This is a genomic window from Halorussus sp. MSC15.2 (assembly GCF_010747475.1).
Lineage (GTDB): Archaea > Halobacteriota > Halobacteria > Halobacteriales > Haladaptataceae > Halorussus.
On record NZ_VSLZ01000001.1, the window covers coordinates 609323 to 664447 of the forward strand.

At 67.1% G+C, this 55125-nt stretch carries 57 protein-coding genes and 2 pseudogenes (2 of these 59 only partly in view); 29 read left to right on the forward strand and 30 right to left on the reverse strand.

The features are described 5' to 3' along the window. Positions 1–128, forward strand: the 3' portion of a protein-coding gene (locus FXF75_RS03155) for a cupin domain-containing protein (RefSeq protein ID WP_163520088.1). The gene continues 190 nt to the left of window position 1, outside the view; the window shows 128 of its 318 coding nt (coding positions 191–318); its start codon lies off the left edge, out of view; the stop codon is at positions 126–128. A 372-nt stretch (positions 129–500) separates the two neighbouring features. Beyond that, positions 501–953, forward strand: coding sequence for a phosphate-starvation-inducible PsiE family protein (locus tag FXF75_RS03160; protein ID WP_163520089.1), 453 nt, complete (start codon positions 501–503; stop codon positions 951–953). Positions 954–998: 45 nt separating this feature from the next. Here the strand turns inward: FXF75_RS03160 and FXF75_RS03165 are convergent, their stop codons facing one another. Together FXF75_RS03165 and FXF75_RS03170 are read right to left on the reverse strand one after the other, a co-directional pair. Next, a complete protein-coding gene (locus FXF75_RS03165) occupies positions 999–1520 on the reverse strand; it encodes a hypothetical protein (protein WP_163520090.1) in 522 nt (173 codons plus the stop codon). Between the two features lie 160 nt (positions 1521–1680). Further along, positions 1681–2298 (reverse strand): hypothetical protein, encoded by a 618-nt coding sequence (locus tag FXF75_RS03170; RefSeq protein WP_163520091.1) that lies wholly within the window; start codon positions 2296–2298, stop codon positions 1681–1683. Between the two features lie 105 nt (positions 2299–2403). Between FXF75_RS03170 and FXF75_RS03175 the strand changes: the two genes are divergently transcribed. Continuing rightward, the gene (locus tag FXF75_RS03175) at positions 2404–3963 is read left to right on the forward strand and encodes a methyl-accepting chemotaxis protein (protein WP_163520092.1); all 1560 of its coding nucleotides are present in this window, start codon (positions 2404–2406) and stop codon (positions 3961–3963) included. Between the two features lie 11 nt (positions 3964–3974). On the opposite strand, the gene ppc is transcribed toward FXF75_RS03175, so the two are convergent. Continuing rightward, the gene (gene ppc / locus FXF75_RS03180) at positions 3975–6695 is read right to left on the reverse strand and encodes a phosphoenolpyruvate carboxylase (RefSeq protein ID WP_163520093.1); all 2721 of its coding nucleotides are present in this window, start codon (positions 6693–6695) and stop codon (positions 3975–3977) included. Positions 6696–6885: 190 nt separating this feature from the next. Here ppc and FXF75_RS03185 point away from each other — a divergent pair, with 190 nt between their 5' ends. Next, the gene (locus FXF75_RS03185; protein WP_163520094.1) at positions 6886–8403 is read left to right on the forward strand and encodes an ATPase domain-containing protein; all 1518 of its coding nucleotides are present in this window, start codon (positions 6886–6888) and stop codon (positions 8401–8403) included. A gap of 15 nt (positions 8404–8418) precedes the next feature. Here FXF75_RS03185 and FXF75_RS03190 read toward each other — a convergent pair whose 3' ends face one another. Next, positions 8419–9420, reverse strand: coding sequence for an outer membrane protein assembly factor BamD (locus tag FXF75_RS03190; protein ID WP_163520095.1), 1002 nt, complete (start codon positions 9418–9420; stop codon positions 8419–8421). Positions 9421–9605: 185 nt separating this feature from the next. Between FXF75_RS03190 and FXF75_RS03195 the strand changes: the two genes are divergently transcribed. Next, on the forward strand, positions 9606–9995 hold the full coding sequence (locus tag FXF75_RS03195) for a DCC1-like thiol-disulfide oxidoreductase family protein (protein ID WP_163520096.1): 390 nt from the start codon (positions 9606–9608) through the stop codon (positions 9993–9995). Here the strand turns inward: FXF75_RS03195 and FXF75_RS03200 are convergent. The 7 genes from FXF75_RS03200 to FXF75_RS03230 form a co-directional block, all read right to left on the reverse strand. Next, the gene (locus FXF75_RS03200) at positions 9992–11485 is read right to left on the reverse strand and encodes a lipase maturation factor family protein (RefSeq protein WP_163520097.1); all 1494 of its coding nucleotides are present in this window, start codon (positions 11483–11485) and stop codon (positions 9992–9994) included. The genes FXF75_RS03195 and FXF75_RS03200 overlap by 4 nt on opposite strands. Positions 11486–11634: 149 nt before the next feature. Next, a complete protein-coding gene (locus FXF75_RS03205; RefSeq protein WP_163520098.1) occupies positions 11635–11943 on the reverse strand; it encodes a HalOD1 output domain-containing protein in 309 nt (102 codons plus the stop codon). Between the two features lie 55 nt (positions 11944–11998). Beyond that, on the reverse strand, positions 11999–12667 hold the full coding sequence (locus tag FXF75_RS03210; RefSeq protein ID WP_163520099.1) for a helix-turn-helix domain-containing protein: 669 nt from the start codon (positions 12665–12667) through the stop codon (positions 11999–12001). Between the two features lie 95 nt (positions 12668–12762). Next, the gene (locus tag FXF75_RS03215) at positions 12763–13092 is read right to left on the reverse strand and encodes a transcription factor S (protein ID WP_163520100.1); all 330 of its coding nucleotides are present in this window, start codon (positions 13090–13092) and stop codon (positions 12763–12765) included. A gap of 93 nt (positions 13093–13185) precedes the next feature. Continuing rightward, on the reverse strand, positions 13186–13701 hold the full coding sequence (locus FXF75_RS03220; RefSeq protein ID WP_163520101.1) for a VTT domain-containing protein: 516 nt from the start codon (positions 13699–13701) through the stop codon (positions 13186–13188). Positions 13702–13741: 40 nt separating this feature from the next. After that, the gene (locus FXF75_RS21960) at positions 13742–14380 is read right to left on the reverse strand and encodes a hypothetical protein (protein ID WP_205427146.1); all 639 of its coding nucleotides are present in this window, start codon (positions 14378–14380) and stop codon (positions 13742–13744) included. Further along, entirely contained in the window at positions 14377–15282 is a 906-nt protein-coding gene (locus FXF75_RS03230; RefSeq protein ID WP_163520102.1) for a hypothetical protein, read from the reverse strand. The genes FXF75_RS21960 and FXF75_RS03230 overlap by 4 nt, the downstream gene beginning before the upstream one ends. A 109-nt stretch (positions 15283–15391) precedes the next feature. On the opposite strand from FXF75_RS03230, the gene FXF75_RS03235 reads away from it, so the two are divergent. Next, positions 15392–16168, forward strand: coding sequence for an HAD family hydrolase (locus FXF75_RS03235; protein ID WP_163520103.1), 777 nt, complete (start codon positions 15392–15394; stop codon positions 16166–16168). On the opposite strand, the gene FXF75_RS03240 is transcribed toward FXF75_RS03235, so the two are convergent. The 6 genes from FXF75_RS03240 to FXF75_RS03265 all read right to left on the reverse strand — a co-directional run bounded on the left by FXF75_RS03240 (position 16169) and on the right by FXF75_RS03265 (position 21929). Further along, the gene (locus FXF75_RS03240; RefSeq protein WP_163520104.1) at positions 16169–16525 is read right to left on the reverse strand and encodes a hypothetical protein; all 357 of its coding nucleotides are present in this window, start codon (positions 16523–16525) and stop codon (positions 16169–16171) included. Between the two features lie 46 nt (positions 16526–16571). Then, entirely contained in the window at positions 16572–16892 is a 321-nt protein-coding gene (locus FXF75_RS03245; protein WP_163520105.1) for a hypothetical protein, read from the reverse strand. A 3-nt stretch (positions 16893–16895) separates the two neighbouring features. Then, a complete protein-coding gene (locus tag FXF75_RS03250; protein ID WP_163520106.1) occupies positions 16896–18581 on the reverse strand; it encodes a GTPBP1 family GTP-binding protein in 1686 nt (561 codons plus the stop codon). Positions 18582–18669: 88 nt separating this feature from the next. Then, positions 18670–19683, reverse strand: a complete 1014-nt coding sequence (locus FXF75_RS23255) for a DUF4352 domain-containing protein (protein WP_309221770.1) — start codon at positions 19681–19683, stop codon at positions 18670–18672. A 76-nt stretch (positions 19684–19759) separates the two neighbouring features. Further along, positions 19760–21214, reverse strand: a complete 1455-nt coding sequence (locus FXF75_RS03260; protein WP_163520108.1) for a BGTF surface domain-containing protein — start codon at positions 21212–21214, stop codon at positions 19760–19762. A gap of 157 nt (positions 21215–21371) precedes the next feature. Beyond that, a complete protein-coding gene (locus FXF75_RS03265) occupies positions 21372–21929 on the reverse strand; it encodes a J domain-containing protein (RefSeq protein WP_163520109.1) in 558 nt (185 codons plus the stop codon). A 478-nt stretch (positions 21930–22407) separates the two neighbouring features. Between FXF75_RS03265 and FXF75_RS03270 the strand changes: the two genes are divergently transcribed. The 4 genes from FXF75_RS03270 to FXF75_RS03285 all read left to right on the forward strand — a co-directional run bounded on the left by FXF75_RS03270 (position 22408) and on the right by FXF75_RS03285 (position 25965). After that, positions 22408–24243 carry a DUF255 domain-containing protein gene (locus tag FXF75_RS03270; RefSeq protein WP_163520110.1) on the forward strand — a complete coding sequence of 612 codons (1836 nt, stop codon included), beginning with the start codon at positions 22408–22410 and terminating at the stop codon, positions 24241–24243. A 224-nt stretch (positions 24244–24467) separates the two neighbouring features. Then, a complete protein-coding gene (locus FXF75_RS03275) occupies positions 24468–24824 on the forward strand; it encodes a DUF2178 domain-containing protein (RefSeq protein WP_163520111.1) in 357 nt (118 codons plus the stop codon). Further along, positions 24821–25039 carry a helix-turn-helix transcriptional regulator gene (locus tag FXF75_RS03280; protein WP_163520112.1) on the forward strand — a complete coding sequence of 73 codons (219 nt, stop codon included), beginning with the start codon at positions 24821–24823 and terminating at the stop codon, positions 25037–25039. The genes FXF75_RS03275 and FXF75_RS03280 overlap by 4 nt, the downstream gene beginning before the upstream one ends. 113 nt (positions 25040–25152) lie before the next feature. Beyond that, the gene (locus FXF75_RS03285; RefSeq protein ID WP_163520113.1) at positions 25153–25965 is read left to right on the forward strand and encodes a TrmB family transcriptional regulator; all 813 of its coding nucleotides are present in this window, start codon (positions 25153–25155) and stop codon (positions 25963–25965) included. A gap of 618 nt (positions 25966–26583) precedes the next feature. Here the strand turns inward: FXF75_RS03285 and FXF75_RS03290 are convergent. Continuing rightward, on the reverse strand, positions 26584–28410 hold the full coding sequence (locus tag FXF75_RS03290) for an APC family permease (protein ID WP_240334483.1): 1827 nt from the start codon (positions 28408–28410) through the stop codon (positions 26584–26586). 370 nt (positions 28411–28780) lie between these two features. Here FXF75_RS03290 and FXF75_RS03295 point away from each other — a divergent pair, with 370 nt between their 5' ends. The 4 genes and pseudogenes from FXF75_RS03295 (at position 28781) to FXF75_RS03310 (ending at position 33385) form a co-directional block, all read left to right on the forward strand. After that, on the forward strand, positions 28781–29410 hold the full coding sequence (locus FXF75_RS03295; protein ID WP_163520114.1) for a twin-arginine translocation signal domain-containing protein: 630 nt from the start codon (positions 28781–28783) through the stop codon (positions 29408–29410). Between the two features lie 83 nt (positions 29411–29493). Continuing rightward, complete coding sequence (locus tag FXF75_RS03300; protein ID WP_163520115.1) at positions 29494–30327, forward strand: hypothetical protein; 834 nt, start codon at positions 29494–29496, stop codon at positions 30325–30327. A gap of 136 nt (positions 30328–30463) precedes the next feature. After that, positions 30464–31807, forward strand: a complete 1344-nt coding sequence (trkA, locus tag FXF75_RS03305; RefSeq protein ID WP_163520116.1) for a Trk system potassium transporter TrkA — start codon at positions 30464–30466, stop codon at positions 31805–31807. Positions 31808–31862: 55 nt separating this feature from the next. Then, positions 31863–33385 (forward strand): annotated as a pseudogene (locus tag FXF75_RS03310) (TrkH family potassium uptake protein). A gap of 10 nt (positions 33386–33395) precedes the next feature. Here the strand turns inward: FXF75_RS03310 and FXF75_RS03315 are convergent. Then, complete coding sequence (locus FXF75_RS03315; protein WP_163520117.1) at positions 33396–34052, reverse strand: helix-turn-helix domain-containing protein; 657 nt, start codon at positions 34050–34052, stop codon at positions 33396–33398. A 141-nt stretch (positions 34053–34193) separates the two neighbouring features. Beyond that, entirely contained in the window at positions 34194–34832 is a 639-nt protein-coding gene (locus tag FXF75_RS03320; RefSeq protein WP_163520118.1) for a helix-turn-helix domain-containing protein, read from the reverse strand. A 190-nt stretch (positions 34833–35022) separates the two neighbouring features. Between FXF75_RS03320 and FXF75_RS03325 the strand changes: the two genes are divergently transcribed. Further along, on the forward strand, positions 35023–35253 hold the full coding sequence (locus FXF75_RS03325) for an Lrp/AsnC family transcriptional regulator (RefSeq protein ID WP_163520119.1): 231 nt from the start codon (positions 35023–35025) through the stop codon (positions 35251–35253). Between the two features lie 2 nt (positions 35254–35255). Here FXF75_RS03325 and FXF75_RS03330 read toward each other — a convergent pair whose 3' ends face one another. After that, positions 35256–35657 carry a hypothetical protein gene (locus FXF75_RS03330; RefSeq protein ID WP_163520120.1) on the reverse strand — a complete coding sequence of 134 codons (402 nt, stop codon included), beginning with the start codon at positions 35655–35657 and terminating at the stop codon, positions 35256–35258. Between the two features lie 44 nt (positions 35658–35701). Continuing rightward, a pseudogene (locus FXF75_RS03335) lies at positions 35702–36174 on the reverse strand (hypothetical protein). A 79-nt stretch (positions 36175–36253) separates the two neighbouring features. Between FXF75_RS03335 and FXF75_RS03340 the strand changes: the two are divergent. After that, positions 36254–37510 carry a DNA double-strand break repair nuclease NurA gene (locus FXF75_RS03340; protein ID WP_163520121.1) on the forward strand — a complete coding sequence of 419 codons (1257 nt, stop codon included), beginning with the start codon at positions 36254–36256 and terminating at the stop codon, positions 37508–37510. A gap of 14 nt (positions 37511–37524) precedes the next feature. Here FXF75_RS03340 and FXF75_RS03345 read toward each other — a convergent pair whose 3' ends face one another. After that, positions 37525–37875 carry a hypothetical protein gene (locus tag FXF75_RS03345; RefSeq protein WP_163520122.1) on the reverse strand — a complete coding sequence of 117 codons (351 nt, stop codon included), beginning with the start codon at positions 37873–37875 and terminating at the stop codon, positions 37525–37527. A gap of 341 nt (positions 37876–38216) precedes the next feature. Here FXF75_RS03345 and FXF75_RS03350 point away from each other — a divergent pair, with 341 nt between their 5' ends. The 3 genes from FXF75_RS03350 to FXF75_RS03360 all read left to right on the forward strand — a co-directional run bounded on the left by FXF75_RS03350 (position 38217) and on the right by FXF75_RS03360 (position 42248). Further along, positions 38217–39989: an ATP-binding protein gene (locus FXF75_RS03350; RefSeq protein ID WP_375335516.1), complete on the forward strand. Its 1773-nt coding sequence runs from the start codon at positions 38217–38219 to the stop codon at positions 39987–39989. A 94-nt stretch (positions 39990–40083) separates the two neighbouring features. Continuing rightward, positions 40084–41787 (forward strand): histidine kinase N-terminal 7TM domain-containing protein, encoded by a 1704-nt coding sequence (locus FXF75_RS03355; protein ID WP_163520123.1) that lies wholly within the window; start codon positions 40084–40086, stop codon positions 41785–41787. A 32-nt stretch (positions 41788–41819) separates the two neighbouring features. Then, the gene (locus FXF75_RS03360) at positions 41820–42248 is read left to right on the forward strand and encodes a universal stress protein (RefSeq protein ID WP_163520124.1); all 429 of its coding nucleotides are present in this window, start codon (positions 41820–41822) and stop codon (positions 42246–42248) included. 197 nt (positions 42249–42445) lie between these two features. Here FXF75_RS03360 and FXF75_RS03365 read toward each other — a convergent pair whose 3' ends face one another. Continuing rightward, entirely contained in the window at positions 42446–43744 is a 1299-nt protein-coding gene (locus FXF75_RS03365; RefSeq protein ID WP_163520125.1) for a KaiC domain-containing protein, read from the reverse strand. A gap of 120 nt (positions 43745–43864) precedes the next feature. On the opposite strand from FXF75_RS03365, the gene FXF75_RS03370 reads away from it, so the two are divergent. The 4 genes from FXF75_RS03370 (at position 43865) to FXF75_RS03385 (ending at position 46657) form a co-directional block, all read left to right on the forward strand. Continuing rightward, the gene (locus tag FXF75_RS03370; protein WP_163520126.1) at positions 43865–44686 is read left to right on the forward strand and encodes an NAD(+)/NADH kinase; all 822 of its coding nucleotides are present in this window, start codon (positions 43865–43867) and stop codon (positions 44684–44686) included. 157 nt (positions 44687–44843) lie between these two features. Next, positions 44844–45773, forward strand: a complete 930-nt coding sequence (mptA, locus tag FXF75_RS03375) for a GTP cyclohydrolase MptA (protein ID WP_163520127.1) — start codon at positions 44844–44846, stop codon at positions 45771–45773. A 53-nt stretch (positions 45774–45826) separates the two neighbouring features. Next, a complete protein-coding gene (locus FXF75_RS03380; RefSeq protein ID WP_163520128.1) occupies positions 45827–46297 on the forward strand; it encodes a carotenoid biosynthesis protein in 471 nt (156 codons plus the stop codon). Between the two features lie 153 nt (positions 46298–46450). Next, the gene (locus FXF75_RS03385) at positions 46451–46657 is read left to right on the forward strand and encodes a hypothetical protein (protein ID WP_163520129.1); all 207 of its coding nucleotides are present in this window, start codon (positions 46451–46453) and stop codon (positions 46655–46657) included. A gap of 22 nt (positions 46658–46679) precedes the next feature. Here FXF75_RS03385 and pyrF read toward each other — a convergent pair whose 3' ends face one another. Then, positions 46680–47549, reverse strand: a complete 870-nt coding sequence (gene pyrF / locus FXF75_RS03390; RefSeq protein ID WP_163520130.1) for an orotidine-5'-phosphate decarboxylase — start codon at positions 47547–47549, stop codon at positions 46680–46682. A 115-nt stretch (positions 47550–47664) separates the two neighbouring features. Here pyrF and FXF75_RS03395 point away from each other — a divergent pair, with 115 nt between their 5' ends. Next, positions 47665–48321 carry an HAD family hydrolase gene (locus FXF75_RS03395; protein ID WP_163520131.1) on the forward strand — a complete coding sequence of 219 codons (657 nt, stop codon included), beginning with the start codon at positions 47665–47667 and terminating at the stop codon, positions 48319–48321. 87 nt (positions 48322–48408) lie between these two features. On the opposite strand, the gene FXF75_RS03400 is transcribed toward FXF75_RS03395, so the two are convergent. Continuing rightward, entirely contained in the window at positions 48409–48819 is a 411-nt protein-coding gene (locus tag FXF75_RS03400; RefSeq protein WP_163520132.1) for a hypothetical protein, read from the reverse strand. Between the two features lie 66 nt (positions 48820–48885). Then, positions 48886–49338, reverse strand: coding sequence for a DUF2240 family protein (locus FXF75_RS03405; protein WP_163520133.1), 453 nt, complete (start codon positions 49336–49338; stop codon positions 48886–48888). Between the two features lie 249 nt (positions 49339–49587). Here FXF75_RS03405 and FXF75_RS03410 point away from each other — a divergent pair, with 249 nt between their 5' ends. Continuing rightward, entirely contained in the window at positions 49588–50514 is a 927-nt protein-coding gene (locus FXF75_RS03410; protein WP_163520134.1) for a DUF6293 family protein, read from the forward strand. A gap of 84 nt (positions 50515–50598) precedes the next feature. Continuing rightward, positions 50599–50832, forward strand: a complete 234-nt coding sequence (locus tag FXF75_RS03415) for a hypothetical protein (RefSeq protein WP_163520135.1) — start codon at positions 50599–50601, stop codon at positions 50830–50832. Positions 50833–50844: 12 nt separating this feature from the next. On the opposite strand, the gene FXF75_RS03420 is transcribed toward FXF75_RS03415, so the two are convergent. Further along, entirely contained in the window at positions 50845–51549 is a 705-nt protein-coding gene (locus tag FXF75_RS03420) for a DUF1405 domain-containing protein (protein WP_163520136.1), read from the reverse strand. A 384-nt stretch (positions 51550–51933) separates the two neighbouring features. Further along, positions 51934–52101 (reverse strand): hypothetical protein, encoded by a 168-nt coding sequence (locus FXF75_RS03425; RefSeq protein WP_163520137.1) that lies wholly within the window; start codon positions 52099–52101, stop codon positions 51934–51936. A 348-nt stretch (positions 52102–52449) separates the two neighbouring features. Here FXF75_RS03425 and pdxS point away from each other — a divergent pair, with 348 nt between their 5' ends. Together pdxS and FXF75_RS03435 are read left to right on the forward strand one after the other, a co-directional pair. Next, positions 52450–53358: a pyridoxal 5'-phosphate synthase lyase subunit PdxS gene (gene pdxS, locus FXF75_RS03430; RefSeq protein ID WP_163520138.1), complete on the forward strand. Its 909-nt coding sequence runs from the start codon at positions 52450–52452 to the stop codon at positions 53356–53358. Positions 53359–53470: 112 nt separating this feature from the next. Then, a complete protein-coding gene (locus tag FXF75_RS03435; protein WP_163520139.1) occupies positions 53471–53659 on the forward strand; it encodes a hypothetical protein in 189 nt (62 codons plus the stop codon). Positions 53660–53713: 54 nt separating this feature from the next. Here the strand turns inward: FXF75_RS03435 and FXF75_RS03440 are convergent, their stop codons facing one another. Beyond that, on the reverse strand, positions 53714–54598 hold the full coding sequence (locus FXF75_RS03440; RefSeq protein WP_163520140.1) for a homoserine kinase: 885 nt from the start codon (positions 54596–54598) through the stop codon (positions 53714–53716). Between the two features lie 130 nt (positions 54599–54728). Here FXF75_RS03440 and FXF75_RS03445 point away from each other — a divergent pair, with 130 nt between their 5' ends. Continuing rightward, positions 54729–55125 carry the 5' portion of an adenylate kinase gene (locus FXF75_RS03445; protein ID WP_163520141.1) on the forward strand. 242 nt of this gene lie beyond the right edge of the window, so 397 of the gene's 639 nt are visible here — the first part of the coding sequence; it begins with the start codon at positions 54729–54731; the stop codon falls past the right edge of the window.

Consider the following 55125-nt stretch of genomic DNA (forward strand, 5'->3'; position numbering starts at 1 on the left):
GCGATGACGAGGAAGTCGTCGAGGCCCCGGGCGTGGTCCTCCACGAACGCGGCGCGGTCCACGGCGCGCGTAACGAGACCGACGAAACCGCGGTGCTGACCGCGAGTCTGTGTCCGCTCCCGTCTTGAGTCTCGACCGACCGGAACACGTCCCACAGTCGAGACGGCACGCTGCGCAATCAAGGAGGACTGGAGCGCGTGACCTCGATTCTGCGTTGCTCGATATGCACGGACTACCGCCTGCTCGGTGTTTGGCTCAGCCCTCTCGGGGTAGTCGGACTGGCGGTCCCGGCCCCGACTCCGGACGACCGCGCGAGGCGTCCGGTCGGGACTGGTCGCGCCTTCGTACTTGAACCTTGGCTGGGGAGCCACGATACGGTAACAACCACGAGTGACTCTTAGGGAGTACGTCTCTCCGCGCTTATCGAGCGTTCCCGCGGACTTCGAGCCGGTTCTGGTCGGAACTAACTTCCGCCGGGCGACCGAGACGCTTACACCAGAATGGACCGGATAGAGGCGACCCAGTTCACGGGACTGCTCGAACGCGGTATCACGATTCTCCAGACGGCGATAGCGGCGTTTCTGGTCGTCCTGCTCGTGCTCGGGGTCGTCAACCTCGGCATCGTCATCGGTCGGTCGATACTCGTCCGCGACGTGACCGACACGACGGCGACGCTCTCGCTCGTTCGGTCGAGCATCGACATCGTCCTCTATCTGTTCGTCATCGTCGAACTCTACCAGACGGTCGTCGCGTACGTGGAAGCCCAGAGCGTCGTCATGGCGGTGATACACGCGGGTCTCATCGCGGTCGTGCGACAGATTATCACCTTCAAACCGGACGATTACGGTCCCACGGAGGCCATCACAATCGCCGGCGTCTACGTCGTCCTGCTGCTGGGTCTCCTCATCGGATTCTGGGTCGTTCACAGGGAGATAGACGAGGCGGCGGAGTGAGCCAGATACGGGGGCGAGACGAGTCGAGGGAAACGAGGTGGCCGGTCAGAGTTCGCGCTTCGTGTCCGGGTCCTCCAGTTCCCAGAGGTACTCCGGCAGGAACGCGTCCAGATTCTCGACGACTCGGCGCTCGCTCACGTTCATCCCCTCGCAGTGCTCCCACGCCTCGTCGCGGGTCGTGACCCGAATCTCGCCGTCTTCCAGAGATACCTCCAGCGGGAACACCGAGCATCGCGTCGGTTTCCAGTCGTGTTCGGCGTGGAGTTCGCAGAGACCGTCTTCCCGGAGGAAGTAGCAGGCCGCCCCGTCGTCGGCGACGTGGTCGTCGCGGTCCTTCTCCTCCCGAATCACGAAGTCTTCCCCTCGGAACCGGGTCGTCGCCGCGCTAAGGTCCGCGCGCTCGGCGAGTTCGAAGAAGTCCTCGTCGTAGAGCAGGACGCCGTGGCGACAGCACCACGTACACTCCTCGACGCACTCGAAGGTGAGGGCCGGGTCGAACTCCACGATAGCCTCCCGTCCGGGGTACACCTCGACTCGCGTCTCGCTCGCGGCGTCGTCCGCACTCATCGGCCCACCCCCGGTCGGGCGCGTCGGTTCGGTCGCTCGCTCACGGTTCCGGTTCGGTCTGCGGCGCGCTAAAAGCGTTCGCTTCGCAGAGTGCCCGACGACTGCCGCAGAAAACGGTCGGACGACGGGCAGTCCGGACTGGAGGCGGTCTGACAGTGACCTATCTGTCGTTCGTGGCCTCGCCCGTGCTCACACCGGGACCGGTCTGGATTTCGATACCCGGTACCTTGGTGGCCTCGACGCCGACGAGGTCGCCGGGACACTTGTCCACGCTGTTGACGATGAACGTCGTGCCGAGCGGGATGTTCGTGGGCTGATTCTCGACGAAGATGCTGTTGCGCTCGACCAACTGGGTCGCCTCCACGGTCGGGTTCCCGCCGAAGAACCCGACCATCCGACCCGCGTTCGCCCAGTCCACGATGATGCCTTCCCAGACGTTGAGTTGTTCCGGGGGCCACTGGCCGCTGAAGTTGCAGTTGTCCACCGCGTCCACGTTCACGTCCTCTAGTGAGTCGGGACGGGTATCCTTCCGGTCGGTCATGATGATTATCTTCTGCCGGAGGTCCCCGCCGAGTCGTTCGGGGTACGGGAACACCATCCGGCGGACGTACAGCGGTCGCTCGCCACCGCCCTGTCCGTCTCCGCCTTGCCCGTCTCCGCCTTGCCCGTCTCCGTCCTGTCCGTCTCGGGCGGCCCACCCTGCGAAACCGAACGCTCCCACCGCGCTGTTCTTCAGGAAACTCCGCCGGTCGAGAGTCGTGTCGTGTTCGTCGTTCATCTTCCCACCGTTGGGAGTCACAGTATCGACGTTCGTAACGGTTGTCGCCGCCGTCTGAAACGGGAATGATTTAAATATAATACTCTACATGAAGTAAGTAATAAAATGTCTGGAATATCCGATGAGACGGGACCGAGCGTCGTCTCGCCGGTGGAACTCGACGCCCGAAAATCGCTGGTCGGCTTCGATGCGGCCGACGCCGACGCGCTCTCGTCGCTCCCCTTCGACGAGCGAGACGGTGCGGTCACCGACCGACTCCGGGACGCGTACGCGTCCCGCGAGGACGTGGACGACGAACAGGCCGCGGCGCTTGCCAACCTCGGCGCGTCGCTGACCGACTTCGGTACGGGTTCGGCCGACTCCGGAGTCACCCGGACCGCCGGAGAGACGTACGATACCGACTTCTTCGCCGAACGGGGACGGTTCGGCGCGGCCCACGACGAAGTCGGTCTCCCACCGTCGGCGTATCTGTGCGGTCACGCCCGGTGGTTCGAGGCGGTCCTCCCCGCGCTGCGAGAGACGCTGCAGACGGAGGTCGAACAGACCGTCAGAGAACTCGCGCCGAGCGCGACCGACGCGGAGACCGACGGCGGCGCGGTCGTCGGCGACGACTCGAAAGGCGACCGCATCGACGCGCTGGTCGAGCAGGTGGACGCCCGCGTCGGCGAGACGTTCGAACAGGTCGCGTCGCTGGCGAAACTGTTCGCGCTTGACGTCAGCGTCGGTCTCGACGCCTACGAACTCGACGACGCCGAGACGCGCTCGGAAGTCGAGGCGTTACGCGAGGACACCGAACGACTGGAGCAGGAACTCGAACGCGCCGACGCTATTGGCGACCGGACTCGCGCGACCGTGGCGGACCTCGACGACTCGGCCGCGGAGGTCAACGCGAGCGCTCAGGAGATAAGCCAACTCACCGACGAGCAGTCCGACCAGATGAGCCAGATTGCCAGCGAAGTGTCCAAGCAGAGCGCCACCATCGAGGAGATAGCGGCCAGCGCCGAGGAGGTCGGCGAGCAGAGTCGCGAGGCCCAGCAACTCGCCGAGGAGGGCCAGCAGCTCGGCCAGCGCGCCATCGAGGCGACCAGAGAGACCGACGAGACCCGCGAGAGCATCGTGGAGGACGCTCAGGCCCTTCAAGACGCAGTCGAGGAGATTGGCGACGCCGTGGACATGATAAACGACGTGGCCGACCAGACCAACTTGCTCGCGCTGAACGCCTCCATCGAGGCCGCCCGCGCTGGCGAGGCGGGAGACGGCTTCGCGGTGGTCGCCGAGGAGGTCAAGACGCTCGCCGAGGAGTCACAGGACCGCGCCGCCGAAATCGAGTCGATGGTCGAGCGCATCGAGGACCGCGCCCAGAGCACCCTCGACAGCCTCGGCGAGAGCGAGCGGTCCATCGCCGACACCGTCGAAGCGGTCGAGCGGACGGGCGGCAAACTCGAACGCATCGTGGACGCCGCGACCGAGACCGCGACCGGGATGGGCGAAATCACCGACGCGACCGACCAGCAGGCCGCCAGCACCGAGGAGGTCGCGAGCATGATAGACGACGCCGCCGCGAAGGCCGACCGGGTGTCCGAGGAGGTGGACACCATCGCCGCCGCGACCGAGGAACAGGTGATGATGATATCCGAACTCGACGAGACGGTCTCGAAACTGTAGCCCGGCGCGCGCTACCCCGTGTTCTTCATCCCGGCCGCAATACCCTTGACGGTCAGTCGAAGGGTGCGCTCCTCCTCGGGCGTCAGGTGCGACTGGGAGAGCAACTGGGTCTGGAGCAGGTTCAGCGGGTCCACGTAGGGGTTGCGCCGCTCCAGACTCCCTTCGAGCCACTCGCGCTTGAGCAGACTGTCCCGGCCCGTAATCTCGGTCACCAGTTCGACCGCACGGTCGTACTCGGCCTCGATACGGGGGAAGAACGCCTCTCGGCGCTCGGCGGGCGCGAGTCGGGCGTACTCGCCCGCGATTTCGAGGTCGGTCCGGGCCAGCGCCAAGGCGGCGTTGTCGAGCGTCGTCCGGAAGAACGGCCACTCGGCGTACATCTCTCGGAGCGTCGTCACGTCGCCGCCGCTCGCATCCGAGGCGCTCTGCGCCCCGCCGTCGAGGTAGGCGTCTAGCCCCTCCGCCAGCGCGTACCACCCGGGCAGGATACACCGGGCCTGCGTCCACGAGAACACCCACGGAATCGCCCGGAGGTCTTCGACCGTGCGCTCGCCCGACCGGGAGGCCGGGCGCGACCCCAGATTGAGTTCCTCGATGACCTCGATGGGGGTCGCGTCCTCGAAGTACGAGACGAACCCCTCGGTTTCGAGCAGGTCACGGTAGCCGTCGCGGGCGGCGTCGGCCGCGGTCTCCATCGCCTCGACCCACTCGTCGGGCACCTCCTCGACGGGTTCCCGGATGGCCTCGTGGCGGGCGCGCAACTGGGCGTCGAGCATCTGTTCGAGGTTGCGCTCGGCGATGCGGGGGTTGGCGTACTTCTCCGCGATGGCCTCGCCCTGCTCGGTGAACTTGACCTCGCCGGTCACCGTCTCGTTGGGGAGCGCGAGCAGGGCGTCGTTCATCGGACCGCCGCCCCGCGAGATGGAGCCGCCGCGACCGTGGAACAGGCGCATGCGCACGTCGTGGTCGTCGCAGATGGCCGCGAGGCGCTTCTGGTTGCGGTAGAGGCTCCAGTTGGCCGCGAGGAAGCCGTTCTCTTTGTTGGAGTCCGAGTATCCGAGCATGATTTCCTGCGTCCCGCCTCGCGCTTCGACCGCGGCCGCGTACGCCTCGTTCTCGAACAGCGTGCCCATGATTCGGCGCGCGCCCGACAGCGCCGACTCGGTTTCGAGCAGGGGAACCACGTCGAGTCCCGAGTATCCGGGGAGGTCCACGACTCCGGCTTGGTCGGCCAGAAACAGGACTTCGAGGACGTGACTCGGTTCCTCGGTCATGCTGATGCAGTAGGTGTCGATGGCCTCGACGCCGTACTCGGCCTGCCAGTCGGCGGTCCGGTCGAACAGCGTGAGGACGCGGCTCGCGGTGTCCGAGAGGTTGCCGGTGTCCGACACGTCGATAATCGGGTCGTCCTGAAGGATGGCCTCGGTCAGGGTCTCGACGCGCTCGTCCTCGTCCATCGCCTCGTACTCGACGCCTTCCCTCGCCAGCGCCTCGGCGACCGCCTCGGTGTGGTTCTTCCGGTGGTCGCGCAGGTCGAGACTCGCCAGCGAGAGACCGAAGGTGGCGACCCGCCGACGGAAGGGGTCCACCTTGTCCTCGGCGACGACCCCCGCGCCGTTCTCCCGCAGGCTCTCGGCGATGGCGTCCACGTCGGCCAGCAGTTCGTCGCTGTCGTCGTAGCCGCCGGGTCGCACGTCGCCCACTCGGTCGAGGCGTTCGCGCATCAGCTTCAGCTTCTGGCGGTAGGGTTCGTCGGGGTAGCGCTCCTCGGCCTCCGCGGCGACGCCGGGCAGGCGCTCGCGGTCGGCGTCGAGGCGCGCCTCGAACGCCTCGCTGACGGCGATGCTCCGGTCGTCCTGACTGAGGACGCCCGAGAGGCGCTTGCACTCCTCGCGGTAGCGCGACACCACGACCTCGCGCTGGCGTTCCAGCGTCTCGGCGGTCACGTCGGGGGTGACGAAGGGGTTGCCGTCCCGGTCGCTCCCGGCCCACGACCGGAACTCGAAGAGCTTGGGAATGTCCAGCGAGTCGAACTCCTCGCCCAGTTCGCGCTCCAGTTCGTCGTACACCTCGCCCACCACGTCGAACAGCGTGTTCTCGAGGTACCACTGGACGTTGAGCGCCTCGTCGGTGACCTCCGGCCTGCGCTCGCGGACCTGCGGCGTCTGCCAGAGACTCGTGACCTCGGCTTCGAGGTCGCGCTCGACGGCCGACTCCTCGCGGTCGGTCAGTCGGCGTTCGTCCAGCGTCTCGATGTCGTCGGCGACCGCCCGGAGCTTGGCCTTCACCGTCTTGCGCCGGGCCTCGGTCGGGTGGGCGGTGAAGGTGGGTTCGACCAGCACGTCGTCGAGTACCTGCTGGACCTCCGCCTCGTCCGCGCCCGCCTCGGCGAGGGTCTCGGCGGTGTCGGCCACGCTGTCGGCTAAGGTCCCGTTCTGGGACCCCTCCCGGATGGCTCGCACGCGCTCGCGCTCCTCCGCGAGGTTGATGAGTTCGAAGTACGTGGCGAACGCGCGGGCGACGATACCGGCGCGCTCAGGCGGTAAGTCGGCCAGTTCGGCCCGGAGCGCCTCGCGGCTCTCCACGTTGTCGCGTCGGTAGTCGATGGCCTCGGTGCGGACCGACTCGACCACGTCGAACGCCTCGGCAGAGGTCTGGGCTTCCAGTACGTCTCCGAGAAGTGCGCCGAGTTCCCGGACGTCTCGACCCACGTCTCTGGCGTGAAGTTGCATACCACGCTGTTCGTGCCGGTGAGGCTAAAACGTCGGGAACCCGTGAAAATTGCCACTCGAATTCGAGTTAATGTGTTCCGACATCTCGACCGAGGGTGTGACGGCCAAAAGCTATTTTAACCGGTATTTTCCGGTGAATCTACCGAAGTAAAGTGTTAAGTTCAAGCCGCGGTACCGACGCTAACGAGAAATGTCCGTCTCTACCGGGAGCGACGTTCTAGATAGAATCCTCGACGGCGGTTTTCCGGAAAATAGGTCGATACTGATTTCGGGCGGGCCGGGCGTCGGGAAGAGTACGCTGGCGATGCAGTTCCTCCAAGCGGGACTGGCGGACGGCGACCGGTGTCTCTACGTCTCGACCGAGCAGACGGCCGAGGAACTCCGGTCGTCGTTCGAGGGGTTCGACTTCGACCTCGACCATCCGAACCTGACCATCGTCCACGTCCACGCCCGGACCGGGCGAACCATCGAGGAGGGCGAGCAGAACCTGACGATGCAGACCACCGACGGCGACGAGGTTCTCGGCGAGGGGTACTCCGCGCCGTTCGAGATGCAGTACGTCGAGGAGTACCTCTCGCGGTTCGCGCCGTGCGACCGGGTCGTCTTCGACAGCACGGCCAGTCTCGCGGGCATCCGCGACGATTCGCACTTCTTCCAGCGCGCCATCCTCGACCTCGTTCGACTGTTCACGGACGAGTTCGGGGCGACCTCGCTGCTCACGGCCGAAGCGCTCGTCTCCGACGACGACTCGGCCGACAGACTCGCCCCGGCGACGGTGCTGGAGTTCTCGACGCACGGCGTCGTTCGCCTCCGGCGGAGTCCGGTCGAGGGGAACCCGCGCCGGTCGCTCCGGGTCGTGAAGATGCGCGGCGTGGACCACGACACCCGCGAGTACGAACTCGGCATCGACGACGACGGGGTGTTCCTGACGCCACAGAATCGGACCCACGACTTCGGCATCGGGAACGACGTAATCTCGACCGGGTTCGAGGGTCTCGACGATATAAGCGGCGGTCTCACCAAGGGGAGCGGGGTCCTCTTCGAACACGACGGCCGGGCGTTCGTGGACGGACTGGTCGTCGGGATGGCCGCCAGCGCCGTCGACTCGGGCATGGGCATCTGGCTGGTTCCGTCGCCGTCGCTCACGCCGACCCGGTTCGAGTCGATGCTTCCGGCCGACGAGGACGAGATTCCGGCGCTGCTCGACTCCGACTCGCTGTTCGTGCTCGACTCGTTCAACGCTTGGGGGGCCTACGCCGACCACCGGAACGTCTACGCGGCGTCGTCCAGCGGCCTGCTCAGTCGACTGATGAGCAAGAGCGCGACCGCGTCGATGGCGTTCGTCAAGCGTGTGCTCCGGGACATCACGAACCGGCGCGACCGTCCCGTCCTCGCGCTGGTGTACACCGAGGCGTTCCTCCGGTGGTTCGACGCGCCGCAGGTCCGGGAACTCTACTACTGGGCGCGCGAGAACGTCTCGTTCGAGGAGGACACCGTGACGTACATCCACAACCCCGAGACCATGGAGACGAACCTCGCGGAGTTCTTCGTCTACGACGCCCAGCACATGTACCGGACGTGGAAGCACGAGAACGACATCCAGTACATCGAGGCCGAGAAGTCCATCGCCGGGACCACGAAGTCGATGGGCGTCGTCAACCACGTCGAGACCGCGCCGTACGTGGAGGTCACGCGTCCGACGAAGTGATTCGGGCCGCCGACCTCACACCCGGCCTTTGCCCCAGATGAAGTACCGGAGGACCGTCTCCATCCCCTCGACGTACGACGTGGCGTCGATAGTCGAGAGGTCCGCGGCGAGTCGCTCGAGTTCCTCGTAGTGGCCCTGCCATCGCTCGAAGAAGGCGGCATCGACGTCGGCGTCTCTGAGTCGCTCGACGACCTCCTCGCGGTACTCGGGGTCCTCTCTGAGTCGTTCGAGTTCGTCGTAGGTCAGCAGTCCCTCTTCGAGGGCGTGGACGACGGGACCCGAACTGAAGTCGGTCTCCCGAATCTCGCGCTCCCACGTCGCCACCCAGTTGCCGATGCGGGCCATCATCTGGGCCTGCCACACCATGCGCCGGAGTTGCGCGAGGTCGTCGGTCGGGAGCGCGGGCGAGTACATCAGGTCGATGTCGGCGTACGCGAACATCATGACGTTGTGCGACTCGTGGAGGGTCAACTCCCGGTAGTTGGCGAGTTCGGGATACCGCCCGAGTAGATACGAGTACCGTATCGCGTCCACCGCCTGCTGGGTGTCGAATCGGAACAGCGGCAGGTAGAACTCCGACCGGGGCGCGTCGGCGAGAACGTCTCGCAAGTCGTCCCAGACCCGCTTCGCGAGGCGCAACTGCTCGGACTGGACCGCCTCCCTGTCGGGGTCCATCTCGTAGGCCGAGTGGGGAATCTTGGCGGCCTCGTCGAACGTCTCCCGGTCGCGGTCCTTCTCCAGAAAGTCGTCGAGAATCGTGATGAAGACCGTGCCGAGGGTCTTGGCGGTCCGCACCTCGGTGACGCGGTCGTCGGGAACGAACGAGAACGTGAAGTGGGGCGTCAGTCGGTGGACCCACTTCCAGAGGAACGGGTCTCGGCTTCCCTCGAAGGCGTCGTACTCGTCAATCAGCGCTCGAATCTCGGGGGGCAACTCGTGGTTCGAGATGCTCTCGACTTCGGCAGGTTCGTCGGAGGAGGTTACTGTCTCCACGAGGTCCGTCACGTCCGCTCCCATTGTTCCACTGTCAGACATTCAGCGCCGATATTTATACCTTGGCGTTTGCTGTAACTTGGCACCCGGCTTCGACCTGAAGACACCGCTCACGAAATACTGAGGATGGGTAACTTCCGCGCGACGCCGAGGACTGCCGAAGGGATGATTCCAGCAGGAATTAGTTACCGACGCCCGTTCGCTCGACCATGAGTGACGCGACGCTCGTCTACGACGACGACTGCGGGTTCTGCACGTGGTGGGCCGACTTCTTCGAGCGGCGGTCGGACCTCCGAATCGTCGGGTTCTCGGAACTCACCGACGAACAGCGCGAGCGACTGCCCGACGACTACGAGGAGTGTTCGCACCTTCTGGCCGACGGCGAGGTATACTCGTGCGGCGAGTCGCTCGAACAGGCGTTGGTCCGGTCGGAGGTCGGCAGCGACCTGACGCAAGTCGTCCGATTCCTCCGGAACTTCGAGGACTACGACCGCCTCCGAGAGAACGTCTACCGGCAGGTCGCGGACCACCGCGGTCTCCTCGGGCAGGTCGTCTCGAAGACGCCGCCGGCGAGCGAGGGGTCCGACCGGCGCGACTAGCGCCCGCCGCGACGGCGCATCCGGCGTCTGGTACGCAGGTCGTCCAACGACACCGGTTCGACGTAGCTCCCCACGCGCTCGCGGTTCCACCACCGCCCCGTCTCCGACCTCTCCGCGGGCGAGGTGAACTCGTAGCGATACCTGACCGCCCGGACGTGAGTCGGCGGGTCGTCGGGGAAGGGGTTCGTCCGGAGCAGGCCGAGGGTCGCCTCGTCGCCCTCCAGAAGCTTTTCGAGCAGTCGGGAGAACCAGCGGTGCTGGTACGGCGACGGCGACATCGCGGCGAACCAGAGTTGCCAGTCGAGTCGCAGGTGGTAGGGCGCGACCTGCGGCGGTCGGCGCTCGGGGTCGGTCGGCTTGCCCTCGAACGTGTACGTCTCCCACTCGGTGTCGGGCGTCAGTTCCTCGTCGCTGGTGCCTTCCACCACGATTTCGTAGCGCTCGCGGGTGATGGAACCGAACGCGCCGTAGGTGTTGACGAGGTGGAGCGGGTCGAACGCGGTGTTCATCACCTGCTCGGACGAGACCATGTTGAGCGTCGGGCGCACGCTCAGGACGGCGACGAGCGCGGTCACGCCGCCGACCGCGACCCAGAACCAGAGCGGGAGCGCGACGGTCGCCGGGGCGGTAACCGGGAGACCCAGCGCGCCGAACGCCGACGCCAGCACCGAGTCGGCGAAGGTGGCGAACGCCAGCACCACCGTGAGCGCGTTGAGCCACGAGAAGTTGCCCGTCACCATCAGCCAGCCCTGAAACAGGATGGTCGCCACACCCGCCAGCGCGGCCACCGGTTGAGGCGCGAAGTAGAGGAAGGGGACCGCGAGTTCCACGACGTGATTGACCGCGACCGCGGCGCGGTGGACCGGTCTCGGCAGGTGATGGACGTACCAACTCGTCGGGTTGGGCATCGGTTGGGTCTCGTAGTGGTACTCCATGCACGTCAGGTCCCGCCAGCACTCGTCGCCCCGGATTTTGATGAGACCCGCGCCGAACATGTTGCGAAAGAGGAGCCACCGCAGGAGCCAGACGACCGGCCACGGCGCGGCGAACTGCCCCGCGCCGAGGAAGACGGCGAGGAACCCGGTCTCCAACAGCATCGACTCCCAGCCGAAGCCGTAGAACACGCGCCCGGCGTTGACGAACGAGAGGTAGAGGAGCCACAGGGTCGTCCAGAGCAGCATCGACGCCGGGAGGACGTAGGCCCGCGGGAGCCACGAGGGCGCGCCCGCGAGCGCCAGCGCCGAGAGACCGACGCCCGCCCACGCCGCGACACCCATCGCGCGGTCGGAGGGCAGGAGGTAGAAGAGGCTCGGTCGCCGGCGGAACTCGGCGTACTCGACGTACTCCGAGACGGGGAGCAGGCCGTCTTCGCCGACGAGCGCCCGGAACTGGGTGGCGGCCACGAGGAACGCGAGCAGGTAGACGACGGCGAGTCCGCGGTGGACGAGCAACCGGACGAGCCAGTAGCTCTCGGGACCCCAGAGGGCCATGTGTGTCGTTGTGCGGACGGACGTTCAAAGGAGTACGGGAGGACGGTGACGGAGTAACAGAACGACAGTGGTCGGTGTCCCGTTCGGACGGTCGAGGCTGAACCCCGCGGCGGTCGGGCGTCGGCGTCACCCGTCGGGCGGCGACGCTACTACCGTTCGGTGACGGTCACAAGTCCGTCGCTGCTGACGGTCACTTCGTGGCCGGAGTACGCGAATTCGACCGTGCCCGACCGGGGTTCGTCGGTCGTATCGCGGAAGATTGCGTCGAGCGAGTCGGGGTCTATCGTCCCGTAGAGCGGTTCGAGCGCCTCGTCGGCGTCGCTCCCCACGGAACTTCGGTCAGAGAACGCCGAGACAGCGGCCACGACCGCCTCCGAAAGCGGCTCGCCGCCGGACGCTCGGTAGTAGTACGTGTCCTCGGTCTGCCACCCGTCGCTTGCGTTGCTCGCAGATGTCATAGTATAGCCTACGGTACCGACGGCCGAACACCGCGGGGTTCACCCAGTCATCGATTTAAGTAGTCGTCTGCAGGGCGAGGGTGTTCCGGAGGAGGTTGCGCTGGCCGCGCCGGAGTCGCCTCGACAGCGCCGTGGTCGAGACGCCCATCTCGTCGGCTATCGCCGCCATCTTCGTCTCGCGCGGCACGTCGAAGTAGCCCGCCTCCAGCGCGCGCAACAGCGCCTCGCGCTGGGGTTCCGTGACGCCGTACCGGCTCTCGACGCCCCCGTCGTTCGCGACCGACTCCTCGTCGTAGAGCTGTTCGAGGTGGAACTCCATGTCGCGTTCGCGGCAGGCGTCGCGGAGCGCGGCCAGCGCCTCGCGAGAGGGAAACCGAGCGAGGAGGCGCAGCCTCTCGGCCGTCATCGTGAGGTCGAGAATCGTGATGTCCTGCTCGACGACTATCGGGTGGAGCGCTCGGGGGTTGGTGTTTCCGGCGAGCGTGACGCCATAGAGGCGTCGGTCCGGCAGTTCGGTCAGGAGTTCGTAGCCCGCCACGTCCGGGTCGTCGGCGAGCGCGGCCTCGTACGCCTCGAAGTCGTCGCCGGACGCCCAGAAGATGACCCGCCACTCGCTGTCGTGGTCCGAGCGAATGTCTTCGAGTCGTAGTATCATGTCCGGGACGGCCTGAAGTGCCCCCTGTCCGGGCTGGGAGTCGGTCTCGACCCTGCCGATGAGAGCCATTACCGTTCGTAGTGGTCGCAGTGGGGTGAGTATTTCGCCGGAGAGAACGCCCACGAGTATACGACTGTTCCGACTGTTCGGTCAGTGCGACGCGTCTAGCTGTATTCGCGCCAGCGGTGGCCGCACTCCTGACACTTGAAGAAGCGCGTCGGCGGTTCGTCGGCCGACCCGGTCTGCTTGATGGTGTACCACGCCTTCCCGTGGCCGCACTCGTCGCAAATCACGTCGTCGGCGGTGGGCTTGCCCTCGAAGTTGGCGTCCTCGGAGGTCTCTATCACCTCGGAGTCGCCCTGTTCCTCGGTCGAGACGAACTCCGCGGCCTTCTCCTCGTCCTTGTCGGTGGTGTCCTGACAGTCGTCGTTCGTACAGACCATCTTGGACCCCATGGACTTCATCATGGAACCGCACTCGTCGCAGAATTGCATGGCCGAGTGTAACGGTCGGTTCCTGATAAGCGCCACGCTCGGGCGCTCTCCGGAACGCTGGGCTGCTCGTGGGCCGCATCAGCCGTGACCTCGTCACGCGATGCCGACCAGACGCAGGCCGGTCTCCACGGCTATCGCCACGAGTGCCCCGAACGCCACCGCGCCCGTCGCGGAGTAGAGCGTGAACTTCCAGCGTGCCATCCCCGCGAGACCCGCGGGGACCGAGACCACCGAACGTAGAATCGGGAGCAAGCGACCCCAGAGGACCGAACTCTCGCCCCACCGCCTGAACCACGCGGTCGCGCGCTCCAGTCGGTCCTCCGAGACGCGGAACCGGCCGCCGCGGCCCGACAGCGCAGAGCGCCCGCGCTCGCCGAAGACGTGGAACGCGAACAGACTCCCCGCCGTCGTGCCGACGCCGACCGACGCGACGAACAGCGCGCCCGTCGCGGGACCGCCGACGAGGAGCGCCGCCGCGCCCGGCACGACCACCTCGCTCGGCAGGAGCGGAAACAGCAGCGACGCCTCCAGAAAGGTGAACAGCGCCACCGCGAGGTAGCCGTACTGCTCGACCAGATTCAGCGCCACCTCGCCGAGGGTCTGGAACACGGTGGGAGTTGGCACTCGGTCGGGATAATCCGGTCGGCCGTCACTCCTCGCCGTTCGCGTTCCCGGCGGTGATGTCGCCGATGTCCTCCTCGCCCTCCACCACCATCGGGCAGTCGGCCACCCGGAAGTGCTCGGTGTCGGGCATCGCCAGAATCTCGGTCCCATCGTGTGTGCAGGCGAGTTCCGGCGGGTCGCCGAAGTGCGGACAGCCGTGACACGTCGCCTTGGGAATCGTCCGTACGTCGCGGTCGTCCGCCGGTTCGGCCGGGTCGGCGGCGTCGGACGGGACCGCCACCGCCGGCCCGTCGGTCTCGCCTTCGGCCAATCGGTCCCAGAGTTCCTCGCCGTCCAGCGCCCCGACCTCGACCGACTCGAAGGCGTCGGTCTCGTCCGTACCCTCGCGCCGTCGCTCGTCCACCTCGGAGGCCACGTCGGCGAGCGGGCCGTCCCTGTCGGCACCGTCCGCCTGCTCGCCCGAGTCGGTCGAGGCGCTGTCGGTTGGGAGGCGGTCGTTCGAGGGACTGTCCCCCGAACGGTGACCGGACGAACGCCGGTTCCCGGTGCGCTTCCGGACCTCCGCGGCGAGGTCGCCGAGCGGTTCGTCGGGACGGTCGCGCTCGTCCCGGTCACGGTGCTCGTTGCCCTCAGCCTCGTCGCTCTGGTCCTCGTCGTCGCTCATTCGTCGCCGCCCTCCCCGAGGATGTCGTCGAGTCCGTCGCCGACCTCCGGGCCGTCGGCGTCCGTCACGCTGCCGAGGTCCCAGTCGGCGCGCTCGCCCTCCAGCGCGGGCGGGTCGCCCACCACGAGTTTGGCCGACCCGAACAGCCCCTGCTTGGGTTCCACGTCGTTGAAGGTGCTGGCACAGTGGGGGCACTTAGGTTCGGCCAGCAGACCGACGTGGACCGTCTCCTTGCAGTGACCGCACTTCGCGCTCTCGACGCCCCGGCGGTTGGCGAGGTGGGCGAGTTCGTCGGCCGCCGCCCGCGCGGCGTGACGCGCGGTCAGCGTCTTGGTCTGGTCGCGCAACTCGACGGTCACCTCCGCCAGCGTCGCGAGTTTGGTTTCGATGTCGTCGGTCGCGTCGGTCAGGTACTCCAGCACGTCCTCGTAGTTCTCGAACCCGGTCTCGACCTGCTCGTCGAGGTCCCGGACCGTCTCGGACAGCGCGTCGAGTTCGTCGGCGAGGCGGTCGGCCCGGTCGGCCACCGCCTCGGTCCGCTCGCGGAGGTCGGCGTGGTCGTGGTCGGCGGGGGCCTTCCCGTCGGTCTCGCGTTTGACCTGTACCACCCGCTCGCGGACGTCCTGAATCTTCTGGTCGAAGTCGCTCTCGGCGTCGGCGAGGTCGCTCTCCACCTCGGCCAGTTGGGTCTCGAACTCCTCTTTGGTGGCCGAGAGACGTTCGCCGAACTCCCGGCGGAGCGCGGCGAACGCCTCGCCGTCGTCGCCCTCGGCGTCGCCGTCGCGGAGGCGCGCGAGCAGTTCCGTTCGGCTCACGCCCAACTCCTCGGCCTTCCGGTCGAGCCACCCCTCCAGCGAATCGTCGGGCGCATCCGACGACTCGCTGACATCTTCGCCAGCCATTCGGTTTCAGTTATCACAGCCCCGACTTAATGGTTGGCCTCTTTCGGAACCCGTGCGGTCGGCTATCGACACGATTTTTCACCGTGCGGCCTGACTGCCGATAGACGACATGTCCGCGGACGACCACACATCCGACGACGAATCCGCGCTTACCGACGATTCCACCTCGGGCGACTCCACGTCCGGCGACCGAGTCGCCGACGACCGAACGTCCGGCGACGTGGATGCAGTCCTCTTCGACCTCGACGGGACGCTGGTGGAGTACGAGCGCTCGACCGAGCGACTGCTCGAACTCGCCTTCGAGTCCGCGGGCGTCGAACCGTTCTTCGACGTGACCGAGTACTTCGACCGATTCGGCGACCACGTCACGCCCGGCGTCTCCATCGCCGAGGGTCGGGCGAACTGCTTCGCGGAAATCGCCGAGGGTCACGGGCGCGACCCCGACCTCGGCCGCCGGGTCGCCGACGCCTTCGCCGCAGAGCGCGACCAGTCGCGGGTCGAGTGCCTGCCGGGCGCGGTCGAAGTCGTGGACGCGCTGGCCGACGACCACGCGCTCGGCGTCGTGACCAACGGTCCGCCGGAGATGCAGACCACGAAACTGGAGGCCGCCGGACTGGCCGACCGCTTCGAGACGGTGGTGTTCGCGGGCCACGACGCCGCCGCGAAACCCGACCCCGAACCCTTCGAGGTCGCGCTGACGGAGTTGGACTCCTCGGCGGACCGCGCGGTCCACGTCGGCAACTCCCTATCGTCGGACGTGGCCGGGGCGCACGCGGCGGGACTGCAGTCGGTCTGGGTGCCCGCCGAGGCGGACGCGGAACCGGACCCCGAACCGCACTACTCGCTACCGTCGCTCGCGGAACTCCGAGAGGTGCCGTGGCGGTAGTTACTCCGGGAAAACGTCGAACAGGAGGCCCAGAATCATCGCCGCACCTGCGACCATCGACAGCAGGTGGAATCGGTCGCCGGACGTGAGGTACTGGGCCAGACTGAAGACGACCAGTCCGCCGAAGAAGGCGGCCTGCCAGCGCCGGGTGGCTGTCGCGCCGCGGAGGACACCGACTGCGAGCGTCCCGGTGACGTAGAGCGAGGCCACGCTGGTCAGCAGTGAATCGGTAGCGAAGTCTCCGGCCAGAACCTGCGAGACCGCGGCCGCCAGCGCGACCAGAAAGAGCAGGCTCACGAGGACTTTCGAGAGCGTCGTCACGTCGAACTGCGCTCGTCCGGGAGGGCGTCGAACCATGTCGGAGTGTGAGAACGCTGACGTGAAAAGCGTCGGTGTCTCAGTGTTATCGGAGGTCACGCAGGTTCGCGGCGACCATCGCGACTCCGACCACCGCGAGCAACAGCGAGAACAGGTCGCTCGTCGTCGCGTACTCGTAGCCGCCCCAGACCGCGACGCCGCCGAAGAACGCGAGTTGCCAGCCCCGCGCGTTCGTCGCGTCCCGGAGGACGCCCGCGAGCAGGAGTCCCGTGAGGTAGACCCCGAACAGCGCCGAGACGACTCCGTCGCCGCTCCGGACCGCGACGACGAGACCGATTGCACTCAGGACGAACAGGACGCCGGCGAGAAGTACCGTGGCCAGTTCGACGGCGCGGTCTCGGTCCACGGGTCAGTCGTCGGACCCGGAGTCGTCGCCCGGATTTAGTCCCGTCACGGTGCCGACGCCCTTGCTCTGGCCCTCGCGGAAGACGAATCGCTGGCCCTCCTCGACGAGGTAGGGTCGGAACTTGAACCGGACCGTGGTAGCGCCCGAGTCGCCCGGCAGGAGTTGGCCGCCCTTGGGGTGGAACTCCGCGGCCTCGCTGATGGTTTCGAGGTGGACGACGGGTTCGTAGCCGTCGCCGATGCGAGTTGGGTGGTTCAGCACCACGACCTCGGCCTCGAACTCCCGGACCGGTTCGGGGTCGGCGTCCGCGGGGAGCAGGACCATCCCGCGCTCCACGTCGGCCTCGCGGACGCCCTTCAGCGCGATGCCGACGATGCGGCCCGCCTTGGCCTTGTCCACCCGGTGGTAGTGCATCTCGATGGACCGGACCTCGACCTCGCGGAACGCACCGTCGGCCATCGGGCCGAGCAGGAGTTCGTCGCCCGCCTCGACCTCGCCCGACATGATAGTCCCGGAGGCCACCGCGCCGACGCCGGTCACCGAGTAGGTCCGGTCGATGTACATCCGGAAGTCGCCCGAGTCGGCGGTGGTCTTCGGGAGGCGTTCGAACAGTTCGTCGAGCGCGTCCAGTCCCTCCATCGTGACCGCGCTGGTCGTGATGACCGGCACGACGTTCTCGTCTATCTCCTCGACGGCGGCGTCCACGCCGTGGCGCTCGACGCGGAGCGGCGTCTTGTCCACGTCGCGGAGGAGGCGCTCGACTTCGCGCTCGACCTCCGCCACGCGCTCGTCGTCCACGATATCGGCCTTCGTGATGGCCACCATGGTCGGGAGTTCGGTGGCGAGCAGGACGCCGAGGTGTTCGCGGGTCGTCTTGGTCGGCCCGTCGTCGGCGGCGACGGTCAGCAGGCCGTAGTCGAGTTTCTGACCCACGAGTCCGCGAATCGTGGTCCGGAGCCACGGTTCGTGGCCCACGGTATCCACGAACGAGACTAATCGGTCGCTCTCCTCGACCACGCGAGCGCGGTCGGACTTCCGGTGGGGGTTGTCCATCCGGACCGGCCCCTCGCCGTCGAAACCGTAGACGCCGTAGGAGAGGTCGGCCGACAGGCCGCGCTCGACTTCGTGCGGTTGCACGTCGAGGTAGCCCCGCGTGCCACCCTCGCCGTCGTCGGACTGCCCGGTCACGAGCGTGCCGACGAGCGTCGATTTGCCGTGGTCCACGTGGCCCGCCGTCCCGACCACGATGTGTTCGCTGTCGGTGTCGAGCATCGCGCCCTCGCGGACGGTGGCGACGCCGACCAGTCCGTCGGCGTCGTGGCCCTCGCTGCGGTTGCTCACGAACAGTTCGTCGCGCTCGGTCGCGGACCCGTCGTCGGCGATGCCCCACGTCTGGACGTCCTCGATGTGCGCGCCCGCCTCCTCGGCGAGCAGGCTCAGCACGTCCATCGACTCCGAGAAGTCCTCGTGGCTGATTCCGGCGATGCCGCCGTCGTCGGTCACGCCAACGACGTACGTGGCCTCGCCGTCGCCGGACAGCACTCGATGTCGGAGTTGGGCCGCGAGACTCTCCATCCGACCCTCGGCGAGGTGGAGTTCCTTGGTGAGTCGCTCTTTGAACTCGACGCTGCCGCCCTCCTGTTCGCCGCGTTCGAGGGCGCTTTGCAATACGGCCCGGTTAGGGCACATACGACCGGATTAGGGCGGCGACATGAAAAGCTTGCCGCCCAATAGCGCGTTAACTGGTCGCAAACAGGGTCTCCTGCGGTTCTGCGGATTACCGCCGCGTCACGTTGATGGCCATGCTCGAATCCCGGGTGAACTCGACCGTGACGGGGTCGTCGGTGACGTTGTAGTCGTAGGTCAAGGTGGCCGTCGTTCCCTCGGGAACCGAGAAGACCGTCCACCCGGGGTAGCGGTTCCCGGGCGAGATGGGGAAGTCCACGAAGCCGTCGAAGTCGTGGAGTGGCTGATGGCGGTAGGTCCGCTCGTCGGTTCGGAGTCTGAACCCGGACTCTTTCACCGTGACCTTCTGGCCGCCGGTGTTGTTGATGCTCATCTTTACGAGGACGAACTGCTCGCCCTCCGGCGGGTAGAAGGCTTTGCCGTCGCTCTCGTTGGGGTCGATTTCGTCCACGACCTTCGCGTTCCACGTGACGCTGAGTGTGGTCGTGCTGTTGGCCGGTGCGACCGACTCGGCGGAGACGGGACCGCCACTACCGCCGCCGAGGAAGGGCAGCGACGGGCCGAAGAGGACGCCCGTGGCCAACAGGCCGACGACGACCACGACGGCGAGTACGGGTTTCGTCGGGATTCCGCCGCCGAGCGCGCCGGAGACGAGCGACGATACGCGCGACCCGACCGCCCGTAATCGGTCTATCGGCGAGTCGCCGTCGCCGCCCTCGCTCGACGAGTCGTCGGTATCGGCGCTCTCGCCGTACTGCTCCGCAAGGTCCGTCCACTCCTTCCGCTGGAGTATCTGTGCGATGCCGTCGCCGTCGAGCAGTTCGACGCCGGACCCCTCCGAGACCTTGCTGGCGTGGTCGGAGATGCTGCCCGCGGTGACGATAGCCGACTCGTCCACCTCGTACTGCTGGCAGAGCGAGGCGAACTGCTGGACCTGTTGGCCGCCGATTTCGCCGTCGGGGATGGCCCACAGGAGGCCTTCCTCGCCGGTCGCGGGTCGCTGGACCGCGACGAACACCCGTCCGTCGTCGCGCTTGACCTGTGCTTGCCAGCCCTGCCGCTCCCAGAGGCCGCCACGAACTCGCCGAACTCCGACTGGTCCAATCCCTGCAACATGGTTTCACCGCGGGGGCACCGTATTCGGCTTCATATCCTCAGTCCCCGTATAAAAAACATCGGCCCTAGCTCCTCCGGGTGGCCAACAGGGCGGCCGCCAACGCCGCGACGACGCCCGCCGACGCGCCGAATCCGGGGACCGGAACGAGACCGCCGTTGTCCTCCTCGTCCGCGGACCCCTTCTCGGCTTGCTGGCTCAGCGGTCGCTCGGTACCGCGCATCGCCGCCTGCGTGAGACCCTCTGCGGTAGTGGTAGTCGTCGTCGCTGTCGTCGTCACCGTTGTCGTGGTGGTGATGGCGGCCGTCGTGGTAGTCGGTGGCGGCGTAGTCGTCTCCTTCTTCGCGACCATCGCCGGGATGGTCCGTTTCTGGTCGACGAGTCGAATCTCGAAGTTCCGTCCGGGTTCCAACTCCGAGAAGTCGAACGTGGTCTGGAACGTCCTGTCCTTCCCGACCGTGACGGTCCGGGGGTAGAGGAAGGGGGGCGTTCCCGTGTCGCGGGCCGAGATGTTGATGGTCGTTCCGGGCGTCAGCGTCGTCTTGCCGGTGATAGCGGTCTCGTCCTCCACGATTACCTTCTCTCCGGGACCGTTGCGCGCGACGTTCACCCGCCGTTCCGCCACCCGGAACTCCGTCGAGACGTTCTCGCGCTTCTCCGCGAGCGGACTCTTTGCCGGGACGACGAACGAGACGCGATACCTGTCGCCGGGTTCGATGCCCTCGTCCCCGGTGTCCACGACGAGGTAGAACCCCTCGTGGTCGTTGCCGGTGACGAGTCGCTCGACGGATGCACCGGTAAACTCGTTCCCGTCGCCGTTCATCGGCGGGTTCGTCTGGGCGAAATCGACTCGGAGGGCCGCCTCGCCGTCACCGTCCAATCGCGGTCGCTTCAGCGCACCGCGGACGCCGGTGGCGTTGACGTGCAGGAGCAACCAGTCGTCGTGGGCGACCGACTCGTTCCACGGCGGCACCGACACCTCCTGTAGCGCGGCCTTCGAGTTCCGTTCGGTCATGCTGACCTGTCGCGGTGCGATGCGCGCGGTCACGCCGTTCGTCGAACGTTCCTTGACCACGAACGTGCCGAGCGCCCGTTCCTGTCCCTGTATGGTGACGTTCATCTGATACTCGGCGGTGTCGAGGGGCGCGTCTATCGGGGCGGTCCGCAGAGTACGGCTCTGAATCGAGCCTTTGGACGCCCACACCATCTCCGAGAGGGGGTACTTCGTGGACTCGCCGGCTTTGTATGTGTTGAGTCGAAGTCTAGTCGTCCCCTTGCCCACCTGTAACTGCATCCAGAAACTGTCCTCGGCCGACCCCAGATTCACCGTCGCTGCCTGTGACGTTTGGATGGTGATGTTCGCCACGTCGCCGCGCTGTTCGTAGACGACGGTCTTCTCGAACGAGGCACTGCTCGCGGCGGTCGCCGCGGCCGAACCCGTTCCGAGCGACGGGGCGACTGCCGCCGCGAGCAGGAGCGTCACGACCGCGACGGTGCGGTACTTCGGGGGTCTCGCTGACATGGCGGGGTGAAAGTTAGCGAGGTGTTATGACCCATCCGTAATAAATCCGATTGGTGAGAGTCGGGGACAGCGCCCGTGGTGAGTCGCGACGCGAATCCGCCTCGTCGCCGGTCGGACCGCTCCCGACTGGACACCTTTCGGTCGAAGCGTCCTCGGTTCAGTTCCGGTCGTCCAGCACCTCGTACGCCTCTTTGACGCGCTTGAACTCTTCCTCGTCGCCGGACTCGCGGTCGGGGTGGACCGCCTTGACCTTCTCGCGGTAGGCCCGACGCACCGCCTCGCTGTCGGCGTCGGCGTCGAGTCCGAGGACGCGATAGGCCTCGGCCGCGGTCGGTCCAGAGCCGCCGACCGTGCGCGCGCCGCCCGCCCGCTGCCCGCGAGCGCCTCTCGCACCCCGCCGCTCGCCGGAGCCTCGCGCCCCGAACCCGTCGCGGCCGTCGTCGAACCCGCCCCGACGGCCGGAGAACGAATCGCGGGGTCCCGCGCCGAACCCGCCGGTCTCGGACTCGGCCCGGCGGTACTCTCTGGCCCGGCCGCTCACGACCTGTTCGCGTAGCCGACCGCTGGCGTGGTACCACACGAGGTAGGCGGCCACCGCGAACGGGACGGCGATGGCGAACAGCGCGGGAGTGTAGACGAACGCCAGTACGAACTCCAGCGTGGCGATGCCCGCGAGGACCGCCGCCAGTCCGAACAGGAGCCGGTCTTGCTGCACGAGTCGTCCTTCGTGGTACGGGATTGTAAGCGTCCCGCTAGGGCGAACGTTCGGGTCGTAAATCACGTCTCGAACCGCAGGTGAACGGGGATTGAACGACCGACCGTCGCGTCCCGGCCACGACAGCACCTTTAAGTACGAGAAGGCGAAACACCCATCTGAGATTCTGCGGGCGGTGTTAGTCGTGTCGTGTGTCTGGCGGCGTACCGCCCGATAGCCGCGAGTTCACGGACCACGGGGTCGGCCCGATGATGCCGTCCGGCGGAGGGCACCCTGCAGTCGCGTTCGCGGAAGGACTTCGGCGACCGTTTCGGCGCGTCCGCGCTGGCCGCGTCTCCGCGGTCCTTCTGCTCTTTTGCCCTTTCGTCACTCCGAGGACCGCGAGGCCGTAGCGGCGACTCCGCGCGTCTCGTCGCCTCCTCGCGTTCTCGCCGACATAGCAAGACCCATCCCGGCCCGTTCCCAACCTCCACGTATCATGAATCAAAGCGCCGAGGAGACCAAAGTCGAGTGGCGCGAGTGGGGCGAGGCGGCCTTCGAGGAGGCCCGCGAGACCGACCGACCCGTCCTGCTCTCGCTGTCGGCGACATGGTGTTCGTGGTGCCACGAGATGGACCGCGAGGCGTACAGCAACCCCATGGTCGCCGCGAACGTCAACGACTCGTTCGTCCCGGTCCGGGTGGACATCGACCGACAACCCCGGGTTCGGGAGCGGTACAACATGGGCGGGTTCCCCTCGACGGTGTTCACCACGCCGGACGGCGACCTGCTCACCGGCGCGACGTACCTCGACGTGGACGCCACGCGGCAGGTCGTCCAGCGCGTCCGCGACCTCTGGACCCACAAGGGCGAGGACGCCGCCCGCATCCCGCGGAGTCTCCGCGAGGACCCGCCCGCCGGGGAACTCTCGCCCGAAATCGAGCGCCTCGTCGCCGGGCAGTTGGGCGACAAGTTCGACGACCAGTTCGGCGGGTGGGGCGACAGCGAGAAGTTCCCGCTGCCCCGGACCGTGGAGTTCGCGCTCAAGCGCGAGCGCGAACAGGCCCTCGCAACGCTTCAGGCCGTCAGCCAGTACCTCTACGACGACTACGACGGCGGCTTCTTCCGGTTCGCCGAGGGCCGCGACTGGACCGACGTCCACCACGAGAAACTGCTCTCGACCAACGCCGCGCTGGTCCGGGCGTTCGCCAACGCCTACCTCTACACGGGCGACGACGACTACCGCGACCCGGCCGAGCGGACCGTCGAGTACCTGACGACCACCCTCTGGAATAGCGCGGAACGGAGTTCCGCGGACAACGTGAGCGGGCAAGGCCCGCGAGCGGGCGGCGACGCCTTCGCCGGAAGTCAAGCGCCGGGCGACTCGCCGGACGTGCCCGACAGCGCGGGCGAAAATGGCGGTATCGGCGAAGACGGGGACGACAGCGGCGACGGAGTGACCGGCGAGGCAGACGTCGGCGAGTCCGAGTCCGCCGACGACCCCGACTACTACGCACTCGAACCGAGCGACCGCGAGGCGGCCGACGCGCCCGCGGTGGACCCGACCGCCTTCGCAGACTCGAACGCGATGGCCGCCGACGCCCTGCTGACCTACCACGCCTACACGGACGACGAACGCGCACGCACGTACGCCGAACGCGCGCTCGACTACCTCACCTCCGAACTGGTCGAGGACGGCGAGGTGACCCACTTCGACGCCACCGAGAGCGATTCGAGCGAGCGCAGTGAGTCGGGACTGCTCGCCGACCACGCCCACCTCCTCTCGGCGCTCACGACCGCCCGGCAGGTCACCGGCGACGAGGCGTACCTCGACGCGGCGCGCGACGTGGCCGACTACGCGCTCGACGAACTCCGTGAAGACGGCGAGTCGGGCGCGTTCGTGGACGGTCCCCGCGAGGGACCGGGCCTGCTCGACCGGCCGCTGCGACCGCTCGACCACAACGCCGAAATCGCCGACGCGCTCGTGGACCTCGCAATCCTGACCGGCGAGGACCGCTACCGGGAGGCTGCCGAGGGTGCCGTCGCGGCGTTCGCCGACGCGGCTGACCGCTTCGGGGTGCAGGTCGCGGCCTACGCCACCGCCGCGGCCCGCCTCTGTCGGGACCCCCTCGTGGTGGAAGTCGCCGACGACGCCGGGTCGGACCTCCACCGCGCCGCGATGCGCGTGGCCGACCACGAGAAGGTCGTGATTCCGGGCGTCTCGGGCGACGAGTACGAGCGCGGTAGCGCCTACGTGGTCGTCGATGGCGAACGCTCGAATCCCGTGAATACGCCCGAGGAACTGAGCGAACGCGTCGCCGAACTGACCGAGTAGGAGGTCTCTCGTAGCCCGTTGGGCGGGTGTTTTTCGGTTCGTGGATTCTCTGGAGCGTCTCCCGGTAGAAATCGCGTCACCCCTAGAACTAAGTACGTGTGTAAAACATCCTTTACTGTAAAGCACGCTTTACGACAGGTGCGCTTTACATCTACGCAACCATGTCACGAGCTACGACGTCCCGACGAAGTCCACTCGCGAAGAAACGCCTGTATCGTCGCCTGATGGTCGGATTCGTGGGTGGCGGAGTCGCGCTCGCCCTCCTTCTCCGGGAGGTGCTGAACTACCCGATAGTCAGCGAGGCGGTCTACTGGGTCGGCATCCTCGGGTTCCTCGCCGTCTGGTTGGGGAGTTCACAGACGCTGTTCGACGAGCGCGACCGAGCGCTCGAACGGCGCGCCAGTCAACTCACGCTGACCATCCTCGCGCCAATACTGGTCGTCTCGGCGTCCGTCACGCGCCTTCTTCCGAAAGTCAGCGACTACGCCGTCCCGGCCGAAATAGTCCATGCACTGTACGGGTTGGTCGCCGTATACGTCGTGTTCGGCGTCGCCTACGTCGTGGTCCGCTCTCACTCATGAGGAACGAAATCCGAGACCGGCGGGACGCCGAAGGCATCAGTCAGGCCGACCTCGCCGAGGCGGTCGGGGTCACTCGCCAGACGATAAACGCCATCGAGCGCGAGCGCTACGACCCGTCGATAGAACTGGCGTTCAAGTTGGCCCGCCACTTCGACTGCCGAATCGAGGACCTGTTCGACCCCGAACTCGACGGCAACGGTACGGCCGAAGAGTAGTCCTGCGTTCGCGGTTCACGACGCCGAACGCAGTACACGATGTGGAATGTACGAGTACGTTTAAACTGAAAACGACACGAGAGTTTATAGGGACAGAGCGTCTGGCCACTCACATGGCAAGTCTACGAGACCTCGGTCTTTCGGAGTACGAGGCGCGGGCGTATCGGGCACTGTTGGACGCGGGACCGACCACCGCCAAGGAGTTGTCTCGCGCGAGCGACGTGCCGATGGGTCGCATCTACGACGTGCTGAGCAGTCTGGAGACCCACAACCTCGCGCGCTCGCAGAGCGCGAGTCGGCCCAAGAAGTACGTCGCGGTCGAACCCGACACCGCGCTGAACCGCCTGCTGGAGGACAAACTCGCCGAACTCGAAGAGCAGGCCCAGCAGTACGAGGACATCGTGGACGACCTCACCGACGAACTCGACGCGACCGAACCCGTCGAGGAGGGGTTCTGGACCGCCGCGGTCGGTGCCGAGGAGTCGGTGGACCTGCTGGTCGAACGCCTCGACGCGGCCGACGACCGTATCGCGATGGTCGCCGGGACCTCGTCGGCCCAGTTCGACCTCGGCGACGTGGGCGAACTCGTCTCCCGGCACCTCGAAGCGGCGCTCGACCGGGGCGTGGAGGTGTCGCTGCTCATGTCGCCCGAACTCGTGGAGACGCTCCCGCCGAGCGTGGGAAAGCGTTACACCGAGAGCCTCTCGGACCATCCGAAGTTCGCGGTCCGAACCACCGAGGGACTGCAGGGGACGTTCAACTTCATCGACGACGTGGAAGTGTGCATCGAGGTGGCCAACCCCCTGAATCCGGGCGAGGCGTTCGCCATGATAGACATGAAGGACCCCGAGTTCGCGGCGGGCGTCCGCGAGAAGTTTGCGCCCCGGTGGGAGTCGGCCGAACCCCTCTCGTTCGACGGTCGCTGAGGTACTCAGTCTGACGCTCTCTCGGCGCCGAGACCGCTCGGTCCTCGACCGTCCCGGCAGACGGAGTCTACCCGAACACCTTCCGCACGTACCGACTCACGGGGAACAGCGTCTCGCTGACCCGGTCTCTGAGACCGGTCGGTTTGGCGTAGACGACCACGGGGACGCCGAGGTCGTCGGCCCGGTCGATGACCCGGTCGGGCGTCGAACCGAGAACCCACCGTCGGAGGAGTCGGGTTCGGGACGCGCCGATGAACAGCGGCCCGCCGTTCTCGGCGGCCGTCGTGACCAGTCCCTCGGCCACGGTGTCGGCCTCGACCTCGTGGACTTCGACCGGTAGGTCCGACGGAAACGCGTCGAGGGTCCGCTGGACGTCCTCGGCGGTCCCACCGCCACCGCGGGGAGTGACCGCGACGACGTGGACGTTCGTCCCTAACTCACCGAGCGCGCCCACCAGCGCGACCATCGAGTCGTGGTGCGGACCGCCGCCCGCGCCGATGGTGACGGTCTCCATGTCGTCGAGGTCCTCGACCTCGAAGCCTTGGACGAACACCACGTCGCAGGGAGCGTCGTACTCCACGGTCTCGGTGACCTCGTAGTGCTCCTCGGGATAGCCCATCAGGATGAGTTCCGCGTCGTCGTCGCGGGCGGTCTTGTTGATGTCGAAGCCGATGTCGCGCGAGATGTGCCCCTCGACCGTGTACTCGGCGTCCACGCCCGCGGATTCGAGGCGCTCGACGAGTCTGTCGGCGCGCTTCTCGGCGTCCTCTTGGACCATCTCGTAGGGCGTCTGGTCGGGGATGTGCGTGACGTTGACGACCTGCAGTATCGGATTCTCGCCCGCGCGTTCGCAAGCGCCGCGGCCAGTTCGACGTGAACCGGCGCGCGCTCGATGCGGGCCACCGGAACGAGAACCCGATACCGGTCCTCGGTATCGGAGACTCCTTCGGACTCGACGGCTTCGGTCTCCCGAGGTTCGACCGGTCCGGTCTCCTCGGATTCGCGGCCACGAGTGGCCTCCACACCGCTCCGGTTGACCGACTCGCCGCCGCTGGTCCGGACGGGTTGATGTCTGCCCACGGCCTCCTTGGTGAGTTCCTCCACGTCGGGTGCGCCGCCCCACGCGAGGTACGCGCCGACGAGCGCGAGTTCGACGCCGAGACCGATGACGATGCCTCTCGGCGGGAGGTTCGTGATGAGCGCGAGGTTAGCGAGGATACCGACAATCGGGACCCACGGCGTCAGCGGCACCTCCAGCGGTCGGTCCATGTCGGGGAACCGCCGCCGAGAGACGATGAGCGCGACGTTGACGACGGCGAGCGGAGCGAGCAGGTTGAGGTTGGCGAACCCCGTCAGCGCGTCGAGTCCGAGGTGGAGCAGGCCGAGTCCGCCCTCCGCCGGGAACAGCGACATGAACACGAGAATGAGAGTCGAAATCGTGCCCGTCACCGTGACGACGCTCCAGAACGGCGTCCCGTACTCGGGGTGGATGCGGCTGAATCGCCGAGGCGCTTGGCCCTGTCGTCCCATCAGCGACCCGATACCGGACGCCGCCAGAATCGAGGCGTTCGACGCCGACACCATGCTGAAGACGGCCCCGGCGACGATGAGCCACTTGCCGAAACTCCCGAGGAACGCCGCGGCGACCTTCCCCATCGCGGTTTCGCCCTGCCGTGCGACGACCGCCGCCGGAATCGGCGAGTTGACCATCGCCACGATGACGAAGATGTAGAGTATCGTCACCGTCAGGATGCTCGCGCCGATGGCTTTCGGGACGACCCTTCGCGGGTCGATTATCTCGCCCGCGCTGGCCGCGATGGCCGAGAACCCGAAGAAGGTGATGAACGCGACTGCGGCGATGGAGACGATGCCGCCGGCGTTCGTCTTGAACTCCCCGGCGAAGGTGCCGACCGCCTCGGTCGGTCCCTGAAACGCGAACGCGCCGCCGATGAACACCAACAGGACCGCCACCTTCGCCGCGGTCACGATGACCTGAAACGTCCCGCTCTCCTCGGTCCCCTGCGCGTTGAGGTAGCCGAGCAGGACCGCGGTCGTGATTGCGACCGCCCCGTGCGGAATCGGAATCCCGTGCGGGATGATGAACTGGTGGAACCACTCGCCCATCGTGGCGAGGTAGAACGCCGTGGTCGCGCAGTAGCCCATGAACAGCGACGCGCCGACCGCGAACAGGAGTCTGTCGTCCTCGAAGGTGCGCGACGAGAAGAGGTAGCCGCCGCCGTTCTCGCTGTAGATGGACGCGAACTCCGAGTAGGAGGCCGCGGTGATGCCCGCGATGACCGCGGCGATGACGAACGAGACGACTGCGCTGCTACCCACGACCGCCACCGCGGTCCCCGACAGCGAGAAGATACCCGCCGCTATCATCGTGCCCAGTCCCAGTGCGAACGCGACCCTGAATCCGAGTGTCCGAGTGTGTTCCGCCATCCCGCACCCCTCGAAGGGGGTACTCGACGCGTGCTAACTAATGTGGTGGCCCGATTCGGCTCTCCCGGCCGTCCCACGACCGCGGTTCGAGTGCGCAACTGTCGCCGTTCGCCAACTCCGGTAGCCACTCGGCCTCCGTGCAGACACCGACCGAAATCTGGTCGGCGGAGTTCCGTCCGGTTAGCGGGGTCCTCGACCGCTGGGCGCGGAAATCAGCCGTGGCGGTAGTTCCATCACGTGTTGCGTCCGGAAACGAAGCGTTTCTCGATTGAATCCGAATTAAGTCGGTCTCAAGGCGGCGAAATCTGGATTGAGGAGCGTCCGGCTTGAAACCGATAGCGACCGCACGTGTGGACGGGGTGTGGAACGAATGACCGACGCGGAGAGAGACGACGAATCGACCGACGCGAGAATCGACCGACGCACCGTCCTGAAGGGGACCGCGGCCGCGGGCGTCGCGGGGACCGGACTGGCCGGAACTGCGAGCGCGAGCGGTGACGACCAGCGCGAGATAACGTTCTGCGCGGCCGAGGAGGAGACGTTCAGCTACTTCGTGCGCGTGTCCGGGAGCCTCGAACGCGGCGGGACCCACGAGAGCGACGAGTACGACGCGGTGGGCGAGGACTTCGCCGAAGGTGCGGTCAGCGCCGAGCGGTGCGACAGTTTCGTGTTCACCGGGGACGTCGAGAACGTGAAACTCGACGGGCCGGGCAAGGTGTTCGTGGACGGTGACCTCTTGGAGGACACGACGACCGAGGACGAGGAGAAACTCTCGAACCAGATAACCATCCAAGGGAAGGGGACGAGAGTGGAGTACAAGTTCAGAGTGAGCGGTCGGGTCGAACCGGACGACAGCATCGAAGCCAGTGACGAGGTGTCCGATAGCGTCGTCAGAGGTGCGGTCAACTCCGGGTCCGACGTGTTCCGCTACTCGGGCGCCATCGCGTTCGACGAGGCCGACGGACCGGTGACCGTGACGCTCGACGTGAACCCGGACTGAGCGAGCGTGACACTGGCGTCGAAACCGGAACTCACGGCGAATCGGGACGAAAGCATAAACCGACGCGCGCCGTGTCAGACACCATGAATCGGGAGCGACGAGCGGTCCTGCGAGGGGTGGCCGCTCTGACGGGAGTAGCGGTCGGAAGCAATGGGGCAGTCGGGAGCGGAGCAGCGGCCGGGAGTGAAACCGTCGTCGGAAGCGACTCGACGGCCGACGCGGCGACGACCGGCGATAGCGGTCCCAACGACCGGTCGGCCCGCCAAGAGGTGGACACGTCGCTCTCGCCGGGCGTCACGCTGTTCGACCTGAACGGCGACGGCGCGTACACCGCGACGGTGGAGGCGGCGTCGGAGTCGATGCGAGACGACGCCCATCCCCGCCCGATACACGTCACCTCGGACGGGAACTCCACCGTCGATTACGCGGCGTCGATAGCCGCCCCGAGCGCCGGGACGACCCTCGGCGGTCTCGGCGGCCTCAGCTACGACTACTACGAGGGACCGAACAACGTCAATCCGGACGACTCCGGCGGACTCGCGCCCGACGAGACGTTTCTGGTGGTCGAGAACGGCGACGGGCGACACGGGATGTACCTCACGTACGACGCGGGCGGCGACCCCGCCGAGGAGTGGGCGACGTTCGACGTGCTGGCCCGGATGCGGGGCGACACCGGCGGAACGAGTCGCTGGTTCGAGTACACCGACGTCGAATCCGGCTACGACGGCCGGACCTTCGACGACGTCGTTGCCCGGTTCGGCGAGGACGCGAGACTCGTCCGGGTCGGAGTCGGCCACGGCAACGCGGTCAATCCGGCCACGCTCGACCTCTACTACGACAACCTCGTGATAAACGACACCACCAAGCGGTTCCCGGTCTCGGTGACGAAACGGACGGCGCACGCGCCGTCCTTCTGAGGTGCAGACGACGGCGAGAGGCGTCCCGATGCGGTTGCGATTCTACGCCGACCCGCCGATTCTCGGCCCGTGCGAGAAAGGAAATAATCATACGGTGGGCCTTGTAAAGGGTTTCAACAACTGGAGTTAGCTACTGATGCGTGTTATCATCGTCGGGGCGGGCGAGGTCGGGTCTTCCATCGCGTCGAGTCTCGCCGACACCCACGAGGTCGTGGTCGTGGACGTGGACGGGGAGCGAGTGGACGCGCTGACCTACTCGGAGGACGTCCTCGCCATTCAGGGCGACGGCACGTCGATTTCGACGCTCCGAGAGGCTGGCATCGAGGAGGCCGACATGATGATAGCCAGTACCGACGACGACGAGACGAATCTGGTCGCCTGCGGCACCGCGAAGACGGTGGACGACCCGTTCACCATCGCGCGAGTCAAGAACGTCGATTACCTCGAAACGTGGCAGCACGCGGCCGACCGGACCGCGTTCGGCGTCGACTTCATGGTGTGCACGAACCTGCTCACGGCGCAGGACATCGTGCGCGTCATCGGCCTGCCCGCCGCGCGCGACGTGGACCCCTTCGCCGGGGGTGCCGTCCAGATGGCCGAGTTCGGGGTCAGCGCCGACAGTCCGCTGGCCGACCAGACCGTCAGCGAGGCCGACCGGTTCGACTCGCTGACGTTCGCCGCCATCCTCCGAAACGGCGACGTCGAGATACCTCGCGGGGGAACCCGCATCCGGGCCGACGACAAGGTGGTCGTCATCGGGAACCCCGAGAGCGTGCAGGAGTTCGCCCGCGAAATCGCGCCGCGAGAGACGCCCTCCAGCAACGAGGACCTCGTCATCATCGGCGGGAGCGACATCGGCTACCACGTCGCCCGACTGCTGGAGGAGCGCGGTCTCAGTCCGCGACTCATCGAACGGGACGCCGACCGCGCCCGCGAACTCGCCGAGAAGCTGCCCAACACAGTCGTCATGGAGAGCGACGCGACCGACGCCGAGTTCCTCGCGCGCGAACACGTGGACGAGGCCGACGCCGTGGTCGCCGCCCTTGAGAGCGACGAGAAGAACCTGCTGGTCTCGGTGTTGGCCAAGCAACTCGGCGCGCGCCGGACCGTCGCGGTGGTCGAGACCACCGAGTACGTCAGCCTCTTCGAGACGGTGGGCGTGGACGTGGGCGTCAACCCCCGCGAGGTCACCGCCGAGGAGATAACCCGGTTCACTCGCGAACTCCACACCGAGAACGTCTCGCTCATCGAAGACGACCGGGCAGAGGTCATCGAGGTCGAGGTGGACGACGACTCGATTCTCGTGGGCAGACCGATACGCGAGTCGGTCGCCGACCTCCCGGAGGGGTTCGTCGTCGGTGCCATCACCCGCGACGACCAGTTCGTCGTTCCGCGGGGCGACACCGTGGTCGAGTCGGGCGACCACGTGGTCGCCTTCGTGGAGAGAGACGCGCTGGAAGCCGTGACCGAACAACTATGACGCGGGGAGCGACGGGGACTCGCGTGCCTTCGTCTACGCTACGGGTGAGTCGCCGATGAACCTGCGCGTGGACTGGCGGGCGAGTTGCAGTCTGGTCGGTACTGTCGTCAAGTGGCTGGCGGTCGCGATGGTGTTCCCGCTCGCGCTCGCGGTGTTCTACGGTGAGGGCGTGGCGACGTTCCTCGCGTCGATGGCGCTGGCGGTCGGTATCGGGTGGTCCCTCGAACGCTTGGACGACGACCCCGACCTCGGGGCGCGCGAGGGGTTCCTGATGGTCGCGCTGACGTGGCTCGTGGTGTCGTTCGTCGGCGCGTCGCCCTACGTCATCGCCGGACAGGGGACGGTCGGCCAACCGGTCAACGCGCTCTTCGAGTCGATGAGCGGGTTCACGACCACCGGAGCGACCGTGATGGGCGACATCGGCTTCGGGACGCACTCGCGGGCGCTGATGATGTGGCGACAGCAGACCCAGTGGCTCGGCGGGATGGGTATCGTGGTGTTGGCGGTCGCCATCCTGCCCGAACTCTCGGTCGGGGGCGCGCAACTGATGGACGCGGAAGCGCCCGGCCCGGGAATCCAGAAGCTCACGCCCCGCATCGCCGAGACCGCTCGCGCGCTCTGGGGCATCTACCTCGCCGTCACCGCGCTGGAGATGGTCCTGCTGTACTCGCTCCACCTCGCTGGTCTCGCGCCGAACATGACCTTCTACAACGCGGTCGCTCACGCGCTGACGACGATGCCGACCGGCGGATTCTCGCCGGCGGCCCGGAGCATCGAGGCGTTCTCGGCGGCGGTCCAGTGGGTGATAATCCCGTTCATGGTGGCCGCGGGGACCAACTTCGCGCTGTTCTGGCACCTGCTCAACGGCGACTTCGACACGTTCCGCGAGGACACCGAGTTCCGGTTCTACGCCGGCGTGTTGGCGGTCTTCTCCGGACTCGTGGCGGTGCTGCTGTTCACCGGCGGCACGCCCGAACTCACCGCCGTCGGACCGCTCTCCGGAAACGCCGAGAAGGCGCTCCGGCAAGCCGTCTTTCAGGTCGTCTCGCTCGTGACGACCACCGGGTACGCCAGCATGGACTTCGCCCAGTGGGGGACGCCGGCCCAGTACGTGCTGTTCGTGATGCTGTTCGTCGGCGGGTCGGCGGGTTCGACCGGTGGCGCGGTCAAAATCGTGCGCTGGCTGGTCATCCTCAAGTCCATCAAGCGCGAACTGTTCACCACGGTCCACCCCGAGGCGGTCCGGCCGGTCCGACTCGCGACCGGGCGCTGGACGAACGTGCGGTCCGGGGCATCTACGCGTTCACCCTACTGTATCTCGTCATCTTCTTCGTCGGCACCCTCGTCGTGTACGTCATCGGGGTCCCCACCGTGGACCTCGTCGCGCTCGACGCGATGAGTGCGGTCGCGGCGACGCTCGGCAACGTCGGTCCGGGATTCGGCATCGTCGGGCCGATGGCGAGCTACCTCCGGTTCCCGCCGACGACGAAGCTGTTCATGGTGTTCCTGATGTGGATAGGCCGACTCGAAATCCTGCCGGTGCTGGTCCTGCTCACCCCGGCGTACTGGCAGTCCTGAAGACTCCGTCCTACTCCCGGCCTTTTCCGAGGAAGTCCGCGACCAGTAGCTCGTGACCGCGGCGGAGTCGTTCCGAGACCGCCTGCCGCGAGATGTCGAGTCGGTCGCCGACCGCTTCGAGGTCCACGCTCCGCGGCACGCTGTAGTACCCCATCTCGTAGGCGGTCGAGAGCGTTCGACGCTGTTTGTCCGTCAGGCCGCTTTCGGCGGTCAGCGTCTCGTCCGACCCGTAGAGTCGGGTTACGGTCGCCTCGTACTCCCTGCGGAACTCGTCGTCGAACACCTCGCCCACGTCGTCGTGGTCGGCGAACCGGAGCTGGAACCGCCAGACGCCGTCGGTGGCGGTCGCGCCGAGTATCACGCCGTCGCGGTCGAAGATGCGCTCGGCGAACCGGCAGATGGCCGCGTCGAACCGAATCTCGAACAGGTCGGCGTCGCCGTCCTCGCCGAGTCGCTGCGCGTCCGCGACCGACGAGTCGGTCGTAAACAGGTCGGGGAGGCGGTCGGACTCGACGCCCGAAACCCACGCGAACGACCCGGTTCGGTCGCCCGCCCCGCCGACGGTTCGCTCCATCCGCAACGCCGCGTCCGGAGCGCGCTCGAACGTCTCCGCCAGCGCGAGCGTCGATGCGGGAACGGCTATCTCGAACGCGGTCGCTACGCCCATGTGTCTCCGGACCCCTCCGCCCCCGTCGAACGACGACTCGGCGCTCGCGACGTGACTGATGGCATCACTCTCATCGTCCCCACTGTTGACAGAACGCTAGCATAAGAACTCGGTCTCGATATTAATGCTCCAATCGGCGCGTCACTGCCCGTTGACGAGTAGGGTGTTGCGGACCAGCGCGTCGTGACCCCGTCGGAGGCGCTGGGAGACCGAGTTCGTGGAGATGCCGAGGCGGTCGGCGATGTCCTCGACGGTGGCCTCGCGCGGCACCGAGAAGTAGCCCAGTTCCGACGCCAGCACCAGCGTCTCGCGCTGCTCGGGCGTCAGGCCGAACTCGCCCTCCTTGGGTTCGGTCGTCCGGTACTTCCGGTGGAGTTCGAACTCCGATTCCAGTTCCTCGTAGAACGCCGAGAGCCTGTCCTCGTCTGCGAACCGGAGTTTGAGGAACCACTCGTCGTCCGCGACCGCCTCCTGCACGATGGCGTGTTCGTCTATCATCGCGTCCACCTGTCGCTCGACGGGTTCGCTCCACTCTATCATGTAGAGGGCCGTCCCGTCGAGTCGGTCGAGCGTCGCCACCTCCGAGACGGTCTCGTCGTCCTCCATCGCCGCCTCGAACGCACCGAGGTCGCCGCCCGACGCCCAGAGGAACGGCATCACCCACTCCCTGCTGTGTGTGGCGAGACGCTCCACCTCGACCCGCATCTCCGGAGCGGCGTCGAGGGCCGTCCCGAGCGCGAAGTCGTCGGTCGGAATCGAGAACTCCGCGATGAAACTCATGCTATCCGAGTTGGACCCCCGGACGGAAACCTCGTGTGGCTGGTCGGCGACCTCCCGCGACGACCGGCGCGGTGGCGTGCTGACTACCTCTCCCGCGACGAGACCGACCGCGACTGATTCAGCTCCGACCGCCGCGCTGGCCCGTGCAGACCGGCAACAGTACTTTGGTCGCACTCGGCGTACCGGTGGCATGGTTCGCGCGTACGTAGCGATAATCACTGGGACCGGAGCGTCGGAGGACGCCGTGGCCGCCGTCCGCGACCTCCCGGGAGTCGCGTCGGCTCACATCGTCTCGGGCGACTTCGATATCGTGGCCGAAATCGAAGGCGAGACGGTGCGTGACCTCCAGCGAATCGTCACCGACGGGATTCACGAGGTGGCGGGCGTCGGGACCACCCGGACGTACGTCCAACTGGACTGAGACTACCCGTCGAGCGAAATGAACGACACGTCGCGCCGGAGCATGTACTCTCGGAAATCGGCCACGACGTCGGGTAAAACCGGGAGAATCCCGCGCTCGAAGCTCGCTATCACTACCTCGTCATCCACGAATCCCGTGAACAGTATCTTGGTGTCGGCGACCTTGATTATCTGGTTCACGTTGTCGGCGTTCATCAGTTCCTCGTAGCTCTCGCTGGCGACGAGTTCGAGGAGTTCCGACTCGACCTCGCGCTGGCGGCGGTCGGTCCAGTCGAGGTCGTCCCGGAGGTGGAGGAGTTCGACGTCGTCGGTCTCGCCCGTCTCGGGGTCGGTGCGGACGAAGTAGCGGAGTTTGTCGTCCGCGTGGTCGAGCGTAATCGAACACATGTCCTCGCAGATAGTCATACTGCTTTCCGTGGACGCGCCGGAGATAAATCCCGTGAACCGAGTCAGACCGCGCCGACCCACGCCCGGAACGACTCGGGTTGGTCGTACACCTCGCGGAAGATGCGCTCGACGCACTGGGCGACTCGGTTCGGGTCGGCGAGCGCCGACACCCGGACGTTGACGCCCTCGGTCTCCTCGGGCCGGACGAGGTCGTCGATTTTGAATGCCGGAAACTCACCGAGGACTGACTTGAGGGCGTCCAACTCCGCGTCGGTGCAGTCGAGGTTGAGCGTCCCGTCGCCGAACTGGACCCACGGCGGCGCTCGCTCGGGGTCGTCCGCCGGTTCGTCGGCGTCCGCGTCTTCGGTTTCGTCCGCGTCGGCGTCCCCGGTTTCGTCCGCGTCGGCGTCGAACGCGACGCGTCCGCGTCGGCCTCGAACGTGGTGAAGGCGCTCCCGCGCTCGCGGTGGGCGGTGATGGCCTCCGCGAACAGTCGCTGGCGCTCCTCCGGCGTCTCGGCGTCGAATCTGGTCATGGCCCGTGGTACGCGGGCGGCCCTGAAAAAGGCCACCCGAACGGCGGGGTTTTTGCCGCTGCAATCGCATGCGGATGGTATGACGCTCGACCCGGTGCACTTCGACGGCATCGCGGGGTTGGCCGACCGCATCGACTACGACGCCGAGGACCAGGACCACCGGGACGCCGCCGAGACGGTCTGGGAGAACTTCCTCGACCCGCTGGTCGGCGACGACGGGGCGATTCTCGAACCCATCGACGAACTGGCCCGCCGGCAGGTCGATACCGAGGAGATAGCCCTCGAAGACGCCCCGTTCGAGACCACCCACGGTCTCGACGCCGGGACGCTCAACCCCAAGCCGTTCAAGAACGGTCTGGTCCTCGACGTGGCCCACGCCGCGATGAGCGCGACGCCGTCGGACCTCGACCTCCACGACTCCCGGACCGTGGTGAAGGCGCTCCACTCGAACGACACCTCGAAGAACTTCGGCACCGAGTGGGAGGAGTACGACGACGGGAGTCAGCGCAGAATCGTCCACACGCACCTTCCCCAGAACCAGTACGAGGAGGACGTGGTCCACGCCCTCGCGCTCTACCTCGCCGAGAGCAGTCACGCCCTCGAACACGCCGAGCGCGTCTCGGAGTTCCTCCTGCTCGACGGCCCCATCTATCCGAAGGGCGTCCTCCGGTGGAAGTACCGGAGTTCGGTCCTGACCGACCTGTTCGAGGAGTCGCCGCTCGTCCGACAGATTCTGGACAACTACGTCGAACTGGTCGAGACGTTCGCCGACCGGGGCGTTCCGCTTGCTGGATTCGTCAAGAACGTCTCGTCGAAGTCGGTGGTCCGCACGCTCAAGCGCGAGACCGACTTCGGGCCGGTGCCGTGGGCGCACGACGCCGGTCTGTTCGCCCAGATTCTCGAACGCCGGGAACTCGTGGACGGCGAGTTCGAGCGCCTGACCGACGACCTGACGCTAACCAACTGGTTCGTCTCGACGGGCGGCATGGACGAGTTCTTCGCGGCGGAAGGCGGCCACAATCTCGACCGGGGTCTCGACCCCGAGCAGTATCAGGTCACGTTCTGCGTGGTGTACGACCCCCGAAGGGACCTCGTGTTCAAGGTCGAAGCCCCGAGGGTGTTCACCGACGACCCGGAACTCCGCGAGGCCATCGAGCGCCAGATTCTCGGGGAAATCGCGGTCCACCGCGGACCGCCCCGTGCCATCTCGAAGGCCGACGACCTCGCGGCCATCGACCGCGGGAGCGTCGATTCGCTGGTCACGTCGTTCGAGCGCTCGCTCGACACCGAACTCGACGAGAACTACAACGCGGTCCGGTGGGGACGCGGTTACTGAGACCGAAAAGAGAGTTACTGCGGTTCGGCGGTCTCGATTTCCTGCTTCTCGACGGTCACCTCGACGTCCTCGGGGTCGATGCCGATGCGGGCGAACTGGGTCTTGACGTGTTCGCGGGCGGCCTCGGTCGCCTGCTCGCGCGTGTCGAACCCGCGGGGCATCGGCGACTCGAAGGCCACGTTGACGTCCTCGCCGTCCACCTGCTGGACCGTCCCGCCGCTCTCGACCTGATAGAACTCGTCGCAGACCCAGACGTACGGGGCGTCCTCGTCGGGCGCACCCTTGAACCGCGGCGCTCGCTCGCCCCGCTCGTACAGCGTGCCAGTCAGCGTCGTGCCCCCGGCGTCGCCACGGATGAGTAGCATGAGCGGACGTAGGGCGCGGGCAGATAAAAGCGGTCCGCCTCCGCGAAGTATGCCCCGTGGGTCGCGCTATCTCGACCGTGGTCGAGCGCCGCGGCGACCGGGACTGCGACCGGCGGGCAGTCCGACGACGACTCTCCGCCCGCACCGGAGGGAAACCTGTTTGTCCCATGCGCCCATTGCCGGGGAACGATGACCGACCTCGGCGACTTCAGCAGGGACGACTCGGATGCCTCCGAGTCCGACGACTTCGAGACGGACCCCTCCGACCGCTCGGACGACGATTTCTCGGGCTTCGAGTCCGACGACCCGGACTCCGACGTCCCGGGACCGACCTCGACGGCGTGGGCGACTTCGACACCGGCACGTCGAGCGCCGCGACGCGGGGCGACGACCGCTTCGACTCGATGGCCACCGACCCCGTGGGCACCGACCGCGGCATCGGCACCCTCTCGGCGGCCGAGGGCCTGCGAATCGGCGAGGAGGAGGACGAGACCCACCTGCAGGCGTACGTGACCGCCGACAACCGCGAGGACGTGCGGGTCGGCAAGTACCTGCTCGTGGGCTACCCCGACGGCGAGAAACTGTTCTGTCGCATCTGCGCGCTGGAGTACCGACAGGAGTACCGGGTGGACGACGCCACCGAAATCCACTCCAAGCGCGCGATGCGCCGCGAGGACATCGAGGAGACCGACTACAAACTGATGGCGGACCTCGAACCCGTCGCGATTCTCTACGAGGACGGCGACGGTTCCGAGGTCGAACTGAAGCGCCGGATGACCGACCGGGTGCCCAAGCCCAAGTCGGTCGTCCGCGAGGCCAGCGACAAGTCCGAAATCAAGACCGGCCTGAAGATGCCGGGCGACGGCGTGTTCCTCGGCCACCTCTCGGTCGGCGGCGAGAAGGTCCGGACCGCGGCCGAACCGCCGACCATCGACTACCGCCTGAAGGACGACTACGAGGACGGCGACCCCCTCGTCTTCCGACACACCCTCGTCGCGGGGGGCACCGGGTCCGGGAAGACCCACGGCGCGAAGAACGTCCTCCGGCAGTTCCTCGCCGACGAGCGCCGCTACGAGATGGAGGACGGCGCGAACCGCCGGGCGGCAGTCGTCCAGTTCGACCCGCAGGACGAGTACGCCCAGATGCACGACGACAACCCGGACGTGACGGCCGAGGACGAGCGCCGGTGGGAGTCCGAGAACGTCGCCCACGGCGGCCACGACGACACGAAGGCGTTCGTCCCGAAGGTCGAGGGCGGGTCCTACGCCGCCGACCACCACCGGGCCGAGCAGGTCGCGTTCACGATTCCGTTCTCGATGGTCGCGCGCCGCCCGTGGCTGGTCGCGGGCGCGAGCCTCAACGACAACCAGTACAACGCCCTGCGCCTGCTGCTCGACCGCTTCTTCGACCAGTACGGCGAGGCGGGCACCTACGAGGACTTCGTGGACTACATCGACGACCCCGCGCTCCGCGAGGAACTCGACGAGAGCGGTCGGGTCCACGAGGCGACCTACGACGCGGTGAAGCGCCGGGCCATCAGTTCGGCGTTCTACAGCGTGTTTGACCAAGACGCCCGGCCCATCACCGACCAGATACAGCAGTTCGTCAAACCCGGCCAGTTGAGCGTCGTGCCGACCTACCACCTCAACGACTCGCGTGCGACCGAGGTGGTCGTGCTGGCGCTCGCCAGTCTGCTCGTGGACGAGAAACTCTCGAACGACCCGACCTACACCCGAATCAAGGAGACGCCGCTCGTGGTCGGGATGGACGAGGCTCACAACTTCCTGACCGACGCCGACAGCGTGCAGTCCCGGAAGGTCATCACGAAGTTCACGGAGGCCGCGAAGCAGGGTCGCAAGGAGCGCCTCGGCCTGTTCCTCATCACGCAGGACCCCCAAGACATCGACGACGCCGTCTTCAAGCAGATAAACACCACCGTCGTCCTGAATCTGGGCGACGAGGACGCCATCAAGAGCGTCAACATCCCGGCCGAACTCGAAGGGAAGGTCCCCTACATGGAGAAGGGCCAGATGGTCGTCTACTCGCCCGACAACTCCGAACCCGTCGAGATAATCGGTCTCTCGAAGTGCGTGACGAAGCACGGCCGGGACTGACCTCCGCGTCGGGTGTCTCACTTCCTGCCGCACTCCGTCCGCCCGACGCCTCCGGCCTACCTTTTTGTCGGTTGGGTCTCTCGTAGCAACCGAGATGGACCTGTCACCGACGTGGCTGGCGCTGGGACCCCTCGCGGCGTTCGCCATGTCGCTGTACTTCCTGCGACACCTCTGGCCCTACCGGGCGGAACCCGGCGGGTGGCTGTTCATCGCCACCATCGTCTGCGAAGCCATCTGGACCGGCGCGTACGGCGTCGCGCTCACGGTTCACGACCCCTCGCTCCGATGGCTGTTCGAGATTCCCATCTGGTTCGGCAAGAGTTTCATCACGGTGTTCTTCCTCGCGTTCGTCCTCGAATACACCGGGCGGGGCGAACTCGTGCGTTCGAAGTGGATGGGTCTCGTCGCCGCGATGCAGACCGCGTCGGTCCTGTTGGTGGCGACTAATCCGCTCCACCACCTCGCGTGGAGTAACTACCACGTCGAACCGGTGTTCGGTGCGGCCACGGTCGCCTACACACATCAACCGTGGCTGTTCGCGACCATGCTGACCTTCTACTTCCTCGGCGGGGGCGCGATGGTCGTCCTCGTGGACGCGTTCGTCAGTTACGGGGAACTCTACCGCGGCCAGACCATCGCGGTGGCGCTCTCGCTCGTCGCGCCGTTCGCGGCGAATCTGGCGTGGCTGTTCGAGATGGGTCCCGCTCCGGCCTTGGACCTGACTACCTCCGCGCTGGCCATTCACCTCGGGTTCGACTTCTACGCGTTCTTCCGCCGGAACATGTTCGAGCAGACGCCCGCGGCCAGACGCATCGGCGAGCGCGCGGCCATCCACGACCTCGGCACTCCGGTCGTCATCGCGGACCGCGAGGGCCGGGTCATCGACGTCAACGAGGAGGCCGAGCGCGTGTTCGACCCCGACGCGACCGCCGGGGTCGGTGACACGCTCGACAGCCTCGTGGACGCGCAACTCGACCTGTCGGCGGACGAGCAGTCCGCGACCGTCCGTACCGACGGCGAGCGGCGAGAGTACAGCGTCACCAGTTCACCGGTGTCGGACTCGACGGGGACTCGCGTCGGCTACACGCTGGTCTTTCAGGACGTGACCGCGGACAGGCGGCGCGAACAGCGCCTCGAAGTCCTCAACCGCGTCCTGCGGCACAACCTCCGCAACGACCTCTCGAAGATAAACGGCTACGCCGAGTTGATTCGGGACGGTACCGACGACCCCGCAATCGAGGGCCACGCCGAGACGGTGCTGACGAACGGCCGCGGACTGGCCGAACTCGGCGACAAGGCCCGGGAGTTCGAGCGGGCGATGGACGGCGAGCGCCACCGCAAACGGGTCGAACTGAGCGCACTCGTCACAGACGTGACCGACGGCTTCCGGACCGAGTACCCCGACGGTCGAATCGAGACCGACGTGCCCGTGGGACTCGAACTGGAGACCGACCCCGCAATCGTCCGACTCCTGCTCTCGAACCTCGTGGAGAACGCGCTCGAACACGGCGGGGACGACCCTCGCGTCGAAATCGCTCTCGCGGACGCCGAGGCGGACTCGCGCTCGGCGACGCTGGAAGTCCGCGACGACGGGCCGGGCATCCCCGACCACGAGGTGGCGGTCCTGACCGAGGGCGGCGAGAACGACCTCGAACACGGCAGCGGTCTCGGTCTCTGGGTGGTCGAGTGGAGCGCGAGCGCCCTCGGCGGCGACGTGTCGTTCGAGCGCGACGGCGGCACCGCCGTCACCGTCAGGCTACCCGGCGTGGTCACACGTCCGACACCGTCGGCGTCCTGAAAGTTTAACGCGACGCCGGTCGAATATCCGCTATGACCAAACGCATTCTCGTTCCCATCGACGGTTCGTCCCAGTCCGACGACGCGCTCGAACACGCACTGAAGGAGTTCGGCGACCACGACCTCACGGTCCTCCACGTCATCGACCCCGTCGATACGGGGTACAGCGGCCCGGTCGGCATCCCCGGCGGGTCCGAGGAGTGGTACGAGAAGGCCAAGCAGGAGAGCGAGGAACTGTTCGAGGACGCCCAAGCGGTCGCCGACGAGTACGGCGTCACCCTCGACACCGCCGCCGAACCCGGTCGCCCCGCTCGGACTATCGTGGAGTACGCGGACGACGAAGGGTTCGACCAGATAGTGATGGGGAGCCACGGTCGCTCGGGCGTCTCGCGCATCCTGCTCGGGAGCGTCGCCGAGACGGTGGTGCGACGCGCGACGATGCCGGTGACGGTGGTGCGCTGAGTCGGCGAACGAGCGAGCGCAGACCCGTCTTTCCACGGCGAAGACCGAGCGTCGGACCCCAGTCGAGTATCAGCAGTTGCACCGCGAGCGAACGAGCGAAGCGAGTGAGCGAGCGGCCTTTTTTTGGTGCAGATTTTTTCGAGGAGTGGCGTCCGCAGCGCCGAAGGCGCGAGGACACCCGACGAAGAAAAAAGGTGCTAGAATATGTTCGCCTGCCGGTAGACGCTGATGCCCTCGTTCGTGATGGAGTAGGGTTTGATTTCGCGGGAGTGGTTCGCGTCCCGAATCTTCTGAATCTCGACCGCCAGCCTCGTCTCGCGGAAGTCGTCGGAACTCCGGATGTACCGCAGGATGAACACCGCGTCCACGAGGTACTCGATGATGCCGTGCCGGGAGGCGTAGGCGTTGTCCTCGCTGGCCTCGCTGGTGAGCATCGTCGTCACCCCGGCCTCCTTCAGGCTCTTGGTGAAGTCGTAAATCTCGTTCCGACGGGTGGCTTGGTCGTCGTACATCATCTCCAGCAGCGACACCGAGTCCAGCACGAGGCGGGTCGCGCCGAACTCCTCGACCAGTCGCGGCAGGTCGTTGCGGATGGAGGTCAGACTGTTCGCCATCTCGATGGGGTCGAGGTCGATGACCGCGAGACTGCCCCCTTCCTCGTACTCGTCGAACGCCCAGCCTTTCTCGGTCGCCGTGCTGACGATGCGGTCGTGACTCTCTTCGAGGGTGATGAACACCGCGTTCTCGCCCTGCTCCAGCGCCTCGTGGAGGAACTGGAGACCGAAGGTGGTCTTCCCGGTCCCGGCCGACCCGACGGTCGTCATGAGCGACCGCTGGGGGACACCGCCCTGAATCATGCTGTCGAGACCTTCGATGCCGACGTCGATGCGGGGGATGTCGGACTCGAACTCCTCGTCGTCGAACTCCTCGCTCTCGAAGGGTTCGCCGCCGCCGAATCCACCGCCGAACCCCTCCGCGTCGCCGGACCCCATGCCGAACTCGCCGCCTCCGCCGAAACCGCCGTCCGAGTCGCCTCCGGTCGCGTCGGCGGGGCCGCCCCCTGCCGGTCCTCCCCCGCTTCCCGTCGGTCCTGTCCCGCCACCTGCCGGACCTGCACCGCCGCCGGGCGCGTTCTCGAACGCGCTGGCGAAGTCCTCGTCGAAGAGGTCGCCGTCCTCCTGCTCGGCGTCGTACGGGTCGGCGTCCGCGAATCCGCCGGAGGGTGCGCTCCCGGACGATTCGGTCGTCGCGTCCGAGTCGCCCGCGAGCGCGTTCGCGTCGTCGCTCCGGCCGGCGCCGAAGTTCGCCGGGTCGTCTCCGCCGGAGTCGCCGATTTGGTCCGTCTCGGGGTCCGCAGGTTCGGTGTCGTCAGCTTCGGCGTCTGGGCGGTCCGTCTCCCCGGTTTCGGCGTCGGCAGTCGGGGACTCGTCGCCCTCAGCGCCGTCTTCGTCGTCCTCGTGGAGTGCGCGCTCGAACCAGTCGTCGTCCTCGGTCACGGGAGCCACCTCCTCGTCGGTCGAGCGCGGCGCATACCGGCCACCTCGGACCGACCGCATTTCAATGTTTCTCGCCGGCGCGTCGGCGGACTTTTGACGGGCGGGCGAGAAGGGCCAACGATGAGAGTCGGCATCGTCGCCCAGAAAGGGAACTCCCGCGCCGCGGTTCTGGCCGAACGGATACGCGAGACCCTCCCCGAGGAGGTGACCGTCCGACTGGACGACGCGACCGCTCGGCGCTTGGACGAGGAAGGGCACCCGGTCGAGCAGATGGACGCCTGCGACCTCGTGGTCTCCATCGGGGGCGACGGCACGTTCCTCTTCGCGGCGCGCGGTGCCGGACCGACGCCGATTCTGGGCGTCAACCTCGGCGAAGTCGGGTTCCTCAACGGCGTCGCGCCCGAGGACGCGGTCGAGACCGTCGAGGCGGTCGTGGCGGGCTATCGAGAGACCGATACGATTCCCTCGCGGGAGGTTCCCCGACTCCGGGCCACCGGCGAGGGCGACTGGTCGGTCCACCCGGCGCTCAACGAAATCGTCGTGCAGGGGCCACAGCGCGGCCACGGCAACGGACTCGACTACGAGGTCCGGGTGGACGACCGCGTCTTCACCGCCGGACGCGGCGACGGCGTGCTGGTCTCGACGCCGACCGGAAGCACGGCGTACAACCTGAGCGAGGGCGGGCCGCTGGTCCACCCCGACGCCGACGCGCTCGTGATTACCGAGATGTGCGCCGGCGAGTCGATGCCGCCGCTGGCAGTTCCCAGCGACAGCGTGGTCGAAGTTCGGGCCGACGGCGCGGCGTTCGGCTACGTCAGCAGCGACAGTACGCGCGAGCGATTCGAGACGCCGGAGACGGTCACGGTTCGACCGGACCCGGACCCGACCCGCATCGCCGAACCCTCCAGCGACTTCTTCCAAGCGCTCGGGAAACTCGATTGAGAGGGTCGGTCGTAACTCCGTTCACCACTGGGCCGCCACGACTGCGTATCGCGCGCCACCGTCCGACGCCCGGCCAGATTGGGTCGAAATCACGACCGACCACCCGATTCTGCCGAAAGGGAAAGTCCTAATCCTGCGGGTTCGCTACGCTCAGGTAATGGAAGAACAACTGCCGGACGTACAAGCCTCCGAACCGGACGTGACCGTGGGGCTGAACCGCGTTGGCGTGACCGGCGTCACGAAGTTAGTGGAACTGGCCCGCCCCGACAAGCGGCCCATCGTGCTGACCGCGGAGTTCGAGGTGTTGGTGGACCTGCCGAGTTGGCGGAAGGGCGCGGACATGAGTCGCAACATGGAGGTCGTGGACGAGATTCTGGAGGACGCCGTGAGCGAACCGACCTACTCCGTCGAGGACCTCTGCGGCGAGGTGGCCGAGCAACTGCTCGACAAACACGACTACACCTCGAAGGCCGAGGTCAAGATGGAGGCCGAGTACATGATAAAGGACCGGACGCCCGAGAGCGACCGCCCGACGCAGGCCACGGCGGACATCATCGCCAGCGCGACGGCGACCGAGGACGGTACTCGCGAGGAAATCGGTGCGCGCGTGACCGGGATGACGGTCTGTCCCTGCTCGCAGGGGATGATGAGTCAGACCGCCCGCGAGAAACTCGAAGACCTCGGGGTCGGCGACGAGGAAGTCAGGGAGTTCCTGCAGGAGGTCCCGCAGGCGGGCCACTCCCAGCGGGGTCACGCCACGCTCACGGTCGAGAGCGACGGCGCGCCCGAGGCCGACCTGATGGACCTCATCGAGGTGGCGCGCGACTCGATGAGCGCCCGCATCTACAACCTCGCCAAGCGCCCCGACGAGGACCACATGACCTTCGAGGCCCACGCGAACGCCAAGTTCGTGGAGGACTGCGTGCGCGACATGGCCGAGGGTGTGGTCAACGAGTTCCCGGACCTGCCCGACGACGCGGTGGTGACGATGAAACAGAGCAACGACGAGTCCATCCACCAGCACAACGCCCACGCCGAACGCGTCGCCGAAGTTGGGGCGCTCCGCGAGGAACTCGCCGACGACTGACCGCGCTCGACGAAACCGACGGATTTTCCCTCTCAGTTTTCGATAATTTTCGTATGGCCGACAGCTTCACCTTCGCCCTGACGACCGTCGCAGTCGGCGTCGCCGCACTGGTCCACGCCGTCTTCACGTGGCCGCTCGACGCGACGGTCGCGCTGTTCGTCGGTGGTGCCGCCGTGGCGTTCGTCGCCGAGGCGGTCGCCATCGGTCTCGGATGGCTCGAACACCACATCGGTCCGAAGCTTCTGGGCGTCCCGCTCTACGTCCTCCTCGGCTGGACGGGCGTCATCTACGTCGTGTTCCGGGTCGGTCTCCTCGTCACCGACGGAGCGGCCGCGGTCGCAGTCGCGGCCCTGCTCGCCACCGGATACGACCTGCTGGCCGACCACCACGGCGTTGAGGACGGACACTGGACGTACACCGACGACCTCCCCGGTCCACGGCGCCGCGGCGTCCCGTGGTGGAACTACGCCGGGTGGACGGTCATCAGTGCGGTCACGGCGGGCCTCGCCCTTCCGCTCCTCTGACTCGCCCCGAACTGGTCGCCGACGCGGTGCGGCCCGCCGATTCGAGACGGCAGCCCGGAGAGCCGGACCGACGCTTCCTTCGAGGGTATCCCGCGACTGTTACTCCCACACACTCATACGCCTCGATACCCTATCGAAACGAGTGAGAACCCGATGAGCGTCACAGGTCTCTGCCAGATTTGCGAGCAGAACGACGCCGAACACTCGTGTCCGAACTGCGGGACGCTGGCCTGCGAGAAGCACTGGGACGAGGCGACCGGTCTCTGTGCGCAGTGCGCCGCGGCCGTCGAGCGCGGCGGCGGCGACGAGAGCGCGGTCCGGCCCGACGACCTCGACGACGACGAAGTGATGCGATTCTGAGCGCGGACGTCCGCCTCGTCGGTCAGCGATGGCGGTTCAGTTGCCCCGCGAGTCGCCCGGCGGCCTGTCGGGCCGCCGCGGCGTAGTCGTCCTGCCCCCGCCGACGTCCGCGTCCGGCGGTCTCCCCGGCGTAGAGGACCTCCCGCGAGGTCTCCACCAGTCCGAGGCCCTCGTTCGCGCCGCTCGCGGGACCGACGTGCGCGGCGACCTCCGGGTCGTTTCTCGCGCCGCCGACCGCGAAGAAGGGCCGGTCGGGCGCGCGCTCGCGGAGGGTTTCGACCGTCTCGCCGTCGCCGCCGACCAAGAGACCCACGTCCGCCGCGGCGTCGGCGGCCCACGACGCCCCGAGTTCGGCCGCGCGCCCCGCGAGCGTCGGCTTCTCGTCCTCGTCGTCCGTCTGCTCGTCTTCGCCGTTGTGGTCCGTCATCTCGCCCTCCGCCACTTCGCGGTCCTGTAGGTCCGCCGCACCGGCGTTCGGCGTCCGGCAGGTCACGAACACGCCGAGGTCGCGGTCGAGGACGGGCGCGAGCGCGTCCCGGCCGAGATACGGCGAGACCGTCACGGCATCTACGCTGTCGAGCAGGTCGGCGTCTGGACTCGGGATTTCGGCGTACTTCGCGTCGAGGACGACCGGGACGCCCCGACCGCGGGCGTACGCGACGGTCTCGGCCAGCGCGGTCCACCCTTCGGGGTCGGCGTAGTAGGCGGGCGCGACCGAGTACGCCGCGACGCCCTCGTAAGTCGCGTCCACGATTCGGCGGTTGAACGCCCGCCGGGGGTAGTCGTACTCCCGGCAGTCGTCTGGGAGGCGTGCGGGGTCGGGGTTCAAGCCCACCGCGAGGACGCCGCCGGTCGTCCGGATTCGCTCGCGCAGGCGGTCGAAGAAGGTCATACCGAGCGTTGCGATGGGTCCGACAAGGCTCTTGCCTTCGACGCTCCCGTACGTGTTCCGCGTCAGTTCGGTCGCTCCCGTAGGTCTCAAGAGGCCGTTGGGCCAAGAGAAGCGCGTGACCATCTCCGCCGTCATCTTCGACTTCGACGAGACGCTGGCCGTGCCCGCTCGCTCGCGCGAGGCGGTGCTGGCCGAGAGTACCGAGGCGGTCGGCGCGCCCGACCTGTCCCGCGAGGCGTACCTCGAAGCCCACGCGAAGCACCTCGACAGCGAGAGTCGGACGCCCATCTTCGCCGAGATGCTGCCCGAGGACAGCGACACCGACCCCGAGGAACTCGCCGACGCCTACCGCCAGAAGGTCGCCGAGTCGCTCCGGCCGGTCGAGGGCGTGCCCGGCCTGCTGGCGGACCTCCGCGAGGAGTACGCGCTCGGACTCCTCACCAACGGTCCGTCGAAGGCCCAGTGGAGCAAACTCGACCAGTTCGACTGGATAGACCGCTTCGACGCCACCGCGATTACGGGCGACCTCGAGGCCGGGAAACCCGACGTGCGCGCGTTCGAGGCCGTCCTCGACGACCTCGGCGTCGACCCCGACGAGGCGGTCTACGTCGGCGACGACCCCGAGGCCGACGTGGAGGGCGCGCGGAACGCCGGACTGTACGCCGTCCAGGTCCTCTACGAGGGCAGCCCCGACCGACATCCGGACGCCAACGCCTACGTCGAACGCGACTCGCTGGCGGCCGACCTCCCCGGAATCGTCCGCGACCTCTGACCGGTTCCGCCGTCGTTCGAACCGCTCGCCTCTCCCCGTTCTTCGGACCGTCGAACCGCAGTACTGTCCGCCGCACTGCCGACTGGCTCACTCCGCGCTCTCCGCGTGCTCGGCGGTCTCTACCACCGAGACGAACACGTCGGTCGCGCGCTTGACCTCCGCGCCGTCCTCGACGAAGACCAGCGTCCGCGGGGGCCGAACCGCCTTCGGCCTGACGCGCAGGCCCACCGACTCCGCGCTCTCGGCCGCGGCGTCGGCTTCCTCGCGGAACTCGACGCGGACTCGGTCCTCGTGGACGTAGACCTCCGCCAGAACGTCGGACTGCCCGCCGGACTCGCGGGCGACCTCGTAGGCCAGTTCGCCGTCGGCCGACCCCTCCACGTCGGCGTCGGCGTTGACGACTTCGAGGGCGTCGAGACCGGAGTCCTCGCGACTCGACACCTCCGAAGAGAGCAGTTGGGCGATGCGCTTGCCGTCGGTAGTTCGCTCCTCGACCATACCCGACGATTGGCGCGGGACCGAATCAGCCTTCGGCTTTCGAGCGTTCGCGGTCGGCCCGCGGACTCAGTCGTCTCCTTTCAGTTCCTCGCGGGCCTCGGCGGCCTCGCGGCCGACGTCCACGCCGCGCCGCCGGGCGTACACGACCGCGGCGGCCTCGATGGTCACGCCGAGGCGACTCTGGAGGTCGTTGATTTCGGCCACCGCGGTCTGCTTGTCGGTGCCCGCCGAGACCACCTTGTCCAGCAGTTTCTCGAAGGTGGACTGCTCCTGCAGGATGGACTCGTCGGGCACGAACTCCTCGGCGATTTCGACGGCCGCGACGTCGAACTCCGCGACCACCTCGCCGTCGTCGTGCGCGAGCAGTCCCTGTCCGGCCGCCACGTCGATGAGACGCTCGGCTTGGTCGGGCGAGAACCAGTCACGGTCCAACGATAGCGCGACGACGAACTCGCTCTCGGGCATCGATTCGGTGCCCTTCTGCTGGAACGGGGCGGCGACTGCACTCCGGAGACTCATCGCTCGAAAGCGAGTGGGTAATCTGCGTAAAGGTGGCGGTTCTGCGGCGGGGAGCTGTCGGCTACTCTGCGTGATGATGCGTTGCGGGAATCGACGGCGAAACCAGCGTAACGACGTGTTAGAAAGCCCCCGTCCGCTCGCGGTCGATAGGCGCGCTACTGGTAGTCTGGATAGACGCGCGCATCTCGGTGGTCCGTCGAGTCCACCGAAAGCTTGGGGTTTAACCCCCCTTCGGCGCTACGGGGCCATATGCAGACCCACATCGTCCCGGTCGGGTTCGACTACGACCGGCTCATCGCGCCACTCGTGCGCGACCAGTTGGACGTGGACCGCGTCATCCTGCTGGAGGGCGCGGTCGGGAGCGAGGCCAACGTCGAGTACTCGCGGAACCTCTCCCAGAAGCTGGAGCAGGACTTCCAGAACCTGCTCGGCGCGACCACCGAGCGCGTGGTCGTCGCGGACGTGTACGACTACGACGCCGCCTTCGAGCAGGCGTACGACCTCATCAACGCGGAACTCGACGAGGGCCGGGAGGTCTGGGTCAACATCTCCGCGATGCCCCGGACCGTCAGCTTCGCGTTCGCCACCGCGGCCCACTCGGTGATGGTCGAGCGCGAGGAGGACCGCGAGAAGATACACACCTACTACACCGCCCCGGAGAAGTACCTCGAAACCGAACTCGCCGAGGAACTCCGGCGACAGGCGGACCTGCTCGAAGACCTCTCCGGGGACGCCGGGGCCGCCGACGGAGTCGAGACCGACCGCATCGACGAGCGCCTCGACAGCGCCCGGGACCTCCTCTCGGAGTTCGACGAGCGCGGGACGACCATCGGCGCGAAGCGCGTCGGCGACGGCCACATCGCGGAAATTCCGGTCGCCTCGTTCTCCAACGTCAAGCCCTTCGAGGAGGTCATCCTGTTCCAACTCGGTGAAGAGGGCGAGTTCGAGTCGGTCTCGGAACTCGCGGAGGCGCTGGCCAGCGAACTCGACGAGGAGTACACCGACAGCTTCCGGTCGAAGGTCATCTACAACGTGGACCGGTTGGGTCCGGGCGGAAAGGGGTACATCGAACAGGAGGAACACGGGAAGTCGTACCGGACGCGCCTGTCTCGAATCGGGGAGTTGTGGGTCCGGGCGCACGCGAACGGGGAGCCGCCACGCGGCTCGGACACGTGAGCGGCGAAGCCGCGAACGAGGAGTAGGCGCGAACGGAGCGAGCGACAGAATTATCACGGTTCTGAACATCCGGGAAGTCGAGTCATGGACCAGAGCGAACTCTCAGAACTCGTCTCGTCGCTGACGCCGTACGAGTCCGCTGGCACCGTCAACACGTACCGGAACACGGTCAGCATCGCCTGTCCGGCCTGCGAGGAGTCGTTCGACGATATGGTCGTCTGCGAGGGCGAGTACGACAGCCTCGAACTCAGCCGGTTGCTCGACCTCTGCGTGACCACCGCCGGTGACGACGTGGTGCTGTTCACGCATCAGGAGTAACGGCCGGAACGCTCACCGCGCTTCCAACTTCTTCACCCGCGTCGCCAGCGCCAGAAACGTCGCGCCAATCGTGATTACGACCGCTCCGGCCGCCGCGATTTCGTGGGCCGGCGAGGGGTGCGAGAATCCGTTCACCAGCGCCTCTTGGCCGGGAAGCGTCGTGTGGTGGGGCGTGCCGACTAACGGCACGAAGTAGTCCACCACGTCGTTGAACCCGTACCAGACCACCGCGACCAGCACCGCGCCGACCGGGAAGTCGCTGTAGCGGTGGATGACGAACGCCTCGGCGACCATGCCGAGGTGGCTCCAGAACAGGAAGTTGTACATCAGCACCGAGTTGTACGAGAACCCCTCCATGAACGCCAGCAGGACGAACGGCGTCCAGAGACCGAGTTTGAGACAACCGAAGAACGCGAGGGCGTTGACCACCTCCGAGTTCCGTCCGAGTTTCCAGAGCGCGAGACTGGCCGCGATGAACAGGGTCGCCACCGGACTGTCGGGGACGAACGGCCACATTACGGGCGGTTCGACGCCGAACTGTAGGGTTATCAGCGGGTCCGACAGCGGGAGCGGGTGGAAGCCGTAGTACCAGAAGCCGAACGCTGTCCCGGCGAGGTTGACCGCGACGATGACCCACGCGTACCGCAACGCGAGGTCCTCCAGCGACTCCGGGAGGGGCGCGACGTAGCCCGGCAGGTCGGCCCGGTCGGGGAGCATACCGGAGTCGTCTCACGTCCGGCGCAAAGCTTTGGCGGTCTCGGGGCACGCCCTCGACGTATAAGTAACCTGTCTGACTACGCTCGCGCGTGAAACTAACCCGCCTCGCAGTCGCTCTCGCGTTGCTCGGTTACGCCGTCGCGCTGGCGGGGTCGCTGGTGTTCCCGGTCGCGTCGTTCGACACGGCGGTGCGACCGGGGTTGCGCTCCTCCTGGGTGGCGTCGCCGCGCTCATCGGGACCGGGAAGGTCGCGTACGCGCTGGGACGATACGCGACCACGGACCTCGCGAGCGTCGATTCGGTGACCTCGCTCCCGACGGGCGACCACTGGATTCGGGTCGAAGGGTAGCGCGTCGGGAGGGCGACCCCGTCGACCCGCCGCTGTCACCCGACCCCGCAGTCGCCCAGTCGGTGGCCGACGGTCCGTTCCGGTTCCGGGTCGACGCCGACGAGCGCCTGAAAGTGCTCGACTCGTGGCGGGACGGGTGCGGGGAGACGGTCGGTCCGGACGACGACCCGCCAGCGTCGCTGGGGCGCTTTCTCGACCGGCACGGACGCGACTCGCTCGGACGGTGCCGTCTTCGACCACGCCCTGCGGGTAGCCGAAGCGACGGTCCCCGAGGGCGAGACCGTTCGCCTGTTCGGTCGCCGGGACCGAGGACGCGGTCGAACCGCGGGGCGAGGGCCTGACTGGAGTCGTCGCGACGACGAGTTCGTGGCAGACGATTCCGCTCCGCTACCTCCGGGACTCGCTGTGGGGACTGTTCGGAACCGCGTTCCTGCTCGCGGCCGGAACGTTCCTGCTGTCGCTCGCGACCGGAGTCGCGTAGCGTCCCGACGAATCCGGCAGAGGGACTGACAATCGGTACGCATTAACCGCTCGCGTCGCAATTCACTCGCATGGCCGACGAGACAGACATCGAGGAACTCAAGCGAGGAAGCGAACTCGTCAAGCGCGGGTTCGCCCGGATGCAGAAAGGCGGCGTCATCATGGACGTAGTGAACCGCGAACAGGCCCGCATCGCCGAGGACGCGGGCGCGGTCGCGGTGATGGCGCTGGAAGCCGTCCCGGCCGACATCCGCAAGCGCGGCGGCGTCGCGCGGATGGCCGACCCCGCGGACGTCGAGGAGATAATCGACGAGGTGTCGATTCCGGTGATGGGCAAGTCGCGCATCGGCCACACCAAGGAGGCCGAGATTCTGGCGGCCATCGGCGTGGACATGATAGACGAGTCGGAGGTCCTCACTCCGGCCGACGACAAGTACCACATCGACAAGCGCGAGTTCACTTCGCCGTTCGTCTGCGGCGCGCGCAACCTCGGCGAGGCCCTGCGTCGCATCGAGGAAGGCGCGGCGATGATTCGGACGAAGGGCGAGGCGGGCACGGGCGACGTGAATCAGGCGGTCCACCACCAGCGCAACATCAAGAGCGCGATTCGCAAAATCGAGGGGATGACCCACGAGGAGCGCGAGGCCTTCGCCCGCGACATCGAGGCTCCCGCGCCGCTGGTCCACGAGACCGCCGAGGAGGGGCGTCTGCCGGTCGTCAACTTCGCGGCGGGCGGCATTGCTACGCCCGCGGACGCCGCGCTGATGATGCACCACGGCTGTGACGGCATCTTCGTCGGGTCGGGCATCTTCGGCGCGGAGGACCCCGAAGCGATGGCCGACGCCATCGTGGAGGCGACGAACAACTGGGACGACCCCGAACGCCTCGCCGCCATCAGCAAGGACATCGGGTCGGGTATGAAGGGTGAGGCCAACGCCGACCTGCCCGAGGAAGAGAAGCTTCAGGGCCGCGGAAACTGAGCGAGCGGAGGACCGTCGTTCGAGCGAGCGTCGAACGACAGGAACGGTATCAACCCTTCTACATCACCCCTGCACGGAAAGTGTTAAAAATACTCGATGTGTTCGTCGTAACATGGATTCCCCCTTCGAGAACCCGGCCATCCGATACGGGATGGGTCTCAGTAGTGCCGCAGTACTCGTGTTCGTCGCGCTCTCGTTCCTCGACGGAATCACTCGGTGGCTCGTGTTGGGTATGGCGGTCCTCGAAGTCGTCCTCGTTCCGCAACTACTGAAGCGAGCGATGGCGCAGGATAACGCCTGACCGACTGGAAACGCACTCGACGATACTGTCGGCACGCACCCGACAGCGACCGACTTATTCCCGGAGTATCTCCGTTCCGCTACCGATTTCGGTCTGGTACGCTCGCGCGTCCACGCCCGCCTCACCGAAGGCCCCGACCATCCCGGCGGCGACCGCCCGGCGCTGGTCGCGGTCGCGACAGACCGCCAGCACGCCGGGACCCGCCCCGGAGACGGTCACGCCGGTCGCGCCCGCCTCGCGGGCGGCGTCGGCCACCGCGTCGTAGCCGTCGATGAGGTCGGCGCGGGCGGGCGTGACCACCGGGTCGGTCAGCCCTCGGCCGACGAGTTCCGAGTCGTCGCGGCACATCCCCGCGACCAGCGTCGAGGCGTTGCCGACCGTCTCGACCATCTGGTCCATCTCGACCGATTCGGGAAGGACGCCGCGGGCGTCGCGGGTCGAGACGACGGTCTCCGGCAGGCAGACCACGACCGGCAGACTGGCGTCGAGTTGCGTGATGCCGTCGTCGGTGACGATGGTGAATCCGCCCAGAATCGACGGTGCCACGTTGTCGGCGTGGGCTTCGCCCGAGACGACTGCCTCGCCCTCCGCGGCTAACCACACTAGTTCTTCGCGGGAGAGACCGCGGTCGTAGAGTTCGTTCAGTGCGACTGCCGCACCCGCGGCGCTCGCGGCCGAAGAGCCGAGTCCGGACGACGGCCGGACACCCTTGTCTATCTCGATGTGGGCCGGGGCGTCGAGTTCGCGCGCGACCACTCCCGCGGTGTTCTCTGCAGGGTCGGTCGGGACGAACTCCGCGCCCGCGCCGGACACCTCGATGGTGGTCTCGTTCGCGCGCTCGACCCGGACGACGTCGGCCGGGCGGGTCAGTGCCACCCCGAACACGTCGAAACCGCTCCCGAGGTTCGCACTCGTCGCCGGCGCCCGCACCGTAAGCATGACCGTGCATTGTAAGGGCCAAATGAAAAACCTGCCGGGGCGCGTCGGGTAGTGGTACCTATTGACATTCCCCGAGTTGCGGTCGTCCGCTTTCTTTAAGCCTTTATGGGTGGGCGATGCATCCCTACGCATGAACCCGCACATTCTGATACTCGGTGCGCCGGGCGCAGGCAAGGGAACCCAGAGCGACAACATCGTCGAGGAGTTCGGCGTCGAACACGTCACGACGGGCGACGCCCTCCGGGCGAACAAGGAGATGGACATCAGCCACCTCGGTCTGGAGTACGACACACCGGGCGAGTACATGGACCGCGGCGAACTCGTCCCCGACGAGGTCGTCAACGAAATCGTCGAGACGGCTCTCGACGAGGCCGACGGTTACGTTCTCGACGGCTATCCGCGTAACCTCGACCAGGCCGAGACCCTCTCGGAGATGACCGACCTCGACGCGGTACTCTACCTCGACGTGGACGAGGACGTGCTGGTCGAGCGACTCACCGGCCGTCGTCTCGACCCCGAGACGGGCG

Excerpts from the sequence above, each read along its gene's own strand:
- FXF75_RS03160 (WP_163520089.1), top strand. The coding sequence starts at position 501 with ATGGACCGGATAGAGGCGACCCAGTTCACGGGACTGCTCGAACGCGGT.
- FXF75_RS03165 (WP_163520090.1), bottom strand. The coding sequence starts at position 1,520 with ATGAGTGCGGACGACGCCGCGAGCGAGACGCGAGTCGAGGTGTACCCC.
- FXF75_RS03170 (WP_163520091.1), bottom strand. The coding sequence starts at position 2,298 with ATGAACGACGAACACGACACGACTCTCGACCGGCGGAGTTTCCTGAAG.
- FXF75_RS03175 (WP_163520092.1), top strand. The coding sequence starts at position 2,404 with ATGTCTGGAATATCCGATGAGACGGGACCGAGCGTCGTCTCGCCGGTG.
- ppc (WP_163520093.1), bottom strand. The coding sequence starts at position 6,695 with ATGCAACTTCACGCCAGAGACGTGGGTCGAGACGTCCGGGAACTCGGC.
- FXF75_RS03185 (WP_163520094.1), top strand. The coding sequence starts at position 6,886 with ATGTCCGTCTCTACCGGGAGCGACGTTCTAGATAGAATCCTCGACGGC.
- FXF75_RS03190 (WP_163520095.1), bottom strand. The coding sequence starts at position 9,420 with ATGGGAGCGGACGTGACGGACCTCGTGGAGACAGTAACCTCCTCCGAC.
- FXF75_RS03195 (WP_163520096.1), top strand. The coding sequence starts at position 9,606 with ATGAGTGACGCGACGCTCGTCTACGACGACGACTGCGGGTTCTGCACG.
- FXF75_RS03200 (WP_163520097.1), bottom strand. The coding sequence starts at position 11,485 with ATGGCCCTCTGGGGTCCCGAGAGCTACTGGCTCGTCCGGTTGCTCGTC.
- FXF75_RS03205 (WP_163520098.1), bottom strand. The coding sequence starts at position 11,943 with ATGACATCTGCGAGCAACGCAAGCGACGGGTGGCAGACCGAGGACACG.
- FXF75_RS03210 (WP_163520099.1), bottom strand. The coding sequence starts at position 12,667 with ATGGCTCTCATCGGCAGGGTCGAGACCGACTCCCAGCCCGGACAGGGG.
- FXF75_RS03215 (WP_163520100.1), bottom strand. The coding sequence starts at position 13,092 with ATGCAATTCTGCGACGAGTGCGGTTCCATGATGAAGTCCATGGGGTCC.
- FXF75_RS21960 (WP_205427146.1), bottom strand. The coding sequence starts at position 14,380 with ATGAGCGACGACGAGGACCAGAGCGACGAGGCTGAGGGCAACGAGCAC.
- FXF75_RS03230 (WP_163520102.1), bottom strand. The coding sequence starts at position 15,282 with ATGGCTGGCGAAGATGTCAGCGAGTCGTCGGATGCGCCCGACGATTCG.
- FXF75_RS03235 (WP_163520103.1), top strand. The coding sequence starts at position 15,392 with ATGTCCGCGGACGACCACACATCCGACGACGAATCCGCGCTTACCGAC.
- FXF75_RS03240 (WP_163520104.1), bottom strand. The coding sequence starts at position 16,525 with ATGGTTCGACGCCCTCCCGGACGAGCGCAGTTCGACGTGACGACGCTC.
- FXF75_RS03250 (WP_163520106.1), bottom strand. The coding sequence starts at position 18,581 with ATGTGCCCTAACCGGGCCGTATTGCAAAGCGCCCTCGAACGCGGCGAA.
- FXF75_RS03260 (WP_163520108.1), bottom strand. The coding sequence starts at position 21,214 with ATGTCAGCGAGACCCCCGAAGTACCGCACCGTCGCGGTCGTGACGCTC.
- FXF75_RS03270 (WP_163520110.1), top strand. The coding sequence starts at position 22,408 with ATGAATCAAAGCGCCGAGGAGACCAAAGTCGAGTGGCGCGAGTGGGGC.
- FXF75_RS03275 (WP_163520111.1), top strand. The coding sequence starts at position 24,468 with ATGGTCGGATTCGTGGGTGGCGGAGTCGCGCTCGCCCTCCTTCTCCGG.
- FXF75_RS03280 (WP_163520112.1), top strand. The coding sequence starts at position 24,821 with ATGAGGAACGAAATCCGAGACCGGCGGGACGCCGAAGGCATCAGTCAG.
- FXF75_RS03285 (WP_163520113.1), top strand. The coding sequence starts at position 25,153 with ATGGCAAGTCTACGAGACCTCGGTCTTTCGGAGTACGAGGCGCGGGCG.
- FXF75_RS03290 (WP_240334483.1), bottom strand. The coding sequence starts at position 28,410 with ATGGCGGAACACACTCGGACACTCGGATTCAGGGTCGCGTTCGCACTG.
- FXF75_RS03295 (WP_163520114.1), top strand. The coding sequence starts at position 28,781 with ATGACCGACGCGGAGAGAGACGACGAATCGACCGACGCGAGAATCGAC.
- FXF75_RS03300 (WP_163520115.1), top strand. The coding sequence starts at position 29,494 with ATGAATCGGGAGCGACGAGCGGTCCTGCGAGGGGTGGCCGCTCTGACG.
- trkA (WP_163520116.1), top strand. The coding sequence starts at position 30,464 with ATGCGTGTTATCATCGTCGGGGCGGGCGAGGTCGGGTCTTCCATCGCG.
- FXF75_RS03315 (WP_163520117.1), bottom strand. The coding sequence starts at position 34,052 with ATGGGCGTAGCGACCGCGTTCGAGATAGCCGTTCCCGCATCGACGCTC.
- FXF75_RS03320 (WP_163520118.1), bottom strand. The coding sequence starts at position 34,832 with ATGAGTTTCATCGCGGAGTTCTCGATTCCGACCGACGACTTCGCGCTC.
- FXF75_RS03325 (WP_163520119.1), top strand. The coding sequence starts at position 35,023 with ATGGTTCGCGCGTACGTAGCGATAATCACTGGGACCGGAGCGTCGGAG.
- FXF75_RS03330 (WP_163520120.1), bottom strand. The coding sequence starts at position 35,657 with ATGACTATCTGCGAGGACATGTGTTCGATTACGCTCGACCACGCGGAC.
- FXF75_RS03340 (WP_163520121.1), top strand. The coding sequence starts at position 36,254 with ATGACGCTCGACCCGGTGCACTTCGACGGCATCGCGGGGTTGGCCGAC.
- FXF75_RS03345 (WP_163520122.1), bottom strand. The coding sequence starts at position 37,875 with ATGCTACTCATCCGTGGCGACGCCGGGGGCACGACGCTGACTGGCACG.
- FXF75_RS03355 (WP_163520123.1), top strand. The coding sequence starts at position 40,084 with ATGGACCTGTCACCGACGTGGCTGGCGCTGGGACCCCTCGCGGCGTTC.
- FXF75_RS03360 (WP_163520124.1), top strand. The coding sequence starts at position 41,820 with ATGACCAAACGCATTCTCGTTCCCATCGACGGTTCGTCCCAGTCCGAC.
- FXF75_RS03370 (WP_163520126.1), top strand. The coding sequence starts at position 43,865 with ATGAGAGTCGGCATCGTCGCCCAGAAAGGGAACTCCCGCGCCGCGGTT.
- mptA (WP_163520127.1), top strand. The coding sequence starts at position 44,844 with ATGGAAGAACAACTGCCGGACGTACAAGCCTCCGAACCGGACGTGACC.
- FXF75_RS03380 (WP_163520128.1), top strand. The coding sequence starts at position 45,827 with ATGGCCGACAGCTTCACCTTCGCCCTGACGACCGTCGCAGTCGGCGTC.
- FXF75_RS03385 (WP_163520129.1), top strand. The coding sequence starts at position 46,451 with ATGAGCGTCACAGGTCTCTGCCAGATTTGCGAGCAGAACGACGCCGAA.
- pyrF (WP_163520130.1), bottom strand. The coding sequence starts at position 47,549 with ATGACCTTCTTCGACCGCCTGCGCGAGCGAATCCGGACGACCGGCGGC.
- FXF75_RS03400 (WP_163520132.1), bottom strand. The coding sequence starts at position 48,819 with ATGGTCGAGGAGCGAACTACCGACGGCAAGCGCATCGCCCAACTGCTC.
- FXF75_RS03405 (WP_163520133.1), bottom strand. The coding sequence starts at position 49,338 with ATGAGTCTCCGGAGTGCAGTCGCCGCCCCGTTCCAGCAGAAGGGCACC.
- FXF75_RS03410 (WP_163520134.1), top strand. The coding sequence starts at position 49,588 with ATGCAGACCCACATCGTCCCGGTCGGGTTCGACTACGACCGGCTCATC.
- FXF75_RS03415 (WP_163520135.1), top strand. The coding sequence starts at position 50,599 with ATGGACCAGAGCGAACTCTCAGAACTCGTCTCGTCGCTGACGCCGTAC.
- FXF75_RS03420 (WP_163520136.1), bottom strand. The coding sequence starts at position 51,549 with ATGCTCCCCGACCGGGCCGACCTGCCGGGCTACGTCGCGCCCCTCCCG.
- pdxS (WP_163520138.1), top strand. The coding sequence starts at position 52,450 with ATGGCCGACGAGACAGACATCGAGGAACTCAAGCGAGGAAGCGAACTC.
- FXF75_RS03435 (WP_163520139.1), top strand. The coding sequence starts at position 53,471 with ATGGATTCCCCCTTCGAGAACCCGGCCATCCGATACGGGATGGGTCTC.
- FXF75_RS03440 (WP_163520140.1), bottom strand. The coding sequence starts at position 54,598 with ATGCTTACGGTGCGGGCGCCGGCGACGAGTGCGAACCTCGGGAGCGGT.